Source organism: Pseudomonas sp. Larv2_ips, assembly GCF_963879675.1.
GTDB lineage: Bacteria > Pseudomonadota > Gammaproteobacteria > Pseudomonadales > Pseudomonadaceae > Aquipseudomonas.
Window position 1 is genome coordinate 422747 of sequence record NZ_CAWOAW010000006.1, and the last position, 57045, is coordinate 479791.

The 57045-nt window shown below is 61.2% G+C and carries 47 protein-coding genes and 1 tRNA gene (1 of these 48 running past the window's edge); 18 read left to right on the forward strand and 30 right to left on the reverse strand.

Features of this window, described 5'->3' with window-relative positions; genetic code table 11:
- The 6 genes from AACV02_RS03320 to AACV02_RS03345 form a co-directional block, all read right to left on the reverse strand.
- Positions 1–962: the start of a TonB-dependent siderophore receptor gene (locus AACV02_RS03320; protein WP_119737606.1), read on the reverse strand. The gene continues 1468 nt to the left of window position 1, outside the view; the window shows 962 of its 2430 coding nt (coding positions 1–962); the start codon lies at positions 960–962; its stop codon lies beyond the left edge, outside the window.
- Between the two features lie 146 nt (positions 963–1108).
- The gene (locus AACV02_RS03325; RefSeq protein ID WP_119737608.1) at positions 1109–3934 is read right to left on the reverse strand and encodes an acyltransferase domain-containing protein; all 2826 of its coding nucleotides are present in this window, start codon (positions 3932–3934) and stop codon (positions 1109–1111) included.
- Positions 3935–4074: 140 nt separating this feature from the next.
- Positions 4075–5070 (reverse strand): FecR domain-containing protein, encoded by a 996-nt coding sequence (locus AACV02_RS03330; RefSeq protein ID WP_119737610.1) that lies wholly within the window; start codon positions 5068–5070, stop codon positions 4075–4077.
- On the reverse strand, positions 5067–5585 hold the full coding sequence (locus tag AACV02_RS03335) for an RNA polymerase sigma factor (RefSeq protein WP_119737612.1): 519 nt from the start codon (positions 5583–5585) through the stop codon (positions 5067–5069). The genes AACV02_RS03330 and AACV02_RS03335 overlap by 4 nt, the downstream gene beginning before the upstream one ends.
- Before the next feature lie 100 nt (positions 5586–5685).
- Positions 5686–6393, reverse strand: coding sequence for a 3'-5' exonuclease (locus AACV02_RS03340; RefSeq protein WP_119737614.1), 708 nt, complete (start codon positions 6391–6393; stop codon positions 5686–5688).
- Positions 6390–8324, reverse strand: coding sequence for a putative nucleotidyltransferase substrate binding domain-containing protein (locus AACV02_RS03345; RefSeq protein ID WP_119737616.1), 1935 nt, complete (start codon positions 8322–8324; stop codon positions 6390–6392). The genes AACV02_RS03340 and AACV02_RS03345 overlap by 4 nt, the downstream gene beginning before the upstream one ends.
- 246 nt (positions 8325–8570) lie before the next feature.
- Here AACV02_RS03345 and AACV02_RS03350 point away from each other — a divergent pair, with 246 nt between their 5' ends.
- Both AACV02_RS03350 and AACV02_RS03355 read left to right on the forward strand, forming a co-directional pair.
- On the forward strand, positions 8571–9017 hold the full coding sequence (locus AACV02_RS03350; protein ID WP_106575561.1) for a response regulator: 447 nt from the start codon (positions 8571–8573) through the stop codon (positions 9015–9017).
- A 131-nt stretch (positions 9018–9148) separates the two neighbouring features.
- The gene (locus AACV02_RS03355) at positions 9149–9517 is read left to right on the forward strand and encodes a hypothetical protein (protein ID WP_119737618.1); all 369 of its coding nucleotides are present in this window, start codon (positions 9149–9151) and stop codon (positions 9515–9517) included.
- 61 nt (positions 9518–9578) lie between these two features.
- Here the strand turns inward: AACV02_RS03355 and AACV02_RS03360 are convergent, their stop codons facing one another.
- Positions 9579–11756, reverse strand: a complete 2178-nt coding sequence (locus AACV02_RS03360) for a malate synthase G (protein WP_119737620.1) — start codon at positions 11754–11756, stop codon at positions 9579–9581.
- A gap of 388 nt (positions 11757–12144) precedes the next feature.
- On the opposite strand from AACV02_RS03360, the gene AACV02_RS03365 reads away from it, so the two are divergent.
- Positions 12145–12657 carry a glycine cleavage system protein R gene (locus AACV02_RS03365; protein ID WP_119737622.1) on the forward strand — a complete coding sequence of 171 codons (513 nt, stop codon included), beginning with the start codon at positions 12145–12147 and terminating at the stop codon, positions 12655–12657.
- 226 nt (positions 12658–12883) lie between these two features.
- On the opposite strand, the gene rarD is transcribed toward AACV02_RS03365, so the two are convergent.
- The 5 genes from rarD to AACV02_RS03390 all read right to left on the reverse strand — a co-directional run bounded on the left by rarD (position 12884) and on the right by AACV02_RS03390 (position 18585).
- Positions 12884–13768 carry an EamA family transporter RarD gene (gene rarD / locus AACV02_RS03370; protein WP_106575557.1) on the reverse strand — a complete coding sequence of 295 codons (885 nt, stop codon included), beginning with the start codon at positions 13766–13768 and terminating at the stop codon, positions 12884–12886.
- A 128-nt stretch (positions 13769–13896) separates the two neighbouring features.
- On the reverse strand, positions 13897–14871 hold the full coding sequence (locus tag AACV02_RS03375) for a serine/threonine protein kinase (RefSeq protein ID WP_106575556.1): 975 nt from the start codon (positions 14869–14871) through the stop codon (positions 13897–13899).
- Positions 14872–15047: 176 nt separating this feature from the next.
- Positions 15048–16946 carry a PhoX family protein gene (locus tag AACV02_RS03380; protein WP_119737624.1) on the reverse strand — a complete coding sequence of 633 codons (1899 nt, stop codon included), beginning with the start codon at positions 16944–16946 and terminating at the stop codon, positions 15048–15050.
- A 79-nt stretch (positions 16947–17025) separates the two neighbouring features.
- A complete protein-coding gene (locus tag AACV02_RS03385) occupies positions 17026–17790 on the reverse strand; it encodes a TOBE domain-containing protein (RefSeq protein ID WP_106575554.1) in 765 nt (254 codons plus the stop codon).
- Between the two features lie 57 nt (positions 17791–17847).
- The gene (locus AACV02_RS03390) at positions 17848–18585 is read right to left on the reverse strand and encodes a ComF family protein (protein ID WP_119737626.1); all 738 of its coding nucleotides are present in this window, start codon (positions 18583–18585) and stop codon (positions 17848–17850) included.
- 92 nt (positions 18586–18677) lie between these two features.
- Between AACV02_RS03390 and bioB the strand changes: the two genes are divergently transcribed.
- The 7 genes from bioB (at position 18678) to AACV02_RS03425 (ending at position 25823) form a co-directional block, all read left to right on the forward strand.
- On the forward strand, positions 18678–19733 hold the full coding sequence (gene bioB, locus AACV02_RS03395; protein ID WP_119737629.1) for a biotin synthase BioB: 1056 nt from the start codon (positions 18678–18680) through the stop codon (positions 19731–19733).
- Positions 19734–19890: 157 nt separating this feature from the next.
- A complete protein-coding gene (bioF, locus tag AACV02_RS03400) occupies positions 19891–21072 on the forward strand; it encodes an 8-amino-7-oxononanoate synthase (RefSeq protein WP_119737631.1) in 1182 nt (393 codons plus the stop codon).
- Positions 21065–21796 carry an alpha/beta fold hydrolase gene (locus AACV02_RS03405; RefSeq protein ID WP_119737633.1) on the forward strand — a complete coding sequence of 244 codons (732 nt, stop codon included), beginning with the start codon at positions 21065–21067 and terminating at the stop codon, positions 21794–21796. Before bioF ends, AACV02_RS03405 begins: the two co-directional genes overlap by 8 nt.
- Positions 21789–22601 carry a malonyl-ACP O-methyltransferase BioC gene (bioC, locus tag AACV02_RS03410; protein ID WP_119737635.1) on the forward strand — a complete coding sequence of 271 codons (813 nt, stop codon included), beginning with the start codon at positions 21789–21791 and terminating at the stop codon, positions 22599–22601. Before AACV02_RS03405 ends, bioC begins: the two co-directional genes overlap by 8 nt.
- On the forward strand, positions 22598–23278 hold the full coding sequence (gene bioD / locus AACV02_RS03415) for a dethiobiotin synthase (RefSeq protein ID WP_106575548.1): 681 nt from the start codon (positions 22598–22600) through the stop codon (positions 23276–23278). The genes bioC and bioD overlap by 4 nt, the downstream gene beginning before the upstream one ends.
- A 106-nt stretch (positions 23279–23384) precedes the next feature.
- Positions 23385–23666: a hypothetical protein gene (locus AACV02_RS03420; protein ID WP_025857014.1), complete on the forward strand. Its 282-nt coding sequence runs from the start codon at positions 23385–23387 to the stop codon at positions 23664–23666.
- A gap of 351 nt (positions 23667–24017) precedes the next feature.
- A complete protein-coding gene (locus tag AACV02_RS03425) occupies positions 24018–25823 on the forward strand; it encodes a phenylacyl-CoA dehydrogenase (RefSeq protein WP_106575546.1) in 1806 nt (601 codons plus the stop codon).
- A 76-nt stretch (positions 25824–25899) separates the two neighbouring features.
- On the opposite strand, the gene AACV02_RS03430 is transcribed toward AACV02_RS03425, so the two are convergent.
- Positions 25900–27495 (reverse strand): hypothetical protein, encoded by a 1596-nt coding sequence (locus AACV02_RS03430; protein ID WP_119737638.1) that lies wholly within the window; start codon positions 27493–27495, stop codon positions 25900–25902.
- Between the two features lie 315 nt (positions 27496–27810).
- Here AACV02_RS03430 and AACV02_RS03435 point away from each other — a divergent pair, with 315 nt between their 5' ends.
- From AACV02_RS03435 to AACV02_RS03445, 3 genes are all read left to right on the forward strand, one after another.
- A complete protein-coding gene (locus AACV02_RS03435) occupies positions 27811–29100 on the forward strand; it encodes a GGDEF domain-containing protein (protein WP_119737640.1) in 1290 nt (429 codons plus the stop codon).
- A 90-nt stretch (positions 29101–29190) separates the two neighbouring features.
- Positions 29191–30960, forward strand: coding sequence for an acyl-CoA dehydrogenase C-terminal domain-containing protein (locus AACV02_RS03440; RefSeq protein ID WP_119737642.1), 1770 nt, complete (start codon positions 29191–29193; stop codon positions 30958–30960).
- 260 nt (positions 30961–31220) lie between these two features.
- Positions 31221–32999 (forward strand): acyl-CoA dehydrogenase C-terminal domain-containing protein, encoded by a 1779-nt coding sequence (locus AACV02_RS03445; RefSeq protein WP_119737644.1) that lies wholly within the window; start codon positions 31221–31223, stop codon positions 32997–32999.
- 226 nt (positions 33000–33225) lie between these two features.
- Here AACV02_RS03445 and AACV02_RS03450 read toward each other — a convergent pair whose 3' ends face one another.
- Positions 33226–34125 carry a LysR family transcriptional regulator gene (locus tag AACV02_RS03450; protein ID WP_119737646.1) on the reverse strand — a complete coding sequence of 300 codons (900 nt, stop codon included), beginning with the start codon at positions 34123–34125 and terminating at the stop codon, positions 33226–33228.
- Between the two features lie 209 nt (positions 34126–34334).
- Between AACV02_RS03450 and AACV02_RS03455 the strand changes: the two genes are divergently transcribed.
- Together AACV02_RS03455 and AACV02_RS03460 are read left to right on the forward strand one after the other, a co-directional pair.
- The gene (locus AACV02_RS03455) at positions 34335–35597 is read left to right on the forward strand and encodes an aspartate aminotransferase family protein (protein WP_119737648.1); all 1263 of its coding nucleotides are present in this window, start codon (positions 34335–34337) and stop codon (positions 35595–35597) included.
- Positions 35598–35778: 181 nt separating this feature from the next.
- The gene (locus tag AACV02_RS03460) at positions 35779–35937 is read left to right on the forward strand and encodes a YqaE/Pmp3 family membrane protein (RefSeq protein WP_010207008.1); all 159 of its coding nucleotides are present in this window, start codon (positions 35779–35781) and stop codon (positions 35935–35937) included.
- Between the two features lie 5 nt (positions 35938–35942).
- Here AACV02_RS03460 and pqqE read toward each other — a convergent pair whose 3' ends face one another.
- The 15 genes from pqqE to rpsU all read right to left on the reverse strand — a co-directional run bounded on the left by pqqE (position 35943) and on the right by rpsU (position 54136).
- The gene (gene pqqE, locus AACV02_RS03465) at positions 35943–37073 is read right to left on the reverse strand and encodes a pyrroloquinoline quinone biosynthesis protein PqqE (RefSeq protein ID WP_218911129.1); all 1131 of its coding nucleotides are present in this window, start codon (positions 37071–37073) and stop codon (positions 35943–35945) included.
- The gene (pqqD, locus tag AACV02_RS03470) at positions 37066–37341 is read right to left on the reverse strand and encodes a pyrroloquinoline quinone biosynthesis peptide chaperone PqqD (RefSeq protein WP_017138041.1); all 276 of its coding nucleotides are present in this window, start codon (positions 37339–37341) and stop codon (positions 37066–37068) included. Before pqqD ends, pqqE begins: the two co-directional genes overlap by 8 nt.
- Positions 37338–38090, reverse strand: coding sequence for a pyrroloquinoline-quinone synthase PqqC (gene pqqC / locus AACV02_RS03475; RefSeq protein ID WP_119737652.1), 753 nt, complete (start codon positions 38088–38090; stop codon positions 37338–37340). The genes pqqD and pqqC overlap by 4 nt, the downstream gene beginning before the upstream one ends.
- A gap of 11 nt (positions 38091–38101) precedes the next feature.
- A complete protein-coding gene (gene pqqB, locus AACV02_RS03480; protein ID WP_119737654.1) occupies positions 38102–39013 on the reverse strand; it encodes a pyrroloquinoline quinone biosynthesis protein PqqB in 912 nt (303 codons plus the stop codon).
- 71 nt (positions 39014–39084) lie between these two features.
- A complete protein-coding gene (gene pqqA, locus AACV02_RS03485) occupies positions 39085–39159 on the reverse strand; it encodes a pyrroloquinoline quinone precursor peptide PqqA (protein ID WP_003194766.1) in 75 nt (24 codons plus the stop codon).
- Positions 39160–39314: 155 nt separating this feature from the next.
- Positions 39315–41690, reverse strand: a complete 2376-nt coding sequence (gene pqqF / locus AACV02_RS03490; protein WP_119737656.1) for a pyrroloquinoline quinone biosynthesis protein PqqF — start codon at positions 41688–41690, stop codon at positions 39315–39317.
- Between the two features lie 59 nt (positions 41691–41749).
- Positions 41750–42544, reverse strand: a complete 795-nt coding sequence (locus tag AACV02_RS03495; protein ID WP_119737658.1) for a carbon-nitrogen hydrolase family protein — start codon at positions 42542–42544, stop codon at positions 41750–41752.
- A gap of 10 nt (positions 42545–42554) precedes the next feature.
- Complete coding sequence (locus AACV02_RS03500) at positions 42555–44237, reverse strand: flavin monoamine oxidase family protein (protein WP_119737718.1); 1683 nt, start codon at positions 44235–44237, stop codon at positions 42555–42557.
- Positions 44238–44404: 167 nt separating this feature from the next.
- Positions 44405–44851 (reverse strand): Lrp/AsnC family transcriptional regulator, encoded by a 447-nt coding sequence (locus tag AACV02_RS03505; protein ID WP_106575534.1) that lies wholly within the window; start codon positions 44849–44851, stop codon positions 44405–44407.
- 79 nt (positions 44852–44930) lie between these two features.
- Positions 44931–45452, reverse strand: a complete 522-nt coding sequence (locus AACV02_RS03510; protein ID WP_119737720.1) for a cupin domain-containing protein — start codon at positions 45450–45452, stop codon at positions 44931–44933.
- 163 nt (positions 45453–45615) lie between these two features.
- Positions 45616–45692 (reverse strand) — tRNA-Ile (locus AACV02_RS03515).
- A 17-nt stretch (positions 45693–45709) separates the two neighbouring features.
- On the reverse strand, positions 45710–49453 hold the full coding sequence (locus AACV02_RS03520) for a bifunctional diguanylate cyclase/phosphodiesterase (RefSeq protein ID WP_119737660.1): 3744 nt from the start codon (positions 49451–49453) through the stop codon (positions 45710–45712).
- Positions 49454–49588: 135 nt separating this feature from the next.
- The gene (gene rpoD / locus AACV02_RS03525) at positions 49589–51439 is read right to left on the reverse strand and encodes an RNA polymerase sigma factor RpoD (RefSeq protein ID WP_106575532.1); all 1851 of its coding nucleotides are present in this window, start codon (positions 51437–51439) and stop codon (positions 49589–49591) included.
- Positions 51440–51506: 67 nt separating this feature from the next.
- Complete coding sequence (dnaG, locus tag AACV02_RS03530) at positions 51507–53477, reverse strand: DNA primase (protein ID WP_119737662.1); 1971 nt, start codon at positions 53475–53477, stop codon at positions 51507–51509.
- A 443-nt stretch (positions 53478–53920) separates the two neighbouring features.
- A complete protein-coding gene (gene rpsU, locus AACV02_RS03535) occupies positions 53921–54136 on the reverse strand; it encodes a 30S ribosomal protein S21 (protein ID WP_002551877.1) in 216 nt (71 codons plus the stop codon).
- Between the two features lie 203 nt (positions 54137–54339).
- On the opposite strand from rpsU, the gene tsaD reads away from it, so the two are divergent.
- Positions 54340–55365, forward strand: a complete 1026-nt coding sequence (gene tsaD / locus AACV02_RS03540; RefSeq protein WP_119737664.1) for a tRNA (adenosine(37)-N6)-threonylcarbamoyltransferase complex transferase subunit TsaD — start codon at positions 54340–54342, stop codon at positions 55363–55365.
- 32 nt (positions 55366–55397) lie between these two features.
- On the opposite strand, the gene plsY is transcribed toward tsaD, so the two are convergent.
- A complete protein-coding gene (plsY, locus tag AACV02_RS03545) occupies positions 55398–55967 on the reverse strand; it encodes a glycerol-3-phosphate 1-O-acyltransferase PlsY (RefSeq protein ID WP_094951989.1) in 570 nt (189 codons plus the stop codon).
- A gap of 72 nt (positions 55968–56039) precedes the next feature.
- Here plsY and folB point away from each other — a divergent pair, with 72 nt between their 5' ends.
- Together folB and folK are read left to right on the forward strand one after the other, a co-directional pair.
- On the forward strand, positions 56040–56393 hold the full coding sequence (gene folB / locus AACV02_RS03550; RefSeq protein ID WP_106575528.1) for a dihydroneopterin aldolase: 354 nt from the start codon (positions 56040–56042) through the stop codon (positions 56391–56393).
- On the forward strand, positions 56384–56902 hold the full coding sequence (gene folK / locus AACV02_RS03555) for a 2-amino-4-hydroxy-6-hydroxymethyldihydropteridine diphosphokinase (protein WP_119737666.1): 519 nt from the start codon (positions 56384–56386) through the stop codon (positions 56900–56902). Before folB ends, folK begins: the two co-directional genes overlap by 10 nt.
- Positions 56903–57045: the final 143 nt, after the last annotated feature.

Sequence of the window (57045 nt, forward strand, 5' to 3'; positions counted from 1 at the left end):
TTGTAGCGCTTGTTGTCGATGTGATCGACCTGGGTGCCGGCATCGCGTACCACGCCGCTGACGCCATACAGGAACTGGCCTTCATCATCGATTTTGCCGGTGCTGTCGAAGTTGATCTGGCGGTAGTTGTCACTGCCGTATTGCAACTGGATAGCATGGCTCGACTCCTCGCTGGGACGGCGGCTGACCATGTCCAGCAGGCCGCCTGGTGGTGTCTGGCCATAGATCGACGAGGCCGGGCCACGCAGCAGGGCGAGGCGGTCGAGGTTCCAGGTTTCGGCTTTAGGGTTGGCGTACACGCCGCGCGGCAAAGGCAGGCCGTCGAGGAATTGCGTCGGTTCGAAACCGCGCACGCGCATCCAGTCGTAACGGGTGTCGCTGCCGTAGCTGGACGATACGATGCCGGGCATGTATTTGACGGCATCATCGAGGTTCTGGACGTTGCGGTCCTGCATCTGCTCGCGGGTCGCCACAGAGATCGAGCGCGGTGCTTCAACCAGTGCGGTGTCGGTCTTGGTGCCGGCCGCAGTGCGCGTCGCCAGGTAGCCAGTGACCGGGCCCCATGCACTTTCAGTGTCGCCTTGCGCAGTGATACTGGTCTCAGCCAACGCCACGACGCCTTCCGGAATCGCCACCAGCGTAAACGTCCCCGCGCTGCTTTGCTCCAGCTGCAGCCCGGTGCCACGCAACGCCTCTCGCAGCGCGCCCTGCGCATCGAACTGGCCGTTGACCGGTGCCGAGGTCTTGCCCGACGCCAACGCTGGGTTGAGGGTCAGCGCAAGGCCGGCCTGGCTGGCGATCTGGTTCAGCGTGCTGGCCAACGGTGCAGCCGGCAGGTTGTAGGCGCGCACGCTGGAAGCCTGTTCGGCGGCGATCAGCGTGGTGCTCGCCAGCGGGGCGCTGAGGGCGATGGCCACGGCTAACAGGCTGGGGCGCAACAAGGTGTCTAGCGTGCGGGACATAGGGCGGCTCCTGAATGGAAACATTTCTCAATTGCCTAGGTGCCGGACGAGAATCAAAAAGTGATAGGGCCAAGCGAAAATAAATCTGCGAAGGTGCGCAACTGATCGAACGGCATGGCCCTCAAGGCTCAGGGTAGCTGGGTTTTTCAGCCGACTGCCCACTGCAGTTTGTCGGCCAGGGCGTCGGGGTAATGATCGGTCTGGGCGATTGCCGCGCGTGTGGCTGCGCCATGACCGAAGGCTTCGATCAACACGTCAACCTGTGTGGCCAGAAAGTCGCTCAGCGAATCAAGCCGAGCCTCAAGGGCGCGGTAGCGGGCGATGTCCATGAGGCCCTCGCTGATGAACCAGGCGGCATGCTTGTTCAGGTATTCCAACACGTAAAGGCCGCACAGCGCGTTGCCCAGTTCCCTGGCCAACCCGTGGGGCAGCAAGCTGCCGGCGCGAATTGCGCTGTCGATGGCAAGACGCTGGGCGTAAGCCTCTCCTGCGCGGGCAACGACCATCAACTGCGCGTTCCAGACCTGCATGTCGTCCTCTCCCTCGCCACGGTGCCGGGCAATATGGTCGGCCACGTGCTTGAGCAAACGGTACTCCAGGGTGTGAGCCATGGCTTGCCAGTACCCGGCGTCATCCAGCCCGGCCTGGGGGTTGGGGGGTGTGGGTTCGCTCAAGGGTTGGCCGACCAGTACCTTGGCGGCGTCCAGCAGGATCATGCGGTTATTGCCACCGGCATCCTGGTAGATTTTGGCCATGCCTTCGTAGTCGGCGAAGCGATTGAGGTTGAGCGCACCGGCCACCCCGCAGCGCAACCGGCACTCTGTCGCCAGCGCCTCGGCGGCGGGTGCACACAGCGCCTTGGTCAGCGCCAGGGTTTGGCTGATGGCGGCCCACGGTGTCCACGTTACGTCGCCTGTGCCGGTGGTGTGCAGTGACGCCTGACTGGCCGTGCCTTCAATCCACAGGCGGGCGGAGTCGTTGGCAAAGCACTTCATGACATACGCCGTGGCCAGGCAACCGAACAGCGCGCGGCGTTGGGTGCGAAAAGCCAACAGGCCGGTGCCGTTACCGATCCGCGCCTGGGTCGTGCGTCGGTTGGCATGGGTCAGGGCCAGGGTTGAACAGGCAAGCATCACCGAACTCAAGCCGACGCCGACCATCGCCCACACATTCTTGGGCGCAAACAGTGAGCGAATCAGGCGACGGTCCGTACTGCCCAATGGGTCGTGGAACTGGTTGGACGCGTCGATCGAAGCGCCATCGCGCAGCCACGCGTCGAAGGGCAGGCGCACGTTGTCAAAGCTCGCCAGGCCATAATCCAGCGGCACTGCGCGGATTTCCGCCGGTGACGACATGGAAACTCCCGGGCGCGGGCCGTTGGCGTCACTCAATGGCAGCATGAACGCGAAGACGCCACAGGGCTGGCCCTGAACGATCACTTGGGCAAACACCACGCCCAGCTTGTCCAGGTTGCTGATCCCGACGTTGGCGAATTTAAGCGCGGCCTTGTTGGGTGTGTTCAGCACGAAAGTGCGCGTGTCGGCGTCGAATACTGCCTCGACACTCGCGCCCATGTGGGAGTTGCTGCGGCCTATCTCGGTCAGCGCGTACACCCCCAGAGTCTCGCCGGTCTCCAGTTTGCGTCGCCACTGGGTGGCGCTCGGGTGATCCTGCTCGAACGCCAGCAGCGTGCCGATACACAACCCCTGCTGAATGACGCAGCCCATGAACAGCGAAGGATCATTGAGCGCCGCGTGGGTAGCCTCGGCCATCAATAACTGCGGCTGCGCAAAGCCATGGATACCGTCGGGCAGCTGGCGCATCAGGTGCTGCAAGCGCTGGTAGGTGTGGCGATGGCCGTCATGAAAACTCTGGTTGGCGCGAGGATGGAGTTCGGGGTCGCTGAAAATCTTCGCCATTTGCGCGTGAACCTCGGCATCGACGGGCCCGTTGGCCAGCTGGCGCAAGGCAATCACGGCCTTTTGCGCGGCGGGCGCGTTGACCAGCAAATGGCGCAGGGTTTCGATGGGTTGCGCCAGCGGCGCGTAGGTTTGTGCGGGATGCAGGCTTTTGCGTATGCACACCGACAGGCCGCTGTTCACCCCAAGGTCGATAAACACGGTGTGTTTGTCCGTCGGCAGTTGCGCCAACGTGTAGGGCAGGTTGGTGGGTTGCGTGACGCCCAGGGTAAACAGGTGATGCAAATCGTCCTCGGGCTCGTAGCGACGCCCCAGCACGGTTGAGTAGATCGGTGTTTTGAAGGGTTTGGGGGCCAGCGGCCGCAGGTTTTCGTGAAGTCGCCGGGCGACCTCCGTGTGAGGCGGATAGTGCGACGCGTAAGCGATCGAGACCGGGCGCAAGGGGTGTGCGCTGTCATCGTGGTGAGCAAGCAGGTGCTCCAGGTCTGCCGTCTCGCCGCTGATGATGCATTGGGCCGGCGCGTTGACGGAGCCCAGCACCAGGTTCGACTCGGGGTAGCGGTCCAGCAGTGCTTGCGTGTCCTGCGCTGAAAGGTTGACCAGCAGCATGCTGCCTCGGCCTTCCTCGCTGCGGTAGGCGGCGTTGAGGGCACAGACCGCGCGGGCACCCTGCGCAATGTCGAGCACGCCGCCACACACCCTGGCAGCAATTTCGCCGAAGCTTTGCGCAACGATCAGGGAGGGAACAATGCCCGTGGCCTGCAGCAACTGGTTAAGCACCACTGCAGCGCCGTACAGCGCCAGTTGCGCCACACCCGAAGGCAGCGGCAGGGCGTGATCGCGGGTCAATAGAACCTGGGTGATCAACCCTGAATGGGGATCAGGTTCGTGCGCCGCCGCCTCGGTTTCGATGATTGCCAGAATCGTGTCAATTGGGTCCCGGGCTTCGGGTACATGCTGATACAGCTCCGCCAGAGCGCCGCACGGATCGCTCCCTTGGCCAGGAAAGGCGAAGACATAGTTCTGACTGTAGATGTTGAGTTGGGTTGACATGGGTCCATCCTCTTTAGCCGAACAGGATCGCCTCACCAGCAAAATGCTGGAAAAAACGAAGGCTCATTGGATGGCAAAAGACAGGGCTGCGTACCTGTGAGAAATGACAGTTTTTTGTAACGTTTCGAGATAGTCTCGATTCAATTATTGCTACCCGACCCTCCTTGCGCCGGCCTTGCGACCACCTGGGTCCACCACAGTGTGTGCTGCTCGATCTGTACCGGCAGCGTCGGCAGCAGCGCGTTCAGCGCCAGCGTCGTGTCGTGCAGCGGGAAGCTGCCGGTGATGCGCAGATCGGCCACGGTTTTATCCACACCCAGATACCCGCTGCGGTAGCGGCTGAGTTCTTCGACCACATCGCCCAGGCGGGCGTTGTCGACCACCAGCATGCCGCGCGTCCAGGCGTCGGCGGCGGGAGAGACGGCCAGCGCAGGGTCGAGGCCGTCACTGCGCATCAGCACTTGCTGGCCTTCCTTGAACATCTGTTCCTTGTGCAGTGCCTGGGGCTGGGCAGCCACGGCGGACTGCAGCACGCTCAAGCGTGTGGCGTGGTCTTCGCGCTTGACGATAAACCGCGTCCCCAGCGCTCGCAGGTTGCCATCGCGGGTTTGTACATAAAACGGGCGCGCATCGTTGTGGCCGGTTTCGACCAGAATCTCGCCTTCCTGCAACACGATCAGCCGGCGTGTTTCGTCGAAACGCACGTCGATGGCGGTGTGGGTATTGAGGTTGATCAGCGTGCCGTCCGCCAGTTTCATTGTGCGTTGCTCGCCGGTGGCGGTGCGCTGGTCGGCCAGCCAATAATGGATCGGCACATATCGCTCACCGGCAAACAATGCCAGGCCGCAGAGCAGCGCGATGCTTGCCACGCCGCGTCCAAGCTTGCGCACGCGCTGGCGAATGCCTTCGCGCGAGTGCAGCAGCGCCGCGCGCGCGGGGCCCGAGGCCACGCTGAAACGCTGGTCGAGCATGCCCAGCTGGCGCCAGGCGCGTGCATGTTCTTCATCGCTGGCCAGCCATTTGGCGAACTCTTCCTGTGCAACGAAGTTGCCGTCACCTGAGTCCAGGGACAGTTGCCACGCAATCGCGGCATCCAGCACGCGCGCCGAGACCGGCTTGGCGCTGACCACGCTCACAGCGGCTCGCCATACAGTGCGATGTAACACTGGCGAATGCCTTGCGCCAGGTACTGGCGCACGCGGGGCACCGACACGCCAAGACGCTGGGCAATGTCGGCGTGGCCCAGGCCGTCGAGGCGGTTATAGAGGAAGGCGGTGCGGGCCTTGCTCGACAGTTTGCCGAGCAAGCGGTCGATGGCCTTGAGGTCTTCGAGGATCAGTTGCTGCTCTTCCGGCGACGGGTGTTCGCTTTCCGGGATCAGCATCAGTTCAGTGAGGTAGGCCTGTTCCAGGGCCGCGCGCCGGAAGTAGTCGAACAGCAGGCCCTTGGCGATAGCCACCAGAAATGCCCGTGGCTCGCGGGGTTCGCGCAACTCGTCACGGCCCAGCAGGCGCATGAACGTGTCCTGGCTCAGGTCTTCGGCGCGGCTCGGGCAGGCCACGTTGCGCCGCAGCCACGCCAACAGCCAGCCACGATGGTCGCGATACAACGCGCCAACAAGCTCAGTGTGTGGGGTCTGGACCGACGACAAGGTATCACCAAATAAACAAGGGGTTTAAACTAACGAGAATTATTCGCGATTGTGTCAGAGGCAAGGAACGCGCGCAATTGGCGTCTGTCGGGCGGTGCTATTAAAACGATGGCGCATGTTTGCGCCGTTTCCATTGGCTCACGCGTGCTTGAAGCGCCTGCGGGGAGTCGATGTGCTGCGCACGCGCACGGCTCAACAGGATGAGCATCAACTCTGCCGTGGCCAGGGCGTCGGCGCTGGCGTGATGGCGCTCACCGACCTGCAGCTTGAAGTGGTTGATCCAGTCGTCCAGCCCCGCTTCACGGATATTCGCGTCGGGGCACAGCAGCGGGGCGATGTCGGCGACGTCGAGGAACGGGTGCGCCAGGCGATAGCCGAGGCTGTCCTTGAGCGCGCGGCACAGCATGTGTTGATCGAAGGGGGCATGGAACGCCAGCAGCGGGCTGTCGCCAACAAACGCCATGAAGTCCAGCAGCGCCTCGACCGGGTCGGTGCCGGCGGCGATGGCGCTGGGCCCCAGGCCGTGAATCAGCACGCTGGGGCTCAGCTTTGTTTCGGCACGGCGCAAAGTGCGTTCGAACATTTGCGAAAAATCCACCGCACCGTCCTCAATCACCACCGCGCCAATGGACAGCACTTGGTCGCGGTTGAGGTTAAGGCCGCTGGTTTCCAGGTCGACAACTACCCAGCGCTGGTTGCGCAGGGCGCCATCCCCCAGCACGGCAGGTGCGGGCAACTGCGCCAGGCGCTTGAGCTGGGTCGCGTCGAGCCCGGGCTTTTTCGCACGCAGCCAACTGAACAAACTCACAGTTGGTACCGAAAGGTCAGGCTGCTTTGCAGGCGCTGCGCCTGCCGCAGGGATTCACGCAGGATGCGCCGGTCCAAGTGGTTGAGGCTGTCAGGGTCGACGCGGTTGGAATACGGCTGGTTCTCGCGGGTTTGCAGTTGGTGCTGCTGCATGCGGGTTTGCTGGATAAAGTGGTAGGCCTCTTCATACGCGGCGCCGTCCAATCGCTCAATGACCGCTTTGTCCACCAACTGGCGCAGCCGCTCCAGGGTGTTGTTGGCGTGGATGCCGTTGGCCAGGGCCAGCAGGCGCGCGCCATCGACAAAGGGCGTAAGGCCCTGCACCTTGAGGTCGAGGGTGGCCTTTTCGCCACCTTTGCGCGTCAGCACAAAGTCGCGGAAACGCCCCACCGGCGGGCGCTGACGCAAGGCGTTCTCGGCCAGCATGCGTTGGAACAGCCGGTTGTCCGCGACTTGATCGAGAATGCCCTGGCGCAATTGCTCGCAGCCCTGTTCATCGCCCCACACCACGCGTAAATCGAAATAGATGCTCGACCCCAGCAGGTTCTCCGGCGTGGCCTCACGGATAAACGCCCCGAAGCGCCGCGCCCATTCGGCCCGCGACAGGCACAGTTCGGGGTTACCGGCCATGATATTGCCCTTGCACAGGCTGAAACCACACAACGCCAGGCTCTGGTTGATCTGCTGTGCCAAGGGCAACAAACGGCCGCGGATCTCGGCGGCTTCGGCGGCATCCTTGGCGTCGAACAGGATGCCGTTGTCCTGGTCGGTATACAGCGTCTGCTCGCGGCGGCCCTCGCTGCCGAAACACAACCAACTGAACGGCACGCCGGGGTCGCCCTTGTCGGCCAGGGTCAGTTCGATCACACGGCACACGGTGTGATCGTTGAGCAGCGTAATAATGTGGGTAATCTGGGTGGACGATGCGCCATGGGCGAGCATGCGTTCGACCAATTGGCCGATCTCACCGCGAATCGCCACCAGGTTTTCCACGCGTGGCGCATTGCGGATGGTGCGCGCCAGGTGCACCAGGTCCACCCGCTGCAGGGAAAACAGGTCGCGCTCGGACACCACGCCACACACGCGCTGGTCTTTGACCAGGCACACGTGGGCGATGTGCCGTTCGGTCATGGCAATGGCGGCGTCGAAGGCGCTGTGGTCCGGGCTCAAATAGAACGGCGCCTGGGTCATATGGGACTCGATGACCTGATTGAAGTCACTGGTGCCATCGGCCACTACCTGGCGCAGGTCGCGCAAGGTGAAAATTCCCAGGGGCGCCTTGTGCGCGTCGACGATGACGATGCTGCCCACTTGCTGTTCATGCATCAGCGTGACCGCCTCGCGCAGCGGCGTGCTCGGGCTGCAAGTGACGGGATGGCGCATGGCCAAGTCGCCCAAGCGCGTGTTCAACGAGTATTGGGTGCCGAGGGTTTCCACGGCTTTTTGCTGCACCTGTTGGTTCACTTGGTCCAGCAGGCTGCTGACGCCGCGCAGGGCGAAATCGCGAAACGGGCTCGAAAGCGCGAACAGCTTTATAAAGGCCGGCTTGTTCAGTTGCAGGCAGAAGGTGTCTTCGGCGGCCTTGTGCTCGGTGCGGGTCGCGCGTTCGCCCAGCAGCGCGGCCAGCGGGAAACACTCGCCGGTGGTGATTTCAAAGGTGGTTTGCGTCGCGTCTTGATTGAGCAACGGGCGCTCGCCGACCACGCGGCCTTGCTTGACGATGAAGAAATGCTCCACCGGCCCACCCGACGGCTTGAGGATGCTGTCGCCCTGACCATAGAAGCGCAGTTGGCACTGTTCGACCAGATACGCCAGGTGTGCGTTTTCCATCTGGTTGAACGGGGGAAAGCGTTGCAGGAATTGCAGGGTGCCGTGGATGTTCTGCAACACGGCGGTTTTTCCCGCCTGCGTGAAAGCATCAGCTTTACTCATAACAGTGACCGCAGTTTCTTGTCGTTATCGTCCTTTATGGTCGGCCCCCGTGCCCTGGGTGCCCATTGGACGTAAGTCTAGGTAGCGGTCAAACCATTGGCGACTAGGGAAAAACCTTACATGGCTACCGTGCAAACCCCGTAGAACGCCCACTAGTCAAACTTTCCGACGAAGTGCACATTGTTCGCCCTTCCGCAGATGTCTGACGAGTGTGCTGGGAGATTGATGAGAACTGCTGAGAAACGTATGCCCGACCACGATATTTTGAGTGATGCAGAGCGCGAGGCACTGAGCGCTGTGATGCTGGAGCCTGATTTACCGCCACAACGTGTGTTGATCGTCGATGACGACAAAGATGCGCGCGAATTACTGGCGGAGATTCTGGGCCTGGACGGCATTCGCTGCATGACCGCCGACAGTGGAGAGGCGGCGTGGGATTTGTTGAGCTCCAGCAGCTCCATCGGTCTGCTGATCACCGACCTGCGCATGGCGCCGAGCAATGGCCTGGAATTGATTCGCCAAGTGCGCAGCTCTACTCGGGCGGCGCTGCCAATCATCATCATGTCCGGGGACGCTGAAGCGCCGGATGTCATCGATGCGATGCACTTGAGCGTGGTGGACTTTTTGCTCAAGCCTATCGACAGCGTGAAGTTGGCGAAGATGGTCAAGCGCGAGCTGGGAATGGCGCAGTAACGTCCACTGGTCGGTATCAGCTAAGCACTGTCAATTCTGACAGTAGGCAAGCAATAGGTGGGGCTGTTTACTGGATGAGTGCGCGGCGATCGGGAACGGTTGCCCCCTTCATTCACCACCAGGAGTCAGTCATGAAAATAGCTGGCAAGATTAAGGCGGATATTTTCCACAACGGTAAGCTTTTGCGCACCACCAGCTCCACGAGCGTTTCGGGTGACAGTAATCACTTTCAAAGTACAGATTCTGCGACCCGTACATCAGTCTCGATGTCATTTGTTCCCGCCATCGAGGATGGCACCACGACGTACAAGTTCGAGGAAACTGATTCGAAATTCGGATGCAGCTTGGGCGATATCCTTCTGCCTATTGCCGGAACGGTTGAAGTGACCTCCACCAACTCAACCGACAACTTGAAATATACGTTCAGTGGGAAGTTCAACGATGGAAGGCGCGACCTGGAGATCAAGGGGACGGCTGAGTTGAACTACCTCTATCCATGATCTGAATGCCCCTGCAGGATCAGTCCCTGATCTTTTGATCAGGGACGTCTCCCTTCGTTAGTTACACACCCATTTTGGCTTTGAACTCACGGCGCCGACGGTGCAACACCGGCTCGGTATAACCATTGGGTTGCTTGGTCCCTTCAATCACCAACTCCACCGCTGCCTGGAACGCGATGTTGCTGTCGAAATCCGGCGCCAAGGGGCGATACAGGGCATCCCCCGCATTTTGACGGTCTACCACCGGCGCCATGCGCTTGAGGCTTTCCATCACTTGGGCTTCGTTGACGATGCCATGGCGCAGCCAGTTGGCGATGTGCTGGCTGGAGATGCGCAGGGTGGCGCGGTCTTCCATCAGGCCCACGTCATTGATGTCCGGCACTTTCGAGCAGCCGACGCCTTGATCGATCCAGCGCACGACATAGCCAAGGATGCCTTGGGCATTGTTGTCCAGCTCGTTGCGGATTTCCTCGTCAGACCAATCGGTGTTGCTGGCCAGAGGAATGGTCAGGATATCGTCCACCGACGCGCGCTCGCGTTTGGCCAGTTCGGCCTGACGCGCGAACACATCGACTTTGTGGTAGTGCAGCGCGTGCAGTGCAGCCGCCGTGGGCGACGGTACCCAAGCGGTGTTGGCGCCGGCCAGTGGGTGAGCGATTTTCTGTTCAAGCATCGCTGCCATCAGGTCGGGCATCGCCCACATGCCTTTACCGATCTGTGCACGCCCTTGCAGGCCGGTGCTCAGGCCGATATCGACGTTCCAGTTCTCGTAAGCGCCGATCCATTTCTCGGCCTTCATGGCCGCCTTGCGCACCATCGCGCCAGCTTCCATGGAGGTGTGGATTTCGTCGCCTGTACGGTCGAGGAAGCCGGTGTTGATAAACACCACGCGCTCGCTGGCGGCCTTGATGCAGGCTTTGAGGTTGACCGTGGTGCGGCGCTCCTCGTCCATGATCCCGACTTTCAACGTATTGCGCGGCAGGTTCAGTACGACTTCGATACGCCCAAACAGCTCGTTGGTGAACGCAGCTTCTTCGGGGCCATGCATTTTTGGTTTAACGATGTACACGGAGCCGGTGCGGCTGTTCTTGCGGCTGCTGGTGCCGTTGAGGCTGTGGATGGCCGCCAGGCTGGTGAGCAAACCGTCGAGAATGCCTTCCGGTACTTCGTTGCCGTCTTTGTCGAGGATCGCGTCGATGGTCATCAAGTGGCCAACGTTGCGCACGAACAGCAGCGAACGGCCATGCAAGGTCACGTCCTGGCCATCCACGCCGGTGTAGACACGGTCGGGGTTCATGGTGCGGGTGAAGGTCTTGCCGCCCTTGGCCACTTCTTCGGCCAGGTCGCCCTTCATCAGGCCGAGCCAGTTGCGGTAGATCACCACTTTGTCATCGGCATCGACGGCGGCGACGGAGTCTTCGCAGTCCATGATGGTGGTCAGTGCAGCTTCCATCAGCACGTCTTTGACGCCGGCCGCATCGGTCTGGCCGACAGGCGTGCTGGCGTCGATCTGGATTTCGAAATGCAGGCCGTTGTGTTTCAGCAAAATGGCGATCGGCTGGTCCGCCGGCCCCTGGAAACCGATCAGTTGTGCATCGTCGCGCAGGCCGCTGTTGCTGCCGCCCTTGAGGCTGACGATGAGCTTGCCATCAGCGATCTTGTAACCGGTGGAATCGACATGGCTGCCGGCGCTGAGCGGCGCGGCTTCGTCGAGAAAAGCACGGGCGAAGGCAATCACCTTGTCGCCGCGCACTTTGTTGTAGCCCTTACCCTTTTCGGCGCCGTCGGCTTCGCTGATGGCGTCGGTGCCATACAGCGCGTCATACAGCGAGCCCCAACGTGCGTTGGAAGCGTTGAGGGCAAAACGGGCGTTCATCACCGGCACAACCAGCTGAGGGCCGGCCATGCGGGCGATTTCGTCATCGACGTTTTGGGTCGAGGCCTGGAAGTCTGCGGCTTCTGGCAGCAGGTATCCGATGTCTTGCAGGAAGGCTTTGTAGGCCACCGGGTCGTGGGCCTGGCCGGCGTGGGTCTGGTGCCAGGTATCGATCCGCGCCTGGAAATCGTCGCGTTTGGCGAGTAGGGCTTTGTTCTTCGGTGCCAGGTCGTGAATGACCTTGTCGGCGCCGGCCCAGAACTGGTCGGCAGTGATGCCGGTACCGGGAATGGCTTCGTTGTTCACGAAGTCGAACAGGACTTTGGCGACCTGCAGGCCACCGACTTGAACGTGTTCAGTCATTGCTTGCCTCACTCTGCGGAGCTTATGCGCTTTTCAGCTTTTCAATTTACCAATGAAGCCTCTGGCCATTTAAACCACGAACCCGATCCCCCAGTACATGCCGTTAAGGCGGCTGGGCTGGCGGGTTATCGCGATACGTTGGTGCCTTGGCAGACATCGACCTAACGTTATGTAGTGCGCGGTTTTGCATACTACATGATGAGTTGCGGTTGTGAAAATTTGACTAAATACGTCGTTTAGCGACCCACTTTGGTCATGCGGTCACAGTGGGGTATTGGATGTTCTCAAAAAACTATCAGATTGTTCCAGATAAATATAAAAATGGTACACGATTTGTTTTCGAGGGCGCCTGCGTCCACCTTGTAGATTGAATTCAGAGGGCTTCGCCATGGACCATCTTGTACTCACTATTATTGCCGCCGACAAACCCGGCCTGGTTGAACGCATTGCGCAGAATATTGCCGCCCACGGTGGCAACTGGCTGGAGAGCCGAATGGCGCACATGGCCGGGCAGTTTGCCGGGATCCTGCGGGTCAGCGTGCCCGCCGAAAGTCGTCAGGGTTTGGTGAATGCGCTGGAGGACTTATCCACACACGGCATTCGCGTGCTGGTGGGTGAGGGCAGTTCAGGGCAGACCGCGGCGTCCAAGGCCATCCTGATGACGCTGGTGGGCAACGACCGTTCGGGCATCGTGCGCGAGATTACGGCCCTGTTGAGCAAACAGGGCGTGAACCTTGAAAGCCTGAGCACGGATGTGCGCCCGGCGCCTATGAGCGGTGATCCGTTGTTTACCGCCGAGGCATTGTTGCAGGTGCCCACCGCGTTATCCCTGGATACCTTGCAACTGTCCCTGGAAACCCTGGCGGATGACTTGATGGTGGAGTTGCACCACGAAGAATAACGGCCTGCCCACAGGGTTATGCATGGAAATCTTGCATGGGCCTGTGGATAACCTGTAGAGACCCGGCGCCAGGCCACGTCGGCCGGGCTTCTCCTCGAATTGAGCAAAAAACGAGCGGTTTCAAGGGTTTGTGCACAAATGGCGGGGATCAGGTTGTGGATAACCTTGGGGTGGATGTCTGCAAGCCAGGCCCGCTGTGGCTTGCAGAGCTTTGTACGTTATTTGATCAGCGTTTGCGGATCGTCAGCCAGGCGTCCAGGCTGTAAACCACCAGGCCGGCCCAGATAAACGCGAACGCGATCAGCGTGCTGGTGGCCAAGTGTTCACCGAACAGGAACACCGCTTCCAACAGCACCAGGGTAGGCGCCACATACTGCAAAAACCCCAGGGCGGTGTAGGGCAAATGCCGCGCTGCAGCGTTGAAACACACCAATGGGATCAGCGTGACCGGGCCGGCCGCTACCAGCCACCAGGCTTCGCCGGTGCCCCAAAATTCAAGCTGTGCGCTGTGTGCCGACGGGTTGAACAGCAGCCAGGCGACAGCGATCGGCACCAGCATCCAGGTTTCCACCACCAACCCCGGTAGCGCCTTGACGGGTGCCTGCTTGCGGATCAGCCCGTAGAAGCCAAAGGTCAGCGCCAGCACCAGCGACACCCACGGCAAACTGCCCACCTGCCATACCTGTTGCGCCACACCCACCGCCGCCAGCCCGACGGCCATCCACTGCAAGCGCCGCAGGCGTTCGCCGAGAATCAGCATGCCCAGCAGCACGTTCACCAGCGGGTTGATGTAATAACCCAGGCTCGCCTCGAGCATGCGCCCGCTGTTGACCGACCACACATACGTCAGCCAGTTGGCGGCAATCAACGCACCGCTGAGTGCCAGAATCGCCAGGCGCTTGGGGTTGTCGCGCAGTTCACGAAACCAGCCCGGGTGTTTCCACACCATCAACAGCACAGCGCCAAACAGCGCCGACCACAGCACGCGGTGCACGATGATTTCGGCGGCGGGAACGCTGGCGATGGCTTTGAAATAGATCGGGAACAGGCCCCAGATGACATAGGCGCTCAGGCCCAGGATGTAACCCTTGCGGGGGTTGGCGGGTTGCATTGCAGAATCCTTGCATAGGCAGCTAACAAAGGCGCAATTGTAAGGATTTTTGTCAGACGATGGGATGCTGCTTTTCTGTGGGAGCTGGGTTGTCGGGTCGCCAGCGCCCACAAGGCGTCGCGGCAGTGTCAGAACAGTTTCAGCGGTTCTTCATTGAGTGCCGACAGTTGCTCACGCAACGCCAACACCTGATCGCCCCAATAACGTTCGCTGCCGAACCACGGGAAGCTGTGGGGGAACGCCGGGTCATCCCAGCGGCGTGCCAGCCAGGCGCTGTAGTGCATCAGGCGCAAGGCGCGCAAGGGTTCGATCAGCGCCAGTTCGCGCGGGTCGAAGTCGTGGAATTCCTGATAACCGTCCATCAATTCCGACAGTTGGCCCAGACATTCCTGGCGATCACCGGCGAGCATCATCCACAAATCCTGTACGGCCGGGCCCATGCGGCAGTCATCCAGGTCGACGATATGAAACATCTCGTCGCGGCACATCATGTTGCCGGGGTGGCAGTCGCCGTGCATGCGGATGTTCTTGTGCGGTGTGGCTTTGTAGACCTCTTCCACGCGCTTGAGCAGGTCGCGGGCCACGGACTCGTAGGCCGGCAGCAGGCTTTTCGGAATGAAGTTACCTTCCAGCAAGGTCGTGAGGGAGTCGTGACCGAAGTTTTTCACCCCTAACGCCTCGCGGTGTTCGAACGGGCGGGTCGAGCCGACGGCGTGCAAACGGCCAAGCAGCTGACCCAGGCGATACAGCTGATCAAGATTGCCCGGCTCCGGCGCACGGCCACCCCGGCGCGGAAACAGGGTGAAGCGGAAACCCGCGTGTTCGAATAGGCTTTCGCCGTTGTGGATCAACGGGGCGACCACCGGTACTTCGCACTCGGCCAATTCGAAGGTGAAACGGTGTTCTTCAAGGATCGCTTCGTTGGTCCAGCGCTGCGGCCGATAGAACTTGGCGATCAGCGGTTCAGAGTCTTCGATACCCACTTGGTAGACGCGGTTTTCGTAGCTGTTGAGCGCCAGAATGCGAGCATCGCTGAGGAAGCCGATACTTTCGACAGCGTCGAGAACCAGGTCGGGGGTGAGTGTTTCAAACGGATGGGCCATGCGAACTCCTGCGCGCAGCAGGGCGCCGCGTCCGGCCCGGTATGGTAACGCACACGGCGATAGATAGGTGGTGTCTGTACTGGCCGCATCGGGGGCAAGTCCCTCCCACGAAGACCGCGTTTGACCTTAGGAACGCGGTCGAGTGTGGGAGGGGGCTTGCCCCCGATTGGGGCCTATCAGGCGCCGACGATCCCGCCATCATCCCGCCGAATTGCCATCACCGACGAACGCGGTTTGCCGTTCGGCAGATGCTCCGGCCAGCTCGAGCCGCCGGTTTCGCCCGGGTGCTGAATCCCCACAAACAGCGTCTTCTGATCTGGCGAAAAGCTGATCCCCGTCACCTCGCACGCCACTGGCCCGACCATGAACCGGCGGATTTCCCCGGTGCTCGGGTCGGCGCACAGCATCTGGTTGTTGCCCATGCCGGCGAAGTCACCCGCGTTGCTGTAGTCGCCATCGGTGAGAATCCACAGGCGCCCGGCCTTGTCGAAACCCAGGCCGTCGGGGCTGTTGAACATGTTTTGCGGGTTGATATTGGACGAGCCACCCTTCGGCGTGCCGGCATGCACACCGGGGTTGCCGGCCACTACAAACAGGTCCCAGGAGAACGTGTTGGAGCCATGGTTATCGGCATCGGCTTTCCAGCGCAGGATCTGGCCGTAGACATTTTTCTCACGCGGGTTCGGGCCGCCTACCGGCTGGCCTTCCTCGCCACGCTTGGCGTTGTTGGTGAGGGTGCAATAGACCTGACCATCCGTGGGGCTGACCACGATCCATTCCGGGCGGTCCATGCGCGTGGCCTTGACCACGCTGGCGGCCAGGCGCGCGTGGATCAGCACTTCGGCCTGGCTGGCGAAACCGGTGCTGGCGTCAATGCCGTTTTTGCCATGGGTGAGTTCGACCCATTGGCCGGTGCCCTTGGGGTGGTCGGCGTTGCCGTCGCCTGCGTCGAAGATCGCCACATACAAGGTGCCGTGGTCGAGCAGGTCTTTGTTGGCCTTGGGGTTCTTGTGGTTGATCTTGTCGCGGCTGACGAACTTGTAGATAAACTCGCCGCGCTCGTCATCGCCCATGTACACCACGGCGCGGCCATCGCGGGTTTCAGCCAGTGCGGCATTTTCGTGCTTGAAGCGGCCCAGGGCGGTACGTTTGGTCGGCGTGGATTGCGGGTCGAACGGGTCGATTTCTACCACCCAGCCATGGCGATTGAGTTCATTGGGGTTCTTGGCCATGTCGAAACGCGGGTCGTGTTGATGCCAGTTGATCTCTTTGCTGGCCGCCACCACGCCGTAGCGCTTTTGCGCGGCGTCGAAGGCCTGTTGTGGGTTGCTGCTGCCAAAGCAGTCGGTGAAGTTCTCTTCGCACGTCAGATAGGTGCCCCATGGGGTCTTGCCGTTGGCGCAGTTCTGGAAGGTGCCGAGGACTTTTTTACCGGTTTTGTCGGCGCGGGTTTTCAGCCAGTCGTGACCCGCCGCCGGACCGCTCAGGCGGATCGGCGAGTTGCCATGGATGCGCCGGTTGTAGCGCGAGTCCTGCACGAACTGCCAGGTGTCGCCCTTGCGCCGCACTTCGATCACCGACACGCCTTCACTGGCCTGGGCCTTGTGCACGTCCTCGGCCGATTGCGGCGCGCCGCCGTGGGCGTAGAGGTAACGGTAATTGGTGTATTCGTTGTTGATCGCCATCAGCGCGCGGTTGTCGTCACCGGGGAAGGCGAACAGGCTCATACCGTCGTTGTTGTCACCGAACTGTCGCTCCTGGGCCTTGGCGCTGCCGTTGCCGGAGGGGTCGAACGCCGGGGCATTTTTGTGCAATGGCTGGCCCCAGCTGATCAGCACTGAGGCGCTGTAGCCAGGTGGCAGGGTGATGGCGTCGCGGGTGGCGGCGGCGATGCTGGGGAACCCCAGCAACGGGCTGCTGGACGCGGCGTTGACAGCCAGGGCGCTGCGGCTCAGCAGGTTGCCGCCGAGGAACATCGCGGCGCCGCACAAAGCCCCCGCGCCGATGAAACGGCGACGGGTGAGGCCGACCATCTGTTCAAGGTCGGTGGCTTGGTTGTCTTCTAATAGGCTCATTTCAGGCTCCCTGCGGTTTTTGCAGACACCTTAAGGAGCACGCGTGACGAAATTGTTGCAGTTTGAAGTAGCCCTCGCGCTACACCGGCGTGCCGAGCAACACGTTGCTGGGCGAGAACTGCACCTGAATTGGCTGGCCCTCGGCGGCCTTCAGCGCCTTGAGCGCGGCGGGCTGCGCCAGGGCGCATAAAACCTGGCCGTTGGGCAGGGTGATGCGCACCTCGCTGGGGCCGTCGTCGGCGTCGAGAATCGTCTCGATCACGCCGCTCATGCAATTGTGTCCAGGTGTTGCTACCTGCCCCAGGGCGAGCAATTCCAGCCAGCCGGCCTTGATCAAGGCGACCACTTCCACGCCGGTCTCCAGTTCCAGGCGCAGCGTGCTGTCGTGGGTGATCTGCGCGCTCAGGCTCAAGGCGCCCGACAGTTGCAGGCGGATCATGTCATTGCGGCCATGGCTTTCAATCGCGATGACCTGGCCGTGCAGTTGGTTGCGCGCGCTGGTGCGCAGCATCAGCCGGCCGAGCAGGTTGAAGTCGCTCGCGTCTTCGTCCGAGCCCAGCACCTGGGCCTGCAACACTTGCAAACGCTGGTAAAGGCGCAGCACGCGCTCACCCTCGGCCGTCAGCTTGGCACCGCCGCCGCCTTTGCCGCCGACGCTGCGTTCCACCAGCGGTTTTTGCGCCAGGTTGTTCAGTTCGTCGATGGCATCCCAGGCGGCCTTGTAACTCAAACCGGCGCTCTTGGCCGCGCGGGTGATCGAGCCTTGCTCGGCGATGTGCGCCAGCAAGGCGATGCGCTGGGGGCGGCGGATGATGTGTTGGCTGAGCGAGGTCGGCAGAGACATGTGGATACGCTTCGATAAGGTCAGCGGACGTTGCAGGCGTGGCGCACGCGAGTCAAGTCATGCCCCGGGTTTAGGTGTGCGTGCCAGGCAGTACACGTCGACTTGCCGCGCTCCCGCGTCCATCAACAACCGCGCCAGGCTGTGGGCGGTGGCGCCGGTGGTCAGTACGTCGTCGACCAGCGCCAGGTGGCGGCCTTGCACCTGGGCGTCGGGAGCCAGTGCAAACGCGGCGAGCAGGTTGCGTTTGCGGGTTTTGGCGTCGAGGGCTTGTTGCGCGACGGTTTCATGGGGGCGTAACAACAGATGGTCATCGTGCGGGATAGCAAGCTGCTCACTCAGCCAGCGTGACAGCATCAGCGCCTGGTTGAAGCCACGTTCGCGCAGGCGTTTACGCGCCAGGGGCACGGGCAGCAGGCAGTCGGGGCGCTCGAGTTCGGCGTTGTCAAAACGGTGTTGCAGGTGATGCCCCAGCAGGCGCGCGAGCAGATGGCCGAGAGGCCAGCGTGACTGATGCTTGAAGCGGCTGATCAGGGTGTCGACGGGAAAGCTGAAGGACCACGGCGCGACGACGTGTTTAAACGCAGGCGGGGTTTTCAGGCATTGGCCGCAGATCAAACCGCTGGTTGGCAGCGGCAAGGCGCACACCTCGCATTGTTCCAGCAACCATGGCAGCTCTGTTTCGCAGACGTTGCACACACAATCGGCCGATTCTGTGGCCTCATCGCAAATTAAACAGGTCTGGTTGTTTTTTAGCCAGATGTAAACCTCGTGTTTGTATCCAGGTTGACAGTGCATGAATCTTCCTTAAATATGCCGAGCATCCGTGTCGTGACTGTGGGTATTGCCCTTCCCGCAGCGAAAGCCCAAGCATAATGAAGGAATCGCCCATGAGCGCCAGCACCACTGCCAACCTGCGTCACGATTGGTCCTTAGCCGAAGTCAAAGCGCTGTTCGTGCAGCCTTTCAATGACCTGTTGTTCCAGGCGCAGACCGTGCACCGCGCGCATTTCGACGCCAACCGCGTGCAGGTGTCGACGTTGCTGTCGATCAAAACCGGCGCCTGCCCGGAAGATTGCAAATATTGTCCGCAGTCGGGCCACTACAACACTGGCCTGGAAAAAGAAAAGCTGATGGAAGTGCAGAAGGTCCTCGAAGAGGCCGCCCGCGCCAAGGCCATTGGCTCGACTCGCTTCTGCATGGGCGCCGCCTGGAAACACCCGTCGGCCAAAGACATGCCGTACGTGTTGGAAATGGTCAAAGGCGTGAAGGCCATGGGCCTGGAAACCTGCATGACGCTCGGCCGTCTCGACCAGGACCAGACCGAGGCCCTGGCCCAGGCCGGCCTCGACTACTACAACCACAACCTCGACACCTCGCCTGAGTTCTACGGTTCGATCATCACCACGCGCACCTACGGCGAGCGCCTGCAAACCCTGGCCTATGTGCGCGATTCGGGCATGAAGATCTGCTCGGGTGGCATCCTCGGCATGGGCGAGTCCCTCGACGACCGCGCCAACCTGCTGATCCAGCTGGCCAACCTGCCGGAGCATCCGGAGTCGGTGCCGATCAACATGCTGGTGAAGGTGGCCGGTACGCCGCTGGAAAACGCCGATGACATCGACCCGTTCGACTTCATCCGCATGCTGGCCGTGGCGCGCATCCTGATGCCGCAGTCGCACGTGCGCCTGTCGGCCGGCCGTGAAGCCATGAACGAGCAGATGCAGGCCCTGGCGTTCTTCGCCGGCGCCAACTCGATCTTCTACGGCGACAAGCTGCTGACCACCGCCAACCCGCAGGCTGACAAGGACATGCAGCTGTTTGCGCGCCTGGGCATCCTGCCGGAAGCCCGTGAAGAGCATGCCGATGAAGTGCACCAGGCGGCCATCGAGCAGGCGTTGGTGGAGCAGAAGAGCAGCGAGCAGTTCTATAACGCCGCGGTTTGACGCCGATCCTCCTATTTGGAATGCACTCCAAATGTGGGAGCGGGCTTGCTCGCGAATGCGGTGGATCAGTGAAAGATAGGTTGACTGACGCACCGTATTCGCGAGCAAGCCCGCTCCCACATGTTTGACCGAGTTCACCTGCTAATCCGAGGCCTGCATGTCTTTTGATCTCGCCGCGCGTCTCGCTGCCCGTCGTGCCGAACACCTTTACCGTCAACGCCCTTTGCTCCAGAGCCCGCAAGGCCCTGAAGTCGTGGTGGACGGCCAACCGTTGCTGGCGTTCTGCAACAACGATTACCTGGGCCTGGCCAATCACCCGCATGTGATCGAAGCCTGGCGCGCCGGTGCGTCCCGCTGGGGCGTGGGCGGTGGCGCATCCCACTTGGTGGTTGGCCATGCCACGCCGCACCATGAACTGGAAGAAGCCCTGGCCGACCTGACCGGGCGCCCACGCGCGTTGCTGTTCACCACCGGCTACATGGCCAACCTCGGCGCCGTCACGGCGCTGGTGGGGCAGGGCGACACGGTGCTGGAAGACCGTCTCAACCATGCCTCGTTGCTGGATGCCGGTTTGCTCAGCGGTGCGCGGTTCAACCGCTATTTACACAACGACGCCGCCAGCCTGGCCAAGCGGTTGGAGAAGGCTACCGGCAACACGCTGGTGGTCACCGACGGCGTCTTCAGCATGGACGGCGATCTGGCCGGCCTGCCCGCGCTGGCCCGTGAAACCAGGGCCAAAGGCGCCTGGTTGATGGTGGATGATGCTCACGGCTTCGGCCCGCTGGGGGCCACTGGCGGCGGGATCGTCGAGCATTTCGGCTTGAGCCCGGAGGATGTGCCGGTGCTGGTTGGCACGCTGGGCAAAGCCTTTGGCACGGCCGGGGCGTTTGTGGCGGGCAGCGAAGAGCTGATCGAAAGCCTGATCCAGTTCGCCCGGCCTTACATCTACACCACCAGCCAACCGCCGGCGTTGGCCTGCGCAACCTTGAAAAGCCTGGAGCTGCTGCGCACCGAGCATTGGCGACGCGAGCATCTCAATGGCCTGATCCGCCAGTTCCGTCAGGGCGCCGAACAGCTCGGCCTGGACTTGATGGACAGCTTCACGCCGATCCAGCCGATCCTGATTGGCGACAGCGCCCGCGCCGTGCGCCTGTCGCAGCTGCTGCGCGAGCGCGGCCTGATGGTCACCGCGATCCGCCCGCCCACCGTGCCTGCCGGCGGCGCGCGTTTGCGCGTGACCTTGACGGCGGCCCACAGCGCGGCGCAGGTGCAGCTATTGTTAAACGCATTGGAAGAGTGCTTCCGCTTGTTAGGCGCCACGGAGCCCGACCATGCGTGATCGACTGATATTGCTGCCCGGCTGGGGCCTTGGCGTATCGCCACTGGAGCCCCTGGCCGCAGCCTTGCGCGGCCTCGACGAACACCTGCAGGTGCAGATCGAGCCATTGCCAACACTGCCATCGAGTGACGTGAGTGAATGGCTCGACGAACTCGACGCCACGCTGCCCGACAACGCCTGGCTGGGTGGGTGGTCCCTGGGCGGCATGCTCGCGTCGGAGCTGGCGGCGCGGCGCGGCGAACGTTGCTGCGGCTTGCTGACGTTGGCGAGCAACCCGTGTTTCGTCGCCCATGCCGGCTGGCCCAGCGCGATGCCGGCTGAGACATTCGATGCGTTTCTCGCCGGCTGCCATGCCGACTCCCAGGTCACCCTCAAACGCTTCGGCCTGCTGTGTGCCAAGGGTGCGCAAGACCCGCGCGGGCTCTCGCGTTTACTGGTCAGCGGCGCGCCGAATACGCCTTCCAGCGAATTGATGACCGGCCTTGAGTTGCTGGCTCAACTGGATACCCGCGAAGCTTTGCTCGGCTATCGCGGCCCACAGTTGCATCTGTTCGCAGGCTGGGATGGTCTGGTGCCCGCGCAGGCGGCTGGCGACCTGCTGGCGCTGCTCCCCGATATAGAAATCGGCCTGATTGAACAGGCTGGTCACGCTTTTCTTCTGGAAGACCCTCACGGTGTAGCGGGGGCCATCCAGGCTTTTTTGCACGAGTGCGTTGATGACTGATTTATCCCACCCAACACTGCCGGGCGCCTTGCCGGACAAGCGCCAGGTGGCGGCGTCTTTCTCCCGTGCCGCCGCCAGTTACGACAGCGTCGCCGCGTTGCAGCGCGCCGTGGGCCACGAGCTGTTGGCTCGCCTGCCGACGGGCACCGCGCCGCAACGCTGGCTGGACCTGGGCTCGGGCACCGGTTTTTTCAGCCGCGTGCTGGGCGAGCGGTTGCCCGCCAGCCAGGGGGTGGCGGTGGATATTGCCGAAGGCATGCTCAACCACGCGCGGCCGTTGGGCGGCGCCGAGCACTTTATTGCCGGTGATGCTGAACGCCTGCCGTTGCAGGGCAGCAGTTGCGGGCTGATCTTCTCCAGCCTGGCGGTGCAGTGGTGTGCGAATTTCGACGCCGTGCTCAGCGAGGCTTATCGCGTGCTCCAACCCGGCGGGGTATTGGCGTTTGCGAGCTTGTGCGCGGGCACCCTGAGTGAGCTGCGCGAAAGCTGGCGGGCCGCAGACGGCCTGGTGCACGTCAATCGCTTCCGCACTTTTGAGGCTTATCAACAGCTGTGCGCCGCCAGCGGCTTGCGGGTGGTGAGCCTGGAGCGCCGGCCGCACGTGTTGCACTACCCGGATGTGCGCAGCCTGACCCATGAACTCAAAGCATTGGGCGCGCACAACCTCAACCCGGGCCGCCCGGGAGGGTTGACGGGGCGCGCAAGGATTGTTGCACTGGTGGACGCTTACGAGCAGTTCCGTCAGGCCCAAGGCCTGCCCGCCACCTACCAAGTGGTGTATGCCGTACTGGAGAAACCTCTATGAGCGCCGCTTACTTCATCACCGGTACCGACACCGATGTTGGCAAGACCACCATCGCCGCCGGCCTGCTGCATGCCGCAAGGCTTGCGGGTAAAAGCACCGCCGCTGGCAAGCCCGTGGCTTCGGGCTGCCAGGTCACCCCCAAAGGATTACGCAATGCCGACGCCTTGGCGCTGTTGGCCGAGTGTTCGTTGCCGTTGAGCTATGCCGAGGTCAACCCGGTGGCGTTCGAACCCGCAATTGCGCCGCACCTGGCGGCGCGCGAGGCGGGCGTGGCGCTGACGGTGCAATCGCTGTTGAAACCGATGCAGCAGATTCTGGCGCGGCAGGCGGATTTCACCTTGATTGAAGGCGCGGGCGGCTGGCGGGTGCCCCTGGCCGATCAGGACAACCTGTCGGACCTGGCCAAGGCGCTCAAGCTGCCGGTGATCCTGGTGGTGGGCGTGCGTCTGGGTTGTATCAGCCATGCGTTGCTCACCGCGGAAGCCATAGCGCGAGACGGTTTGCCGTTGGCAGGCTGGGTGGCGAATATCATCGACCCCAAGACCTCTCGTCTGGAAGAGAACCTCGCCACCCTGGCTGAGCGGTTACCGGCGCCTTGCCTTGGGCGCGTGCCGAAACTCAAGCAGGCCAGCGCCGAAGCCGTCGCCGAATACCTGGAACTGGACCTGCTTGACTGATTTTGGCTATCGCTAAGGCATTATGCCATTAGTGTTTTTGACGGGCGTTTTGCCGGGATGTCTGCTTCAATTCAGGTTCACGATTCTCTAAAGGCAGGCTTACGCCATGGAAATCTCTGGAAGCAGCGCGTTTTATTCGGGGCTGAGCACGATTCAGGCCGGGCAGAACCGCGTCGACCAGGCCGCCGGCAAGATTGCCAGCGCCGCGACGACCCAGCCATCGGACGCACAAAGCGATCGTCTGCAAGCCAACGACCGGGCTCAGCCGTCCAACTCGGCGAGCAATATGGTCGAAATGGCCCAAGGCAAGTTTCAAGTGGAGCTGGGCGCCAAAGTCGCCAAGGCTTCGGATGAAATGCTCGGTACGTTGATCGACACCTACGCTTAATCCCTTTCTCTAGATCCGCCGGCTTTCTTTTGGGAGCTGGCTTGTGTGGGAGCTGGCTTGCCTGCGATGCAAGCACCCCGGTATTACGGGTAGACCGCGGTGATGCTATCGCAGGCAAGCCAGCTCCCACATTTGTCTCGCTTCGCCCTCTCTAACTTCTAAACTCCTTTTTGCTGTGGCAACCCGCCGCAGGCCTTGCCGTGCGCGCCGTTGATCCGCGTCATGACAAATGGCGTCTGGACGATGCTTGACAACCCCAGGTCGTAAACGTATGTTTCAAACACCTGTTTGACCGCCACAACGCATCCACGCGGTTGTTCATCCCAGATTCATCAGCAGAGGTTTATCGCTATGCCTGACTACAAGGCCCCCTTGCGTGATATTCGCTTCGTTCGTGACGAACTGCTCGGTTATGAAGCGCACTATCAGAGCCTGCCGGCTTGCCAGGACGCTACCCCGGACATGGTTGACGCCATCCTCGAAGAAGGCGCCAAGTTCTGTGAGCAAGTGCTGGCACCGTTGAACCGCGTGGGCGACATCGAAGGCTGTACCTGGAGCGAGTCAGGCGTTAAGACCCCGACGGGTTTCAAAGAAGCCTACAAACAGTTCGTTGAAGGCGGCTGGCCAAGCCTGGCCCACGACGTGGAGCACGGCGGCCAAGGCCTGCCGGAATCCCTGGGCCTTGCAGTCAGCGAAATGGTTGGTGCTGCCAACTGGTCGTGGGGCATGTACCCGGGCCTGTCGCACGGTGCGATGAACACCATCTCCGAGCACGGCACCCCTGAGCAGCAAAATGCCTACCTGACCAAACTGGTCTCGGGCGAGTGGACCGGCACCATGTGCCTGACCGAACCCCATTGCGGCACCGACCTGGGCATGTTGCGCACCAAGGCCGAGCCTCAGGCCGACGGTTCCTACAAAGTCTCCGGCACCAAGATCTTCATCTCGGCCGGTGAACACGACATGGCCGACAACATCGTCCACATCGTGCTGGCTCGCCTGCCGGACGCACCGGCTGGCACCAAAGGCATTTCGCTGTTTATCGTGCCCAAATTCCTGCCAAACGCAGACGGTTCGATTGGCGAGCGCAACGCGGTGTCCTGTGGTTCCCTGGAACACAAGATGGGCATCCACGGCAACGCCACCTGCGTGATGAACTTCGACGCGGCCACCGGTTTCCTGATCGGCCCGGCTAACAAAGGCCTGAACTGCATGTTCACCTTTATGAACACCGCGCGCCTGGGCACTGCCCTGCAGGGCTTGTCCCACGCCGAAATCGGTTTCCAGGGCGGCCTGAAATACGCTCGCGATCGCCTGCAAATGCGTTCGCTGACCGGCCCGAAAGCACCGGACAAAGCCGCTGACCCGATCATCGTGCACCCCGACGTGCGCCGCATGCTGCTGACCATGAAAGCCTTCGCCGAAGGCAACCGTGCGATGGTGTACTTCACCGCCAAGCAAGTGGACATCGTCAAATACGGTACCGACGATGAAGCGAAGAAGCAGGCCGATGCCCTGCTGGCCTTCATGACTCCGATCGCCAAGGCGTTCATGACCGAAGTCGGTTTTGAATCCGCCAACCACGGCGTGCAAATCTACGGCGGCCACGGCTTCATTGCCGAGTGGGGCATGGAGCAGAACGTTCGCGACAGCCGCATTTCGATGCTGTACGAAGGCACCACCGGTATCCAGGCGCTGGACCTGCTCGGCCGTAAAGTGTTGATGACTCAAGGCGAGGCGCTCAAGGGCTTCACCAAGATCGTGCACAAGTTCTGCCAGGCCAACGAAGGCAACGAAGCGGTCAAAGAGTTCGTCGCACCGCTGGCTGCACTGAACAAGGAATGGGGCGAGTTGACCATGAAGGTCGGCATGGCCGCGATGAAAGACCGTGAAGAAGTCGGTGCTGCTTCGGTGGATTACCTGATGTACTCCGGCTACGCGTGCCTGGCTTACTTCTGGGCCGATATGGCACGCCTGGCGGCCGAGAAACTGGCGGCCGGCACCACCGAAGAGGCGTTTTACACCGCCAAGCTGCAGACCGCGCGCTTCTACTTCCAGCGCATTCTGCCGCGTACCCGCACTCACGTTGCAACCATGCTGTCGGGCGCCAACAACCTGATGGACATGAAAGAAGAGAACTTCGACCTGGGCTACTAAGCCTCGGCGGGTTCATGAAAAAGCCGCCGCTCTTTCGGGAGCGGCGGCTTTTTTGTGGGGGCCAGCAACGCGGCGCTTAAGGTGTCGGGATAAAAGGCGCGCCGTCGCAGTAGGTGTTGCCCGGCAAAACGCCCCTGACTGGAATGTCCGTCGGTGGCGACTGAAGCAATTGCCCGGCGGCATTCTGCGTCGTGTAGCTGAGGTACATGATGTCCCTGCCGATCACCCGCATGGTGGCCGAATACTGCAGGTACACGGTTTGCCCGGTGGTGGAAGCCGAGGCAGCCCACACAATCGGGAACGTCAGTGGGGGCGCAATGGGGACTGAACCGTCATCCTGACGGCTCATTACGCACGTCAATGTTCCCGCCGTGTTGGCACGCAACAGCGCAGAGGGCGGGATAAATACACCGATAGACCGGTTTAGAAAGGTCAGGCTCGTAGGCTGTGGCGAGGCGCAGGTGAGATTGCCGCCGATAAGGTTGAGCACCTGCGGCTGCGCCAGTGTCATCAACGGCGAGAAGTTCAGGATGATATTCCTGGTAGGTCCCTCCACGAAGGTGGTCCCCCGGGTGATCCGGAATTTTATCTGGGTGGGTGTGTTGTTGCTGGCGGCGCCCGGAAGGATGGCCAGTAATTGCGCCGTCGTGATCACTAGGCGCAGCGGCAGTGGTTGGCCCACGTAAATCACAGGTGGCGCCAAGACGGTATTCGTGCCCACGACAACGGCCACAGCGTCGTTGATCTGCAAATTGGTGACACTGTCCAGCCAAACCTCCATCCCGCCTTGCCCGCTCAGGTCGATATCGGCCTGAGTCACCGTGTTGTCGGGCGCAATCGCCTGTGTCACGCGCGGAGCGGCAATGTTTGAAGGGGTCAGTTGCAGCGCGACCCTGAGTTCCAGAATCAACGAATCACGAGAGCGGTTGCCCAGTCGGTCCAGGAAGCGGTAGGTCAGTTGCATGAGGCCGTTGCCGCGTTCGCGAATCACGGAGGCCGGTATGGAGAGCACGCGCGGGGCCGGATAGTCGGGCAAGGTAACGGGGCCTGGAAGTGCAAACGGAAACTGCATGTGCCGGTCGGTAATGCCGTAGTAGGGAATGACCCTCAGCGCGACCTGGGTGTTGATCTCTGCGTGCTCGGGAATCCGGAAGACGACCGGGTCATTGCTGGCCAGATACTCTTCGGTAATCACCGCAGTCGCCAGGTTCAATGGCAGCAGCGGGGCTGGCGGTGTGATGGTCAGGTAACCAAAAGGTGGCGTTTTATGCACCCGCAGCGGCGTGCTGGCAGTGGCACACAGCACGTTGTCGCCGGCTTCCAGGATGTAGGTCAGCAGATAATCGCCCTCACTGCTCACGAAGCGGCGCGGCACTGGCATATCAATGTCTGCTGTGGGGTAAGACGGCAACCGGAGGTACGCGATGACTTGGTGTTCATGCGGCGGGGGCAGTTCGGCGTACACCCGGATAGTGGGCTGGGCCCCGGCAGGCCCGGGCTGCGGCAACGCTGGAATCCGAATGCGCAGATCACGTTCTGCCGTCGTCAGAGGCACCATGCCGCCCGTCCCGGGCAGAGCATCCACCACGATCAGGGGCGGCAGCGCGGGTATTGCGTTACGAATCAGGAACTGAGAGCTGGTGCTCACGAGTTCGGATACCAAGGTTTCCATGAGGGTCACTCCCATCGTGTTTAAGGGACACTCCCTGTCCCGAATACTCGCTGGGCGGTATTGAGTGGTACGCGCAAGTAAACATGCCAATTCCCTCGACGACTACTGTCATAACTGACAGTACAAGGTGGCCTGCGCATTGCATCCGCCTCTTTTATGCGCAATGGCATGTAAAAAAACCGCAGCGCAACACTCAGGGATTAAGCCGAGCGGCCGTTAAAGTGATGGCAATGTGATACACCTCACATTGAATGTGCTTAACTGTGCGCAGTGAAGGCACTGTGCCATCTTTTTGAGTGGGTCGGAGCTTTACCCTTGTCACGCGCGTCCGCTGTACGTTTCAGTCATTTCCTACCTTCACTGCTGTTACTGCTGGCGGGGCTGTCGGCTGCGTACGTGAAGGACCTCAATGTGTTCTTCACCTCGCTTTTCAACGTGCTGCCGACCTTGGTGCTGCTGCTGGGCGGCTCGTATTGCGCGGTGTATCGGCGCCAGCGTGAACTGTTTCTGATGATCACGGTGTACGTCGTTTATTTCCTGTTGGACACCCAGACCGATTACTACCGCGACAATGGCCGAGTCCGGGAAGACGCGGCGGTGGTGTTTCATCTGTGCTGCCTGTTGCTGCCGTTATTGTTCAGTATCTACGCGCTGTGGCAGGAGAAAACCCACCTGTTTCGCGATTTCGTGGCCCGTTGCGCCGTGCTCATCGCAGTCGGCAGCGTGGCCCTGGCGCTTGAGCAAAGCTTCCCGCAAGCCCTGTTGAGCTGGCTGGCGGAGATTCGCTGGCCGGCCTTGCACGGCAGCTGGATGAGCCTGATCCAGCTGTCGTACCCCATGTTCCTGATTGGATTTGTCACCCTGGCGGCGCAGTACTGGTATCAGCCGCGCCCGTTGCACGCCGCGCAACTGGTTGGCTTGCTCGGGCTGTTCTGGATGTTGCCGCAGACCTTTATCCTGCCCTTTACCCTGAACATCATGTGCAGCCAGGTGATGCTGATGATCGCCGCGGGCGTGGCGCATGAGGCGTATCAAATGGCCTTCCGTGACGAACTGACCGGCTTGCCGGGCCGCCGCGCGCTCAACGAACGCATGCAGCGCCTGGGGCGCAACTATGTGCTGGCAATGAGTGACGTCGATCACTTCAAGCGTTTCAACGACACCCACGGTCATGACGTCGGCGACCAGGTATTGCGCCTGGTCGCCAGCAAGCTCTCCAAGGTCAATGGCGGCGGGCGTGCCTACCGCTACGGCGGTGAAGAGTTTGCAGTGGTCTTCGCCGGTAAAACGCTGGATGAGTGCATGCCGCACCTCGAAGAAATTCGCGAGATCATCGCCCACTACGACATCAAGCTGCGCAACCCCGACCGCCCTCATGACGACCAGCAGGGCCGCCAACGCCGCGCGGGCAGCGGCGCGTCGAGTGTGTCGGTAACCGTCAGCATCGGTGTGGCCGAGCGCCAGGCCGAACAGCGCACCCCGGAAGAAGTGCTCAAATCCGCCGACGAGGCGCTTTATGCTGCCAAGGGCGCGGGACGTAACTGCGTGGTCGCGGCCGGGCAAACCCGGCGTGGCGCGGTGCGCATGGCGAGTGCTGCCGGTTGAGTGATGGCGACGTATTCAGCGGTTCTACAGTGATTGTCCGAGACCGTGGCCGGCAGTAGGTTTAAACCATCTGCTGCCGGAGACATCGCCATGCCTGAGTACAAAGCTCCCCTGCGCGACATGCGCTTTCTGATCGACAACGTGTTTGATTTCCACGGCCACTACGCGGCCCTCGGCGCCACAGACGCCAGCCCGGATATGGTCAGTGCGATCCTCGAAGAAGGCGCCAAATTCTGCGAAAACGTGCTTGCGCCGCTTAATCGCAGCGGCGATGAGGAAGGCTGCCATTTCGACAATGGCGTGGTCACCACACCCAAGGGCTTCAAGCAAGCTTTCGCCCAGTACGTGGAAGGCGGCTGGCATGGCGTGGCAGCGGACCCAGCCTACGGTGGGCAAGGCTTGCCGCACTCGCTGGGGCTGGTGTTGAGCGAAATGATCGGCTCCAGCAACACGTCCTGGGGCATGTACCCGGGGCTGACCCATGGCGCAATGTCGGCGATCTACGCCCATGGCACCGAGGAGCAGAAAGCCACCTACCTGACCAAACTCACCGCCGGCGAATGGACCGGCACCATGTGCCTGACCGAAGCCCACTGCGGCACCGACCTGGGGCTGATCAAGACCCGCGCCGTGCCCCAGGCCGACGGCAGTTATGCGGTCACCGGCAGCAAGATCTTCATCTCGGCCGGCGAGCATGACCTGAGTGCGAACATCATCCACTTGGTGCTGGCCAAACTGCCGGATGCGCCGGCGGGCACCAAAGGTATCTCGCTGTTTATCGTGCCCAAGTTCCATGCCGACTCGGGTGAGCGCAACGCGGTGCACTGCGGCTCCATCGAGCACAAGATGGGCATCAAGGCCTCGGCCACGTGCGTGCTCAACTTTGACGGTGCCAAGGGGTTTCTGATTGGTGAGGCGAATAAAGGCCTCAACTGCATGTTCACCATGATGAACCACGCACGGCTGGGGACTGGCATGCAGGGCCTGTGCAATGGCGAGGCGAGCTTCCAGGGCGCGGTCAAATACGCCAATGATCGCCTGCAAATGCGCTCGCTGACCGGCGCCAAAGCCCCGGAAAAGGCCGCCGACCCCATCATCGTGCACGCTGATGTACGCCGCATGTTGCTGACCATGAAAGCCTTCAACGAAGGCAACCGCGCGCTGGCGTATTTCACCGCGCAATTGCTCGACACCGCGCACCTGAGCAACGACGCGGGCCAGCGCCAGGAGGCTGAAGACCTGTTGGCGTTTCTCACGCCGATCTGCAAAGCCTTTATGACCGACACGGGCCTGGAGGTGACCAACCACGGCATGCAGGTATTCGGCGGTCACGGCTATATTCGCGAATGGGGCATGGAACAGCTGGCACGCGATGCGCGGATCGCGCCGATCTATGAAGGCACCAATGGCATCCAGGCGCTCGACCTGCTGGGGCGCAAGGTGTTAGGTAGCCAGGGCAAGCTGCTGCGTGGTTTTACCAAAATCGTGCATAAATTCTGCGCGGCAAATGCCGAGCACCCGCAGCTCAAGGCCCATGTGGCGCAACTCGATCAACTGAACCAGCAATGGGGCGAGCTGACAATGAAGGTCGGCATGGCCGCCATGAAAAACCCCGACGAAGTGGGCGCGGCGGCTGTGGATTACTTGATGTACAGCGGTTACGTGATCCTGGCCTACCTGTGGTTGCGGATGGCCATCGCGGCTCAAGCACAGGACGACACCGAGTTTGCCCAGGCTAAGTTGGCGACCTGCGACTTCTACTTCAAGCGTTTGCTGCCGCGCACGGCCACGCACCGGGCCGCGGTGGAGACGGGCAGCGAGTGCCTGATGAGCCTGCCTGCTCAGTTGTTTGCACTGTAGGCGGCTGATTCTTCTGCAGGTAACTGTGTGCGGGCTTGTGTGGGAGCTGGTTTGCCTGCGCTGCAGTCACCTCGGTAGGTCAGTGAAACGGCGGTGATGCCATCGCAGGCAAGCCAGCTCCTGCATTAGATCTGTGCGTGACTTATAAATACTTAATAGTCACGAACGGACCCTATGTGTCTGAAAAGTTGTTCGGGTACACTCGGAGCCTGTAAAACCGATCCTACCGACTTACTTTTCACGTTCTCACGAGGTTTGCCATGGCTGATTACAAAGCGCCGCTGCGTGATATGCGCTTCGTCCTCAACGAAGTCTTTGAGGTCGCCACGACTTGGGCCCAATTGCCGGCATTGGCAGACACCGTGGATGCCGAAACCGTCGAGGCGATCCTTGAGGAAGCCGGCAAGGTCACCGCCAAATCCATCGCACCGCTGAGCCGCAATGGCGACGAGCAAGGCTGCCGTTGGGCCGATACCGTGGTCAACACGCCGGATGGTTTCCCCCAGGCCTACAAAACCTACGCCGAAGGTGGCTGGGTGGGTGTAGGCGGCGACCCTGTCTTTGGTGGCATGGGCATGCCCAAGGCGGTGTCGGCCCAGGTCGAGGAAATGATCAACTCGTCGAGCCTGGCGTTCGGCCTGTACCCGATGCTGACCTCTGGCGCCTGCGTGTCGATCAACACTCACGCCAGTGAAGCACTCAAGGCCACCTACTTGCCGAAGATGTATTCCGGCGAGTGGGCCGGCTCCATGTGCCTGACTGAAGCACACGCGGGCACCGACCTGGGAATTATCCGCACCAAGGCTGAGCCGCAGGCGGACGGTTCCTACACCATCAGCGGCACCAAGATCTTCATCACCGGTGGCGAACACGACCTCACCGAAAACATTATCCATCTGGTGCTTGCAAAGTTGCCCGATGCGCCGGCCGGTCCCAAAGGCATCTCGCTGTTCCTGGTGCCCAAATTCATGGTCAATGCCGACGGCAGCCTGGGCGCGCGTAACCCGGTGAGCTGTGGCTCGATCGAACACAAGATGGGCATTCAGGCGTCTGCGACCTGCGTGATGAACTTCGACGAAGCCGTGGGTTACCTGGTGGGCGAGCCGAACCGTGGGTTGGCGGCGATGTTCACCATGATGAATTACGAGCGTCTGGGGGTGGGTATCCAGGGGCTGGCATCCGGCGAGCGCTCTTATCAGAACGCGATTGAATATGCGCGTGATCGCCTGCAAAGCCGCGCACCGACCGGCGCCCAGGCTAAAGACAAAGTGGCCGACCCGATCATCGTGCATCCGGACGTGCGCCGTATGCTGCTGACCATGAAGGCTGCGAATGAAGGCGGTCGCGCGTTCTCCACGTACGTGGCAACGCAATTGGACATCGCCAAGTTCAGCGAGGACGCCGCCGCCCGTGAGCGTGCGGACAATCTGGTGGCACTGTTGACGCCCGTCGCCAAGGCGTTCCTCAGCGACCTGGGCCTGGAAACCACCGTGCTCGGTCAGCAAGTGTTTGGCGGCCACGGCTACATTCGCGAGTGGGGCCAGGAGCAACTGGTGCGTGATGTGCGCATCACTCAGATCTACGAAGGCACCAACGGCATTCAGGCGCTGGACTTGATGGGCCGCAAGATTGTCGGCAGCAACGGCGCGTTCTATACCCTGTTCGCCGACGAGATCCGTCAGTTCATTGCCACCGCGGGCGCCCAACTGGGTGAGTTCACCCGTCCGCTGAGCGCGGCGGTGGACAACCTGGATGAGTTGACCGCCTGGGTGCTGGACCGCGCCAAGACCAACCCGAATGAAATCGGTGCAGCGTCGGTGGAATACCTGCACGCCTTTGGCTACATGGCGTACGCCTATATGTGGGCCCGCATGGCGAAGGCTGCGTGGGGCAAAGAGTCGGAGGAAGACTTCTACGCAAGCAAGCTGGGCACGGCGCGTTTCTACTTTGCGCGCCTGCTGCCGCGTATCCATTCGCTGAGTGCGTCGGTAAAAGCCGGTAGCGACTCACTGTTTTTGCTGGATGAGGCACTGTTCTAAGGGCTTGGAGGGCGTGTAAGCATTCTCTTACATGACGTGCTGCTATTCGTCCTCTATCGCCAAATTGGATCCACGGATAATCTACTTCACATGGACGTCGCGCAGGAAGCGCAAAGCAACAACACGGACACGTAGGATTCTGCCAGGACGGCGGAGTGAAATGGATGTCAGGGAAACAGTCTGCAAAACCCCGCTTCGGCGGGGTTTTCTTTTGCCCGCGAAAAAGTCAGGCAGGCGCCTGCGGGGCATTCATCACGTCTTCCAGCAGCGTGCGCAATAACGCCACCGTTGCTTGCTGGCGCTGTACATCGCGGCACACCAGGCCCACTTTCAGCGCCACCCTGGGCTCGCTCAAGGGTTTCCACAGCAGCGCCTTGCTGTTGTGCTCATCCTGCGACCGCCCGGGCAGTACCGTGGCCAGTTTGGTATGGGGCAGGCTGTCGAGAATCCCGACCATGGTATTCAGTTCGGCCTGCACCTGTGGGCGGCGCCCGAGGTTGGCGAGCTGGCCCTGCCAGATCTGCCGCACCTGAAACTCCTCTCCCAGTAGCAGCATCGGTAATTCGGCCGCCTGTTTCAGCGAAACCTTCTTGAATTCGCGCAGGGGATGGTCTTCGGGGATTACCACCTTCAATTCGTCTTCATACAACAGCACGCCGTGCAGCCCTGGCTGGCGCGGCGGCAGGTAGCTGATGCCGATGTCCAGCGAGCCGTTGAGCAAGCGCCGTTCAATCTCCAGGCCGGTCAATTCGTAGATCTGCACCACCAGATGCGGTTGGGCCTTGCGCACGCGCTCAAGCATTTGCGGGACGAGGCTGGTGTGCACCGTTTGCAGCACGCCGATGGCCAGAGTGCGCATGGCCTGGCCCTTGAAGTTGCGCAAGGCTTCGACGGCTTGTTGCATACCGTCGAGCAGCGGCAATGCGTGGTTGTACAAGGTATGCGCGGCCAGCGTCGGCAGCAGGCGCTTGCTGCTGCGCTCGAACAGGCTCACATCCAGGTTCTGCTCCAGTTGGCGAATCTGTTGCGACAGGGCCGGTTGGGAGATCGACAGACGCTCCGCAGCGCGGCCCACATGGCCTTCCTCATACACCGCGACGAAATAACGCAGTTGCTTGAAATCCATAAGACTTACTTATCGAAAAAGCTGGAAAATCGAAATGGCCGGTGGGCCCCGAGACGCCTAGTCTAGCGCCTATTCGCAAGGCTTACAGGGCCGGATCTGGCAATGAATAGCGTTTATGTTGATGGCGTTTACATAGGCAAGACAAAAAACCTCAAGGCAGTCTTTGTAGAGGATTGCGACCAAGGTCAGGTTGCCATCGGGGGTGAGGTGTGAATCTGTTTCGCCGCCCTGCACCAAGTCTGGACGATCTGATTCTCGACGCGCCGCACGAGGATCTGCCCAGCGATGCCCTGATGCCCACCGCTGCAAGGCCTGCGCAGGTCTTCGTGCGCGGCCAGGGCTCCTGGCTCTGGGACAGCGACGACCGTGCGTACCTTGATTTCAGTCAGGGCAGCGCTGCCAACAGCCTGGGCCACAGCCCGCAGGTGCTGGTCAAGGCCCTCGCCGATCAGACTCAGGCGCTGATCAACCCCGGCAATGGCTTGCACAATCGCCACCAACTGAACCTCGTCGACCGGTTGTGCCATCACACAGGCAGTGATCAGGGATACCTGCTTAATAGCGGCGCTGAAGCCTGCGAAGCTGCGATCAAGCTGGCGCGTAAATGGGGCCAACAGCACCGCGGCGGCGCGTACCACATCATCAGCGCCAGCACCGGTTGCCATGGCCGCAGTTTCGCGGCGATGGCGGCTTCGACGGGGGCGGGTGGCAACCGTTTTGAACCGCAATTGCCGGGTTTCAGCCATGTGCCTTTCAACGACCTGCCTGCGTTGCACGCGGCGGTGGATGCGCAGACCGTGGCCATCATGCTGGAACCGATTCAGGGCGCAGCCGGCGTGATCCCCGCCACCGAGCACTACCTCAAAGGTGTTGAACGCCTGTGCCGCGAGCTGGGAATCCTGCTGATTCTCGATGAAGTGCACACCGGGATCGGCCGTTGCGGCACCTTGCTCGTCGAACAACAGTACGGCGTGCGCGCCGACATCATCACCCTTGGCAAAGGCCTGGGCGGCGGCGTGCCGTTGGCGGCCCTGCTGGCGCGCGGCAAGGCCTGTTGCTTCGAGGTGGGCGAGCTGGATGGCACCCACCATGGCAACGCGTTGATGGCAGCGGCCGGGGAGGCGGTACTGAAGACGGTGGTGGAGGAGGGCTTTCTGGAGCAGGTGCGCGAGTCCGGCCTTTACCTTGGCGAAGGCCTTGCCCGCCTGGCTTATCGCTACGACCACGGCCAATTGCGCGGCCATGGCCTGATGTGGGGCCTGACGTTGTCGGATGATTCTGCAGATGCCGTCGTAAAAGCAGCATTGCACGAAGGATTGATCCTTAACGCCCCGCGACCCAACTGCCTGCGCTTCACCCCAGCCTTGACGGTCAGCAAAAGCAATATCGACGAAATGCTTCTGCGCCTGGCTCGCGCCTTCTCCCGAGTGCGCACCGCGCAGTTGCAATGCCGCAAGGGCATCGCCGTTTAACCCACATTCCAGAACCGTCTCGCGGCCTACGCGGCGCCCTCAGCCTGATTCTTTTGGCTGGGGGCGTTTTTTTGTCTGCGCACTTCAAGGTGGCCCAGTGCCAGATCCCACTGAACCCTCACGAATGCTCAAGGTCGATTAGCTACACGGCTCACACGAGCCGACTTTCTGGAGCTGACCCATGGACATCATTCGCATCATCATCGCCATTCTGCTGCCGCCACTGGGTGTGTTCCTGCAAGTGGGTTTCGCCGGCGCGTTCTGGCTGAACATCCTGCTGACCCTGTGCGGTTACTTCCCGGGCATCATCCACGCCGTGTACATCATAGCCAAACGCTAAAACCGTCAGCCTTTTGCAATGAGCCGCGAGTTGCGCTCGTTGCGAAAGGCCAATTGCTCGATGGTTTGGGTGGCGTGCTCGGCTTCTTCGCGCGCTTGCAGGATGATGCCGTGCTGCTCGGACTTGCTGCACACCGGGTCGGCGTTGCTCGCGTCCCCCGTGAGCATGAACGCCTGGCAGCGGCAGCCGCCGAAGTCCTTTTCCTTTTCATCGCATGAACGGCACGGCTCGGGCATCCAGTCGTAGCCGCGAAAGCGGTTGAAGCCAAACGAGTCGTACCAGATGTGCTGCATGCTGTGGTCGCGCACGTTGGGAAATTGCACCGGCATTTGTCGGGCACCGTGGCAGGGCAGGGCGGTGCCGTCCGGCGTTACGGTAAGAAAGATACTGCCCCAGCCGTTCATGCAGGCTTTTGGGCGTTCTTCGTAGTAGTCCGGTGTAACGAAGATCAGCTTGCACGGGTGACCTTGGGCTTCGAGCTTGGCCCGGTACTCGTTGGTGATGCGTTCGGCGCGCACCAGCTGTTCTTTGGTCGGCAACAACCCCACACGATTGAGCTGCGCCCAACCGTAGAACTGGCAGGTAGCAAGCTCGACGAAGTCTGCTTCCAGTGCGATGCACAGCTCGATGATGCGGTCGATCTTGTCGATATTGTGCCGATGCGTGACGAAGTTCAGCACCATCGGATAGCCATGCGCCTTCACCGCGCGGGCCATTTCCAGCTTTTGCGCGAAGGCTTTTTTCGACCCGGCCAACAGGTTGTTCACTTGCTCGTCGCTGGCTTGAAAGCTGATCTGAATGTGATCCAGGCCGGCTTTCTTGAAGTCGCTGATTTTCTGCTCGGTGAGGCCGATGCCGGAGGTGATCAGGTTGGTGTAGAAGCCCAGCTTGCGCGCTTCGGCAATCAGTTCGGCGAGGTCCTGGCGTACCAGCGGTTCACCGCCGGAGAACCCCAGTTGTGCCGCGCCCATCTCCCGGGCTTCGCGAAACACTTTGATCCATTGCTCAGTGCTCAGCTCCTTGCCCTGCTCGGCGAAATCCAGCGGATTTGAGCAGTACGGGCATTGCAACGGGCAACGGTAAGTCAGCTCGGCGAGCAGCCACAGCGGCAGGCCAACAGGTGGCTTTTCAGGCAAGTTCGATCCAGTGCTCAGCACGGGCGACCTCCATGAAATCCTCGATGTCTTGACCGAGTTCAGGTACGCCGGGGAATTGTTTATCCAGCTCAGCGATGATGGCAGCCACGTCGCGTTCGCCATCGATCAGACCACCGATCAACGCGGCGCTGTCGTTGAGCTTGATCATGCCTTCGGGGTAGAGCAATACGTGGCCTTTTTGCGCGGGCTCGTACTGGTAGCGATAGCCCTGGCGCCAGGTCGGTGTTCTGCTGCGATCAAAGCTCATAGGGTGATCCCTTTATGCCATACACGCTGATCAGTCACGCTGTGATACGGCGGGCGGTTCAGTTCGTAGGCCATACTCATGGCATCCAGCATGCTCCACAAAATGTCGAGTTTGAACTGGAGAATCTCCAGCATGCGCTCCTGACCTTCGCGAGTGGTGTAGTGCTGCAACGTGATCGCCAAACCGTGCTCCACATCGCGACGGGCCTGGCCCAGGCGAGTGCGGAAATACTCATAACCGGTTGGGTCGATCCACGGATAGTGCTGCGGCCAGCTGTCGAGGCGCGACTGGTGGATCTGCGGCGCGAACAGCTCGGTCAACGAGCTGCTGGCGGCTTCTTGCCAACTGGCACGGCGGGCAAAGTTGACGTAGGCATCCACGGCAAAACGCACGCCGGGCAGCACCAGTTCCTGGGACCGCAGCTGGTCCGGGTCCAGACCAACGGCCTGGCCCAGACGCAACCAGGCTTCAATGCCGCCGTCTTCGCCGGGAGCACCGTCGTGGTCGAGCAGGCGCTGGATCCATTCGCGACGGATTTCACGGTCCGGGCAATTGGCCAGGATCGCGGCGTCTTTCAGCGGGATATTCACCTGATAGTAGAAGCGGTTGGCGACCCATCCCTGGATCTGCTCGCGGGTGGCGCGGCCTTCATACATCGCCACGTGGTACGGGTGATGGATATGGTAAAAGGCGCCCTTGGCACGCAAGGCTTGCTCGAACTCGGCGGGCGTCAGCGGTGTGTCAGTCATGTGGTCTGCTCCTACAATTCAATGCTCATGCCGTCGTAAGCCACTTCGACGTTACGCCGTGCCAGCTCGGCGCGTTCGGGGGAGTCTTCATCGAGGATCGGGTTGGTGTTGTTGATGTGGATCAGCACCTTGCGCTGCTCGGGCAACTGCTCCAGCACTTCGAGCATGCCGCCGGGGCCGTTCTGAGCCAGGTGGCCCATCTCGCGACCGGTGCGGGTGCCGACGCCACGGCGCTGCATTTCATCGTCGTCCCACATCGTGCCATCCACCAGCAAGCAATCGCTGCCGGCCATGATCTCCAGCAATGGCGCGTCAACCTTGCCCAGCCCAGGGGCGTAAAACAGTTTGCCGCCGGTGCGCAGGTCTTCGACGATCAGGCCGATGTTGTCGCCTGGGTGCGGGTCGAAGCGGTGCGGCGAGTAGGGCGGCGCGGCGCTGCGCAATGGCAGCGGCGTGAAACGCAGGTTGGGGCAGGCCGGGATGGTGAAGCTGGCGTCCAGCTCGATGCGGTTCCAGGCCAGGCCGCCGTTCCAGTGCGTGAGCATGGTGAACAGCGGGAAACCGCTACTCAAATCTTCATGGACCATGTCGGTGCACCACACCTGGTGCGGGCAGCCTTCGCGCAGGCTCAACAGGCCGGTGGTGTGGTCGATCTGGCTGTCCATCAGGATGATCGCGCTGATACCGGTATCGCGCAGCGCGCGGCCGGGTTGCATCGGGGCGAAGCCTTGCAGTTGCGCGCGGATATCCGGCGAAGCGTTGCACAGTACCCAATTCACGCCATCGTCGGAGATCGCGATGGACGACTGAGTGCGCGCCTGGGCCCGTAGGCTGCCGTCACGAAAACCTGCGCAGTTCACGCAGTTGCAGTTCCACTGCGGGAAGCCACCGCCGGCGGCGGAACCTAGAATCTGGACAAACATGATTGCTCCATCACGCAAAGCTCAAAACAAAAACGCCCCGGGCGAACCGAGGCGTTGTATTACTCAGCCAATCAACGGCTGGCGAAGTACATGGTGACTTCGAAACCGATACGCAGATCAGTGTAAGCAGGCTTGGACCAGGTCATATTCATACTCCTACGAAGGGATGGGACGTTCACTACTCATACATATAGTCCACCTCCAATCGGAGATGTTCAGAGGTGTGCGTATGAATGTTACGCAATTCTTTTCAAGTTAGCGCTGTCTTGGTGGCAAAAGCCTTTTGCAGGGCCAGCAATGATCAGCCTGCCGTTTGCCAGGAACCGTCGATGGGCGGGCCGTTAGCCACGCAGCGCCAACCGCCTGCAGCGTCATTGAGCTGCCCTGCGGCACGTTGCAGATCCTCGCGCGTGCAGGTTTGGATCAACTGCTGAAGCGGCGCCAGATAACCCGACGAATGGCCAGCCAACTGCGCCTGCCAGAGCAGCTCGGCGGCTTGGGCGATCGGTAATGCCTGGGCCGTGAATTGCTCTGCCAGGGTTTGGTTGCCCAGTTCGGCGCTGTTGTCGATCAACGCCGGAAGCTGCGCCAGGAAGGTCTTCACGTGCTCGAAGATCCCGGCCAAGGAAACGCTTGGGGATTGCACGCCAAACAGCAGGCCGGTTTGCCCGTTGATCTGTCGGATGCCGCTGAACACGGCGTAGCCGACTTGCAGTTCGACCCGCAGTTTTTGGTAAAACGGCCCCTGTAGCAGATGCCCGAGCAGTCGCCATGCCGCTTCATCGGCCAGGGATTGGCTTGGCGTTGGGCAAAACAGCAGCAACGCGGCTTCGCGGGCGTCGGTGTTCACTTCGTGCCAGAGTCGCTGGCCGTCGAGGGTTTTCGGCGTGTGTTCGAAGCTTGCCGGCTGGCCTGGCAATCGCGTGGCTGCGGTTTTGATCGCCGCTTCACAGGCAGCGGGCAAACCTGTTCCCAGGCCCTGCCAGCGTGCGGTGGTCCATGACGCTGGCGTCTCGCCGGCCCCGGAAGCGATGCCGGCACAGCAGGCAGGCAACGCCTTGAGCAGTTCCCGAATGGCAATCATCGGCGTTTGTGCGGGTGACAACAGCGGCCCACAGAACTGGCTCAGGTTAAGCGCCAGCGCCTCGACCACAGCCGCGATTGGTTGGTGAAGGCCGACTATTTTCACCCGCCAGTCATTGGCGAGGGTTTCGAAGGCCAATTCGACGCCCGCCTGACGGGTCTGCTCACGCAACGGCTGCAACGCATTTTCCAGGCCTGCGGGTACCAACGAATCAAAGCGCCATTGCAGGTACAGCGCGCCTTCATCGGTGCTATCCGCCAAGGCCTGGCTGAAAGTCAGCGCCGCCACTTCCCGTCGTCCCCGCGAGCGATCCTGGGCGAACGTGCGCAAGCCACGGTGGGCGCTGGTCTGGCCGCGAATCAGGCCGGCGCGCTCTTGCTTGACCGCTGGGCGCAGAAAGGGGTTATTGGGCGGCAACTGCCAAGCGTGCTCGGAGGGCGGCAGGTGCAGTGAATCGAGCAGGTTCTTCAGGGCCGCCACGCCCTGTTCCGATAGAGCCTCGCTGTCGTTCCGAGCCAGGGCCAGGGCGCCCTGGATTTGCTGCTGGCGAGCGTTCAGCAAGGCGAACTCTTCTCGCAACGGCGTCCAGTCGCTCTGTGCGAAAAAGCTCAGCCAGTCGTGCAATAGCGTTTCGATCCGAGTAGCCGACCCGTCTTGAGCGATGAGGAAAAAGTCGATATCCAGCAACGCTTGCCCGGCGAAGTGATACAGCACGGACGCGCGCAGTGCGTGGGCCAGGTTTCGCGTCCGCAGCTCGGCCAGTAACCCGCCGGGCGCTGAGGCGTTCAGCCAGGTGCAGAGAAAATCCAGCGCTTCGCGGGGCACGTCACAGGCAATGACGTGGTGCCGATGATTATCGGCGGTGTATTGGTAACTCACGGCCTGATCGGGCAACAGCGAAGGCGGCTCGGCCTGTGGGTGCAAAGGCCCGCAGGCCAATGCCTCGCTGAATCGCTGCGCCAAGGCTTGCAGCTCGTCCAGCGGCTGCGGGCCGGCCAGGCTCAACGTCATCTGCCCGCTCTGATAGAAGTGCGTGTGAAATGCGCGCAGTGCTTGCTGAAAAGCCTCACGCTCCACCGGCAGGCTGTCTCGGTTGCCGGCGTGAAAGCCGCGCAGTGGGTGATTGGCGGCCAAGCCCTCCAGCAGCGCGACCTGTTGCTGAGCCTGGGCATCCTGGGACCATGCAACAAACTCTGCGTGCAACACTTCGCGCTCACGCATCTGGTCTTCAATTGCCAGGCGCGGGTGGGCCAACATGTCCGCCAGGCGCTCCAGCCCGTCGGCAAAGGTCGCCAGCGGCAATTCAAAGAAAAAGTCCGTCGTACGCTCCTGGGTACTCGCGTTGACCTGCCCGCCATGGCGCTGCACGTAGGCCATCAGCCCTTCATGTGCAGGAAAACGCTGTGTGCCGAGAAACAACAAATGCTCAAGAAAGTGCGCCAGACCCGGCCAGGCCAAGGGCACGTCATGGCTGCCGGCAGCCACGCGCAGCACCGCAGCGCAACGCTTCAGACGTGGCGCATGGCGCAGGGAAACCCGCAGGCCATTAGCCAGGGTCAGGTGAAGGTGATGAGGGTGGGCCGGCGCAGGCATGGGCACTTCCGAAACGTAGGAGGTGGCCATGTTATCAAACCGCTGACGAACCGGCTGGGTCAGGGCTTGTGCAATGCGCCGTACAGCTCCGGGCGCCGGTCTTGCAGGTAGTGGTTGGCGGCGCGGGCGTCGAGGATGGACTGGCGGTCCAGCGCACCGACGATCAACGTCTCATCCAGCCCGGCCTGGGCGATGCGCTGGCCATTCGGCGCGGCGATGCTGCTTTGCCCGCAATACTGAATCTCGCCTTCCTGCCCGCAGTAGTTGGCGTAGGCCACATAACACTGGTTTTCAAAGGCCCGCGCCCGCACGGTGACGTCGGCGATAAAGTCGAACGGCACCATATTGGCAGTCGGCACCAGGATCAGCTCGGCACCGGCCAGCGCCAGGCGACGGGTATTTTCCGGAAACTCCAGGTCGTAGCAGATCAAGAAGCCAAGCTTCCAGCCGTTCAATTCCACCACCGGGAAATCATCTTCCCCGGCACTGAACATCGAGTGGTCCAGGTCGCCAAACAAGTGGGTCTTGCGGTAGTTGCACAGGCGCTGGCCGTGGGCGTCGATCAACTGTACGGCGTTATAGATCTGCCCGTCCTCGGCCCGCTCCGGGTAGCCGTACAGAATCGCCAGCCCGGCGCTTTTGGCCAGTGTGGCAATCGCTTGCGCGGATGGCCCATCCTGAGGTTCGGCAAGGGCGCCGACCGCTTCGGCGCCGATGTTGTAGCCGCTGAGAAACATCTCTGGCAGCACCAGCACATCGGCATCCGAGGCCTCATGCGCCAGTTGGTGCAGGCGCTTGAGGTTACCGGCCACATCCAGTGGCAGCGGCGGGCATTGGTACAGGGCAACGCGCATGCTCAACTCCTTAATCGGCCAGGGCGATTGGGCCGATTTCGTCAAAGACATCACCTGGGCCCGGGTTCTCCGGATGCGTGCTGCCGCCGAAGTGGGTCATGATGCCCCACACTGCGTTCAGCGAGGTTTGCACCGCGCCTTCGACCCAGGCAGGCGTCCAGGACACGTCATCACCGGCGATGAAAATCCCGCGTTGTTCGGCGGGCATGTCCTTCTGCATGAAGTGCGCATACATCCGCTGGTTGTAGCGATAGTGGCCGGGCAACGCGCCCTTGAAAGCCCCGAGGAAATGCGGGTCGGCTTCCCACGACACGGTGATCGGGTCGCCGATGATGCGCGCCTTGATGTCGACTTTCGGGTAGATCTTTTTCAACGCATCCAGGGCCAGCTTCACGCGCTTATCGATGGGCTGCGGGAGCATTTTCAGCGCGTCGCTCATCCACGAATACGACAGGCAAATCACGCCGGGCTTGTCGTCGCCGTTGTCGAACAGGTAAGTACCACGGGTCAGGCGATCGGTGAGCGTCATGCTCATCAGGTCGCGACCGGTTTCCGGGTCTTTGTCTTTCCAGAACGGACGGTCGACCATCACGAAGGTTTTCGACGATTGCATGTAGCGCGTGCGGTCCAGGGCCATCCACATTTTCTGCGAGAACAGGGTTTCGTCGCATTCGATCTGGGTGGTCAGCAGCCAGCTTTGGCAGGTGGTCAGCACGGCGGCGTATTCACGGGTGTCGCCGTAGTTGTCGGTCACGGCGAAGCGGCCATCGGCGGCGTGGGCTATGCGGCTCACACCGGCCCGAGGCGCGCCGCGATGCAACGAGCTGAGGCTGGTGCCGGCCGGCCAGTGCGCACAACGCTCGGGCACGTGGCGCCAGATGCCCATGGGCACTTGCGCCACGCCGCCGACCACCAGGTGCTGGTGGTCGTCGCAGTTAGTCATCACTACGCGGAAGATTTCCAGCATCGAGTTGGGGAAATCCGAGTCCCAGCCACCCGTGCCGAAACCTACCTGGCCAAACACTTCGCGGTGCGCGAACGAGAGTTTGGCAAAGGCCTTGGATGTAGCGACGAAGTCATAGAAGGTGCGGTCGTCCCACAGCGGCACGAGCTTGTTCCACAGCGCTTTGAGGCGCGGCACGTCGCGGTCGCGGATGGCTTGCTGGATGTCACCGAACTGCGAACCGGCTTCCAATGCATCGGCCCAGGCGTCGGCAACTTCCTGGAACAGCACCGGCAAGTCCGAGAGTTTTTGTGCGTAATGAGTCTGGCCTTCCAGGTCGATCACCGTGCTCCCGGAGGCCGGCGTCAGCGGGTTGGGGAAGGGTTTGGTCTCCAGGCCCAGCTTGTCCACATAGTGGTAGAACGCGGTCGACGACACCGGAAAACGCATGCCGCCCAACTCGGCGATGATGCCCTCCGCCCCTTCAAATGCTTGGGAACGCAAGCGGCCGCCCATCTTCGAGGCTTCGTACACCACTGGCTTGAGGCCCAGCTTCATCAGCTCGTAAGCGGCCACAAGACCCGCGATCCCCGCACCGACAATCGCCACCTCAGCGCCATGGTTGGCGGCCGGAATACTGCCCAGGCCGGCCGGATGCTCAATCCAGTCATCAAAGGCAAACGGAAAGTCCGGGCCGAAGATGGTGATGGGTTTTTTACCGTCGGCGGGGTGGCGATGGGTCTTGCTGATGGTGCTGGACGGAATGCTCATGGCTGACCTTACTGGCGACTCGGCGGGATGTGGCCCGTTGAGTATAGGAAAAGATGGCAGCCAGTTTAGGGAGCGTAGCGTTCGTTAATAAGACGCAAAGTGTCGTCGTATTGGATTGTTTTCAGTCAGAGTGACGAAGAGGGTGGTCAGACTGGCTGACCACGGTCCAATTTGTTACTGAGAATGATCGACGTGGTGGTTTTTTCCACGCCATCGACACTGCCGATCTGGTCCAGCAATTGATCCAGTTGCTCCGGTGAATCGGTGCGCAGCCAGGCCACGTAATCAAATTCGCCACTCACCGCACACAGCTGCTGCACCTGCGCCATTGCACTCAACCGACGCAACACTTCCTTGCCCGAGCGCGCTTGCACGGTGATCCCGACATACGCCTGCAAGCCACCATCGACCACACGCTGCCCGAGGCGCACGCCATAACCGGTAATCACCTGGGTTTTCTCCAGGCGCGCCAGGCGCGACGTCACCGTGGTGCGCGCGATGCCCAACTGTCGGGCGAGCATGGCCACGCTTTCACGGGCGTTGATCTGCAAGGCGGCGATCAGTTGGCGATCGATTTCATCGAGGACGGGCAAGGGCAGGGCTCCAGTGCGGGCGGCAATGGGTCGCCATGTTACAGGCTTGTGCCCGTCTGGAGCGCTGTGATCTGCGAGATCAAGGCGCCTTGCAGACTTTCGCGGCGGCGGGATCGTTCGGGATAAACGAGTCCGGCGCGCCAGGCTTGAGCACTGCGTAGCCACGGCGCCACGGTTGGTCGTCGATCAGGTTCCAACGATGGCCGGTGCCGGTGTTGTCTTCGGCAACCAGCACTTCACCGGGGTGCAGAGTGAACGTCTCGCCGCCTCGGGTGGCGAAGGCCAGGGTGCCGGACAGCGTCATGACGTATTGCGGCTCGGGATCGTTATGCCAATCGTAAGAAGCGTGCGCCGGGGTTGTCTTGAAATGAATGGCAGTGACGTCGTTGCGCATGCTCTGGTCGATGGTGCCCTCCAGCACGTGCGATGCGTTATCTGCGCCGGTGCAGAGTTTGTACGCCTTGATGGTGGCCGGAGCGGGCGATGCTGCGTGTGCGTTGCCCAGGGTTGCGAGGGTGATGGCAAGAGCGCCTGCGGTGCGCAGGCTGAGGGTAAAAATAGACTGGACTAAGGCGCGGGGTGAACGGTTGGCGTGTGGCATGGAGCCGGGTTCCTCGTGCTTGTTGAGTGGCCGGCCATGGTCTGTGCCGCAGCAGTTGAGGACAATTAACAAATCTTTCATTGCAGACAATTGCGTGAGAGCCAGCGTCCCCTTTTCCATACGCCAGACACGCGAAAGCCGCGCAATGCGCGGCTTTTTTGTTTGGTGGGCCCACACGGACTTGAACCGTGGACCAAAGGATTATGAGTCCTCTGCTCTGACCAACTGAGCTATAGGCCCTTGTAACAGGTCGCGGATTATAACGATGGTTTCCCTGCTGTGCCATCCGAAAAGTCTGAAACGCTCAGATGAAGAAAAGCCTCGGCAAAAAGCTCGGGCGGCAGGGGCAGGCTGACGATGTAGCCTTGCATCTGTTCACAGCCCTCGGCGGCAAGAAAGGCTTGTTGCGCGGGGTTTTCCACGCCTTCGGCGATGATGGTGAATTGCATGCTGTGGCCCAGGGCGATGATGGCGCGCACGATGGCGGCGTCGTGTGGATCGTCGGGCAAGCCGCGCACGAAGGACTGGTCAATCTTGAGGAAATCCAGCGGCAGGCGCTTGAGGTAGCTGAGGGATGAATAGCCGGTGCCGAAATCGTCAATCGCCAGCTGCACGCCCAGGCGTTTGAGTTGGTGCAGCACTTCCAGGGCTTCCTCGGCCTGGCTCATGATGAAGTTTTCGGTGATCTCCAATTGAAGGCAGCCGGGCTCCAGGCGGTAGTCGCGCAGCAGCTGTTCGATGCGCGCGAGCAGGTTGGGGTGGCGCAGTTGTGCGCCGGCAAGGTTGACCGACAGGGGGCCGAAGCCCTCATAAACCGTTTGCCAGGCGTGCAGCTGTTGGCAGGCTTGTTCCAGTACCCAATCGCCGATTTGCAGGATCATGCCGTTTTCTTCGGCGAGGGCGATGAAATGCTCAGGCGGCACGTCGCCAAAGGTTGGATGGCGCCAGCGGATCAGGGCTTCGGCGCCGATCAGTTCCTGGGTGATCAGGCTCAGCTTGGGTTGGTAATACAAAAATAACTCTTCACGCTCGATGGCGCGGCGCAGTTCGTGTTCCAGGGCCACGCGCTCGTTGGCTTGGGCGGTGAGGTCACGGGTATAGCTTTCGACGCGGTTGCGGCCCTTGGCCTTGGAGCGGTACATCGCCGCGTCGGCGTTTTTCACCAGGGTGGCGACGTCAGTGCCGTCCTGCGGGTACAGGCTGGTGCCGATACTCGCGCTGATAAAGAATTCATGCTCGCCGGCCTGGAACGGCGGCGTGAAGCAGGCCAGCAGCTTATTGGCCAGGTGCTCGGCATCGCTGGCGTGTTGCAGGCCGGGCAGCAGGATGATGAACTCATCGCCGCCCAGGCGTGCCACGGTGTCGACATCGCGCAGTTGCTCCTTGAGGCGCACGGCGATGTCCTTGAGCAGCAGGTCGCCGACGGGGTGGCCGAGGCTGTCATTGATGTGTTTGAAACGGTCCAGGTCGAGAAACAGCACCGCGCCTTGGTTGCCGCTTTCCTGCTGGCCATTCAGTGCGGCCTGCAACCGGCTTTCGAACAGGGTGCGGTTGGGCAATCCGGTCAGTGGGTCATGGTGTGCCTGGTAGTCGAGGCGCGCCTGGGCGTGCTTGAGGCTGGAGATGTCGGCAAACACGGCGACAAAATGGGTGATCAATTGCTCACGGTTGCGCACGGCACTGATGGTCAGCCAACTGGGGTACAGCTCGCCGTTCTTGCGGCGGTTGGAAATCTCGCCCTGCCAGTGCCCTTGGGCGGTCAACTGGTGCCACATGGCCGCGTAGAAGGCGCTGTCGTGCAGGCCGGAGGCGAGCAGGCGCGGCGTGCTGCCGAGGGCTTCGGCTTCGCTGTACCCGGTGATTTCGCTGAACGCGCGGTTGACGGCACTGATGTTCTGTCGGGTGTCGGTGATCAACACACCCTCGGCAGTGCTCTCGAATACCGTGGCGGCCTGTTGCAGTTTTTCCTGCATGAACTGGCGTTCGGTGATGTCTCGCGCAATGGTCAGCATGCAATCTTCATCGCCGATGGGCAGCGGCCGACTGGACACTTCGCAGAGGCGAATCTGCCCGTCGTTGCGGCGTATATGGCAGACGAAATCGCGCACAAACCCATCGCGACGCATCAGTTCCAGCATGTGCTTGCGCTCGTTCAGGTCGACCCAGATGCCCAGGTCCAGGGTTGACTGGTCGAGCGAGGTCACACTGGTGAAACCGGTAAGTCGGCTGAAGCCCTCATTCACTTCAATCAGCAGCCCATCACGTTGACGGCTCAGCAGCAGGCCATCGGGTGAGGCGTGGAAGGCCTTGGCGAATTTCTCTTCCGAGGTTTGCAGTTGTTGCTGGGTTTTCTTGAGTTGGGTGATGTCGCGCACCACCACCACCAAGGCCTCGGTGGTGTCGAGTTGGAACGGTTCCGCCGAGATCAGCCCGGTAAACGCCTGGCCATTGCTGCGTCGGAACGACATCTCGAGGTTGCGGATGCTGGTGGTCTGCACGCGTTGCAACAGGTCGGGCCCGACGCCCGGAATGCCCCAGATATTCAATTCTGTGGCGGTCTTGCCCACCACGTCCTCGGCGCTCAGGCCGATCTGGTCTTCGAACGCCTTGTTGACCTCCAGCAGGCAGCCATCGGACATCCGCGCAATCACCAGGATGTCCGGACATTGCTGGAACACCGAGGCAAATTTCTGCTCGGAAAGCTGCAGGGCTTCTTCGGTGCGCTTGGCTTCGCTGATATCGATCATCAAGCCGCGCAGCACCGGCTCGTGGCCGTGCTCGATAAGGCTGACAATGTCGCGTACCCACAGGCAGCGCCCGTCGGCGGTGATGACTCGGTAATCGAGGCTGTGGTCGCGGTTGGCACGGGTTTCTCGGTAGCAGTAGGCCTCGGCGCGGGTCAGGTCGGCGGGGTGGATAATGTTGCGCCAGAACCCTGGAATCAGCCAATGCGCGCGGGGGTAGCCGAGCAGGTCCTCGGCATGCGGCGACACGTAGCTGTAGGTGAAGTCTGTGATGCTGGCTTCCCAGGCAATGGCGGACAGGCTCTCCACCAGGCCGCGGTAGTGGTATTCGCTGCTGCGCAGTTCTTGCTCAAGGGCCACCCGCCGGGATATTTCCGAACTGAGCCGACGATTGATTCGAATCACGATGGCCAGCACGGTACTCAACAGCAGCACGGCTGGCAGGCCGTACATCAACAGGTCGGCCCAGAATGTGCGGTGATCGGTGAAGCTGCCTACCCAGTGTTGCTGGATGGCGTCGGTTTCGTCTGAGCTGAGGTCGGCGAGCACCTTGTCCAGGATACCCACCAGCATTTTCTCATCGCGCGGAACGCCCATTGCCAGTTGATAGCGGTAGGGCGTTTCACCGCTGACGTATAACCCATCGAGTTTGAGTTGGCGCAGGCTCCAGACGCTGGAGGCGAGGTCACCGACGACAGCATCCACTTCATCAGTGGCCAGGGCTTGCAGCGTCGAGCTGACGTTGGGCATGGCCACCAGATTGAGGTCGGGATGATGGGTGCGCAGCAGTTCGTGAGGTGCGTAGTTTTCCACCACGGCGATCTTCAGCCCGTAAAGGTCCTTGAGGTTGCGCGGTTTGGCGCCGCCTTCGTGGGCGAGGATGACAATGGGAAAGTCCAGATAAGGCCGTGTGAAGGCCAGGAAACCCTGGCGCTCCGGGGTGGACATGATGCCGGGCAGCAGGTCGAGCTGGTTGTTTTTGGCCTGTTCGAGCACGGCGGTCCAGTTGGCGGGCTCGATCAGTTTGATCCTGACGCCCAAGCGGTCCTGGATCAGGCGTACATAGTCGGCGGCAAGGCCCTGATAACGACCATTTTCGTCACGGTATTCGAAGGGTGGCCAAGAGGTGTCCACTCCCAGTCGCAGCTCCTGATGGTCCGCCAGCCAGCCACGCTCTTCATCGGTGAGAGTCAACGCGCCAGCCGTTGCGGTCCAGGTGAGCAGCGACAGCAGTATCACGGTCGGCAGTCTGGGCATAACGGTCTCGTTATGGCACGGGGAATGTTTCGAGTGTAGACGGGCATTGCGGGGGAGGGGTGTTGCGCGGCAGTTAATCTGTAGAAAGTGATCTGCACAAAGCAAAACCCCCGGCCTGGGCCGGGGGTTCTGGTATCACTCGTCGAGGAAGGAGCGCAGATGCTCGCTTCGCGTCGGGTGGCGCAGCTTGCGCAGTGCCTTGGCTTCGATCTGACGGATCCGCTCACGGGTCACGTCAAACTGCTTACCGACTTCCTCAAGGGTGTGGTCGGTATTCATGTCGATGCCGAAACGCATGCGCAGTACCTTGGCTTCACGGGCAGTGAGGCCGGACAGTACGTCGCGAGTCGCTTCTTTCAGGCTCTCAACAGTGGCGACATCGATTGGCGACTGCATGGTCGAGTCTTCGATGAAGTCACCCAGATGGGAGTCTTCGTCATCACCAATCGGCGTTTCCATGGAGATCGGCTCTTTAGCGATCTTCAATACCTTGCGGATTTTATCCTCAGGCATTTCCATGCGTTCGCCCAGCTCTTCCGGGGTCGGTTCGCGACCCATTTCCTGCAACATCTGCCGGGAAATACGGTTGAGCTTGTTGATTGTCTCGATCATGTGCACCGGAATACGGATGGTGCGGGCCTGGTCGGCGATCGAGCGAGTGATCGCCTGACGGATCCACCAGGTGGCATAAGTCGAGAACTTGTAGCCGCGACGGTATTCGAACTTGTCCACAGCCTTCATCAAGCCGATGTTGCCTTCCTGGATCAGATCGAGGAATTGCAGGCCACGGTTGGTGTACTTCTTGGCGATGGAGATCACCAGACGCAAGTTCGCTTCAACCATCTCTTTCTTCGCGCGGCGGGCTTTGGCCTCACCGATCGACATGCGACGGTTGATGTCCTTGATTTCGGCAATCGTCAGACCGGTTTCAGTCTCAAGCGCAGTCAGCTTCTGCTGGCAACGGATGATATCGGGCTGCAGACGACCAATGGCTTCGGCGTATTTCGCCTTGCCTTTGGCCAGTGCGTCGGTCCAGCTTTCGTCAACTTCGTTGCCCGGGAACTGGCGCAGGAAGTCAGCACGCGGCATGCGCGCATCACGTACGCACAGCTGCATGATTGCGCGCTCTTGGGCACGCAGACGCTCAAGGGCACTGCGAACACGCTCAACCAGGCCTTCGAATTGCTTCGGCACCAGCTTGATCGGCATGAACAGCTCAGCCAGGGCGATCAGCTCGGCAATGGCCTGCTTGTTGCCACGACCGTGCTTTTTCAGGGCCTTGCGGGTGATTTCCATTTGATCGGAAACCGCACCGAAACGCTGGGCAGCGATGATCGGGTCCGGACCGCTTTCAACTTCATCTTCGTCGTCGCTGCTGGCTTCAGCATCGTCGTCTTCGGAATCGTCGTCGGCTTTCGCGGCTTTCGCATCGACAGGCGGCGGTACTTCGGCAGCAGGCGGCGCAATGCCATCGTCCGGGTCGATATAACCGCTCAGAACGTCGGACAGGCGGCCACCTTCGGTGGTAACGCGGGTGTACTCGGAGAGAATGTGGTCAACCGTGCCAGGGAAGTGCGCAATTGCGCCCATCACTTCACGGATGCCCTCTTCGATACGCTTGGCGATTTCAATTTCGCCTTCGCGTGTCAGCAACTCGACCGTACCCATTTCACGCATGTACATGCGCACAGGGTCCGTCGTGCGACCGATATCGGTCTCCACTGCTGCCAACGCTGCTGCTGCCTCTTCGGCCGCGGCCTCGTCAGTATCGGCGTCGGCCAGCATAAGGGAATCCTTATCTGGCGCAGTTTCGAATACGTTGATCCCCATGTCGTTAATCATGCGGATGATGTCTTCCACCTGCTCTGGATCTGAAATATCCTCAGGCAGGTGGTCGTTGACCTCGGCGTAAGTCAGGTAACCCTGCTCACGACCCAGTGTGATCAACTCTTTGATACGAGACTGCTGTTGCGCTTTTCCGGACATAACACCCTATCCACTGAAGGTCTTGGCGGGCAAAAAACAAGCCGAGGATTATACCCGAGCTATGACCTCACACGCCAGCTGAGGTCGGGTTTGATGCGGAAACATTCTGTTTTAAGAGGTCGCGCATCTGTTTTGCTATCTGAATCTGCTCTTCAGCCGATAATCCCGGCTGCCTTGCTCTCTTGATGAGTTCATCGAGGGTCTGCGTGTGCTGACCCGCGGATAACCTAGTAATGGTGTCTAAAAACTGTTGTTCAAGGTTATCGCCGTCAATTAGCCACTCCTTTTCTGCGAGTGCTTTCAAGAGGCGGCCTTGTTCGGTGCCATGCCAGCGAGCCATCAACTGAATTGAGTTTAGCTTAGGATTTTTCTGTACCGCCTCGATCAAGGCGATCAGTACCTGAGCGTACGTGTTGCTCTCGTTGGCAAAATGATCGGCGCTCTCAACTTTCTTCGCCAATTGCGGGTAGTGGATCAGCGTGCGCAACGCAATAAGCGTCGGGGCTTCCACCGCCACCGGTGTGCGTGGCGCGTAGGCCTCATCGCGATCACCGCGCTTGCCGTTCTTGCTCCAGGGTTTCTTGTCCCATTTCTTGCCGCCGGCGCCGGGTTTCTTCGGTGTCCACTCCTGCTGGGGCGCGTAGGCCTCCTGCGGTTGGTGAAAGTCCGAGTAATCCGGCATGGCGTCGTAATCCATGCCTGGGTCGTAAGCCGGCGGTGCGTCTTGCGGTGCGTTGTGCACCAGCTGGCTGACGGCCTCGCCACTCAAGCCGGTGATTTCCAGCAGGCGCATGCGCATCAGTGATTTCAGGTTGGCGCCCGGCACTTTGTCGATCAACGGCGCCGCGAGCGTGGCCATGTGGGCCTTGCCTTCAAGGGAGCGCGGGTCGGCTTCTTCGGTCAATTGCTGGAAGAAATAGTCCGCCAGCGGCTGCGCATGTTGATTGATGCGCGCGCGGAACGCGTCGGTGCCTTCGGAGCGCACCAGGGTGTCCGGGTCTTCACCTTCCGGCAGAAACAGAAAACGTGCACGGCGGCCATCCTGCAGGCTCGACAGCGTGGCCTCGAGCGCGCGCCAGGCGGCGTTGCGGCCGGCCTGGTCGCCGTCGAAGCAGAACAGCACGCTGGGCACCACGCGAAACAGGCGCTTCATGTGTTCTTCGCTGGTGGCGGTGCCCAGGGTGGCCACGGCATTGCGCAGTCCTTGCTGGGCGAGGGCGATCACGTCCATGTAGCCCTCAACCACGATGATTTCATCGAGGTTGCGGTTGTTTTTACGCGCTTCGAACAGGCCGTAGAGTTCCTGACCCTTGTGAAACACTGGGGTTTCCGGGGAGTTCAGGTACTTGGGCTTATCGTCGCCGAGCACGCGGCCGCCGAACGCGATGATCCGGCCACGGCTGTCGCGGATCGGAAACATCACGCGGTCGCGGAAGCGGTCATAGCGCTTGCCGGTCTCGGCGTTTTCCACCAGCAGGCCAGCGTCGATCATGGCTTTCTGCTGCAGGGTGTCGCTGCTCAGGTGCTTGTAGAGGTTGTCCCAGCCTGGCGGCGCGAAACCGAGGCCGAAGTCCCGGGCAATTTCACCGGTGAGGCCGCGCCCCTTGAGGTATTCGACAGCGGCCTTGCGCTGCGGATGGCTTTTGAGCGCCTGACGGTAGAAGTCGGCAGCGGCCGTCAGCAGCGGGTACAGCGGCGAGTCGGTGGGTTGCCGCGGTTTGTGCGGGCGGCCACTCTCTTCGCGGGGGATTTCCATGCCGGCGGCTTTGGCCAGGTCCTCGATAGCCTGGGGGAAGTCCAGGTTGTCGTGGTCCATGAGAAAGCCGAGGGCATTGCCGCCCGCGCCGCAGCCGAAGCAGTAGTAGAACTGCTTGTCGGGGCTGACGCTGAACGAGGGGGTCTTTTCTTTGTGGAACGGGCAGCAGGCGGTGTAATTCTTGCCGGCTTTTTTCAATTGCACGCGCGAGCTGACAACATCGACGATGTCGGTGCGGTTCAGAAGGTCGTCAATAAAGCTCTGGGGAATTAGCCCGGCCATGGCGTTCTCGTCATCACTGCGTATCAATGAGGCCCGCGAAGTGCTCAGGCGCACACATTGTGCGGCTCGATCAACTGTCGTCTGGTTGGGCTGTCAGGGAGTGTATCTGCCGAACATTCACTGACGTTAATTTCTATCAGTGTTCGGCCTGGAAATGTTGCCCGGGCGTCCGGTGTTGGCCAATGGCGGGCCTCGGAAACGCATCGTTGGGCACAGCCGACACAGTTGATCGTCTGTTTGAAGAATGAGTGTGCTCGTCAGTAGCCTTGTTAGGCTCGTCAGAAGAGACGCGCACCGCTGGCAAAAGAGCCAGTCCTGACGTGTGAAGCAGTGTCTCGGTCGCGTGTGCGGCGTCGACGGTGAAGCATCAAGCGATATCCGCAAATGCCAATAGCCCGGCTGAGGGCCGGGCTTGGCAGAAGCTTGCTACGTAAGTCTGTGTATTAGTACAGACGAACGGCGCGGCGCTGCTCGCGCTGAACTTTCTTAGCGTGACGCTTAACAGCGGCTGCTGCTTTGCGCTTACGCTCAGAAGTTGGCTTCTCATAAAATTCGCGGCTACGAACTTCAGCCAGAACACCGGCTTTTTCGCAGGAGCGCTTGAAACGACGCAGAGCTACGTCGAAGGGTTCGTTCTCTTTTACTTTGACGGCTGGCATCCAGAGCTACCTTCTTTCATTACCGGGAATCAACGTTCTCGTCGCAAAAAATTCGCGGCTGAGGTCGTCGGTTTTTAAGGGTTGCGGATGTTAACCCCTCATTGCCCGGAATGCAAAGCCTCTGATCGAAAACCGCTAGTCGGGAGGGGGAGTGGCGACTATTATGCGCGCCTTCGAATTCAGCCTCTACAAGGCGCAAACCCATGCTAGTACTGGGACTTGAAACCTCCTGCGACGAAACCGGTGTCGCACTTTACGACAGTGAACGCGGGCTTTTGGCCGATGCACTGTTCAGCCAGATCGACCTGCACCGCGCCTATGGCGGCGTGGTGCCGGAGCTCGCCAGCCGCGATCACGTCAAGCGCATGCTGCCGTTGATTCGCCAGGTGCTGGACGAGGCGGGCTGCGTGCCGACCGAGATCGACGCGATTGCCTACACCGCCGGCCCCGGATTGGTCGGAGCCCTGCTGGTTGGGGCTTCTTGCGCCCAGGCGCTGGCGTTCGCCTGGGGCATTCCGGCCCTCGGCGTGCACCACATGGAAGGCCATTTACTGGCGCCCATGCTGGAAAAAACACCGCCACAGTTCCCGTTCGTCGCTTTGTTGGTTTCGGGTGGGCATACGCAGCTGGTTCAGGTCGATGCGATTGGCCAATACACGCTGCTGGGTGAGTCTCTGGACGATGCCGCCGGTGAAGCGTTCGACAAGACGGCGAAGATGATGGGCCTCAATTATCCCGGCGGTCCGGAAATTGCGCGTCTTGCCGAAAAAGGCGTGCCGGGCCGTTACACCTTTCCGCGCCCGATGTGCGATCGCCCGGGCCTGATGTTCAGCTTCAGCGGCTTGAAAACCTCCGCACTCAACACCTGGCAGCAAAGCGTCAGCGCCGGGGACGACAGTGAGCAAGCCCGTTGCGACATCGCACTGGCGTTCCAGCAGGCCGTGGTGGAGACTTTGACCATCAAGTGCAAGCGCGCCCTGAAACAGGCGGGCATGAAGCGCCTGGTGATTGCAGGCGGCGTCAGCGCCAACAAAGCGCTGCGCACCTCGTTGGAAAAAATGCTCGGCGACATGCACGGCGACGTGTTTTATGCGCGCCCTGAGTTTTGCACCGACAACGGCGCAATGATCGCCTACGCCGGTTGCCAGCGTCTGCAAGCCGGGCAGCACGAAAGCCTGGCGATCAGCGTGCAGGCACGCTGGCCGATGGAGCAACTTTCACCGCTGTAAGGGCTCACGTGAGCCGGGCTCATCGAACGTATTTAAAAATGCCGTTCGCGCCCGGCAAACAGGTCGCGTAAATTGCCGCGGTGGCGCCAGACGATCAGCAGCGTCAGCACGCTCATCGGCAACAGCGCTGCAGGCGCCTGCCAGGCCAGCAATGGCAGGGTGAGCGGCGTGGCGATCAGTGCGGCCAGCGAGCTGGTGCGGGTCAGGTAGAACGTCAACAGCCAGGCCAGCACCGCCAGCAGCGCCGCTGGAGGGTAAATCCCCAGCAGCATGCCGGCCGCCGTGGCGACACCCTTGCCGCCGCGAAAGCGGAAGTACAGCGGAAACAGATGGCCGAGGACAGCGCACACGCCCACCCAGGCCTGCTGTTGCAGGGTGAGGCCGGCGAGGCTGGCGATGAGTACGGGCAACAGGCCCTTGCAGATATCGCCCAGCAGCGTCAGCACGGCGAGTTTTTTGCCGGCCAGGCGCAACATGTTGGTGGCACCGGCATTGCCTGAGCCACTCATTCGCGGGTCGGGATTTCCCGTCAGGCGGCTGAGCAAAATGGCGAAGGACAGCGAGCCGAGCAGGTAGGCGAGAATCGCCAGTGACCAAAACATGCTAACTATTCCGGGCGAGGACGCCCTGATTCTAACGGGGCAACGCGCCCTTGTCGTGCTGCGGAGAAGAGCTTGGACAGAGTGTTTATCGAAGGCCTGGAAGTCGACACCGTGATCGGGGCCTACGACTGGGAGCGCGGCATCAAGCAATGCCTGCGCCTGGACCTGAGTTTCGCCTGGGACAATCGCCCTGCCGCCGCGGGCGACGACCTGACCCTGGCGCTCGATTACGCCAGCGTGTCCGCGCGTATTCAGGCCTTCGCCGAGCAGTCCCAGTACCAGCTGGTAGAAACCTTCGCCGAACGCCTGGCTGAAGTGTTGATGAGCGAATTCCAGATTCCCTGGTTGCGCCTCAAGCTGACCAAGCCGGGTGCCGTGCCGGCAGCCAAAGGCGTGGGCGTGGAGATCGAGCGCGGATGTCGCTAACTCAGGTTTACCTTGGTCTTGGCAGCAATATCGAGCGCGAGCGCCATCTGCGCGCCGGCCTGGATGCACTGGCGAGCTTCTTGACGGATGTGCGCTGCTCACCTGTGTTCGAAAGCCAGCCGGTGGGGATCAAAAGCGGACTGTTTTTCAACCTGGTGGTGTCGGCCTATACCGACTTGCCGTTGATGGAGCTGGATCGCCGGTTGAAATTCATCGAGGCTGACAATGGCCGCTATGCACCGGACCGCAAAGGGCTACCGTTGGACATCGACGTGCTGTTGTACGGCGAATTAGTCGGGAATTTTGACGGCTTGATCCTGCCGCGCGCAGAAATCCTCAAAAACGCTTTTGTGTTATGGCCCCTGTCTTTGATGGCGCCGGAGCGCGTGCATCCTGAGGTGGGCAAGACATTGGCCGAGCTGTGGCGCGATGCGCAGATCGACCAGGTGCTGGCACCTGTCGCGTTTGAATGGCAAAACCAGCCACTCACCCCGAAAAATCTCCTGTAACGCCCGTCTGCCCGGATTCAAAGGTGGACGCTGGCTCGCAAATCCAGTGGCGAGCGGGCTTGCCCCGCGTCGGACTGCGTAGCAGCCCCACAACAGGCGCTGAGTTTTACCAGCAAATCTCAGTGCCTTTACTGGGGCTGCTG

Bases quoted from the DNA above. Each gene is read 5' to 3' on its own strand.
- AACV02_RS03390 (WP_119737626.1), bottom strand. From the start codon at position 18,585: ATGCACTGTCAACCTGGATACAAACACGAGGTTTACATCTGGCTAAAA.
- plsY (WP_094951989.1), bottom strand. From the start codon at position 55,967: ATGTTTTGGTCACTGGCGATTCTCGCCTACCTGCTCGGCTCGCTGTCC.
- AACV02_RS03385 (WP_106575554.1), bottom strand. From the start codon at position 17,790: ATGTCTCTGCCGACCTCGCTCAGCCAACACATCATCCGCCGCCCCCAG.
- AACV02_RS03440 (WP_119737642.1), top strand. From the start codon at position 29,191: ATGCCTGAGTACAAAGCTCCCCTGCGCGACATGCGCTTTCTGATCGAC.
- AACV02_RS03445 (WP_119737644.1), top strand. From the start codon at position 31,221: ATGGCTGATTACAAAGCGCCGCTGCGTGATATGCGCTTCGTCCTCAAC.
- AACV02_RS03420 (WP_025857014.1), top strand. From the start codon at position 23,385: ATGGAAATCTCTGGAAGCAGCGCGTTTTATTCGGGGCTGAGCACGATT.
- AACV02_RS03510 (WP_119737720.1), bottom strand. From the start codon at position 45,452: ATGCCACACGCCAACCGTTCACCCCGCGCCTTAGTCCAGTCTATTTTT.
- AACV02_RS03430 (WP_119737638.1), bottom strand. From the start codon at position 27,495: ATGGAAACCTTGGTATCCGAACTCGTGAGCACCAGCTCTCAGTTCCTG.
- AACV02_RS03495 (WP_119737658.1), bottom strand. From the start codon at position 42,544: ATGCGCGTTGCCCTGTACCAATGCCCGCCGCTGCCACTGGATGTGGCC.
- AACV02_RS03345 (WP_119737616.1), bottom strand. From the start codon at position 8,324: ATGAGTAAAGCTGATGCTTTCACGCAGGCGGGAAAAACCGCCGTGTTG.
- rpoD (WP_106575532.1), bottom strand. From the start codon at position 51,439: ATGTCCGGAAAAGCGCAACAGCAGTCTCGTATCAAAGAGTTGATCACA.
- AACV02_RS03425 (WP_106575546.1), top strand. From the start codon at position 24,018: ATGCCTGACTACAAGGCCCCCTTGCGTGATATTCGCTTCGTTCGTGAC.
- pqqB (WP_119737654.1), bottom strand. From the start codon at position 39,013: ATGTTTGTCCAGATTCTAGGTTCCGCCGCCGGCGGTGGCTTCCCGCAG.
- pqqC (WP_119737652.1), bottom strand. From the start codon at position 38,090: ATGACTGACACACCGCTGACGCCCGCCGAGTTCGAGCAAGCCTTGCGT.
- AACV02_RS03365 (WP_119737622.1), top strand. From the start codon at position 12,145: ATGGACCATCTTGTACTCACTATTATTGCCGCCGACAAACCCGGCCTG.
- AACV02_RS03360 (WP_119737620.1), bottom strand. From the start codon at position 11,756: ATGACTGAACACGTTCAAGTCGGTGGCCTGCAGGTCGCCAAAGTCCTG.
- rarD (WP_106575557.1), bottom strand. From the start codon at position 13,768: ATGCAACCCGCCAACCCCCGCAAGGGTTACATCCTGGGCCTGAGCGCC.
- dnaG (WP_119737662.1), bottom strand. From the start codon at position 53,477: ATGGCCGGGCTAATTCCCCAGAGCTTTATTGACGACCTTCTGAACCGC.
- AACV02_RS03460 (WP_010207008.1), top strand. From the start codon at position 35,779: ATGGACATCATTCGCATCATCATCGCCATTCTGCTGCCGCCACTGGGT.
- rpsU (WP_002551877.1), bottom strand. From the start codon at position 54,136: ATGCCAGCCGTCAAAGTAAAAGAGAACGAACCCTTCGACGTAGCTCTG.
- AACV02_RS03350 (WP_106575561.1), top strand. From the start codon at position 8,571: ATGCCCGACCACGATATTTTGAGTGATGCAGAGCGCGAGGCACTGAGC.
- bioC (WP_119737635.1), top strand. From the start codon at position 21,789: ATGACTGATTTATCCCACCCAACACTGCCGGGCGCCTTGCCGGACAAG.
- folK (WP_119737666.1), top strand. From the start codon at position 56,384: ATGTCGCTAACTCAGGTTTACCTTGGTCTTGGCAGCAATATCGAGCGC.
- AACV02_RS03520 (WP_119737660.1), bottom strand. From the start codon at position 49,453: ATGCCCAGACTGCCGACCGTGATACTGCTGTCGCTGCTCACCTGGACC.
- bioF (WP_119737631.1), top strand. From the start codon at position 19,891: ATGTCTTTTGATCTCGCCGCGCGTCTCGCTGCCCGTCGTGCCGAACAC.
- bioD (WP_106575548.1), top strand. From the start codon at position 22,598: ATGAGCGCCGCTTACTTCATCACCGGTACCGACACCGATGTTGGCAAG.
- AACV02_RS03375 (WP_106575556.1), bottom strand. From the start codon at position 14,871: ATGGCCCATCCGTTTGAAACACTCACCCCCGACCTGGTTCTCGACGCT.
- pqqF (WP_119737656.1), bottom strand. From the start codon at position 41,690: ATGCCTGCGCCGGCCCACCCTCATCACCTTCACCTGACCCTGGCTAAT.
- AACV02_RS03355 (WP_119737618.1), top strand. From the start codon at position 9,149: ATGAAAATAGCTGGCAAGATTAAGGCGGATATTTTCCACAACGGTAAG.
- AACV02_RS03380 (WP_119737624.1), bottom strand. From the start codon at position 16,946: ATGAGCCTATTAGAAGACAACCAAGCCACCGACCTTGAACAGATGGTC.
- pqqD (WP_017138041.1), bottom strand. From the start codon at position 37,341: ATGAGCTTTGATCGCAGCAGAACACCGACCTGGCGCCAGGGCTATCGC.
- AACV02_RS03450 (WP_119737646.1), bottom strand. From the start codon at position 34,125: ATGGATTTCAAGCAACTGCGTTATTTCGTCGCGGTGTATGAGGAAGGC.
- AACV02_RS03325 (WP_119737608.1), bottom strand. From the start codon at position 3,934: ATGTCAACCCAACTCAACATCTACAGTCAGAACTATGTCTTCGCCTTT.
- bioB (WP_119737629.1), top strand. From the start codon at position 18,678: ATGAGCGCCAGCACCACTGCCAACCTGCGTCACGATTGGTCCTTAGCC.
- AACV02_RS03405 (WP_119737633.1), top strand. From the start codon at position 21,065: ATGCGTGATCGACTGATATTGCTGCCCGGCTGGGGCCTTGGCGTATCG.
- tsaD (WP_119737664.1), top strand. From the start codon at position 54,340: ATGCTAGTACTGGGACTTGAAACCTCCTGCGACGAAACCGGTGTCGCA.